Source organism: Mucilaginibacter sp. 320_HR (genome assembly GCF_059691875.1).
In genome coordinates this window covers 1-57,671 of record NZ_JCAWAI010000004.1, presented here as the reverse complement: position 1 = coordinate 57,671, position 57,671 = coordinate 1, and the positions used below count along the sequence as shown (strand labels likewise).

Genomic DNA, 57,671 nt, shown 5'->3' with positions numbered 1-57,671 from the left:
ACATCATGCTAACTAAATTATTGCTTCAGAAAATTAAATCAAAATTGGGCGCACTACTGTAATAAAAGACATTATAGAAAATTGTTAAACCATAATCTCTTGTAAAGGGATAAAATTATAAATTTTAACATTAAAATTTACTTACAGTCAAAATATATACTTTAACAGGCTTACTCAGTTATTGGCTTATCTGTTTAAGTGTGTAATATACGTTGTTAACTTGTATATGGTTGCTCCAAAAAATCCAACCATCTTATCATGGTGTTACTATCATAGTGATCTACTAATTTTCCGTTAGCATCTAAATCCGGGTGCAGCATTAACTCTGTTTTGCGGTTTATATTATTGTTCGGGTACTTACTTAAGAAATATTCAATCGTTTCAAAGCGGTCTGAGTAATTAAGTTCTTTTCTAATTAGCTTTTCATTTATGACATATCTGTACAAGTATTTTGTAAAGCTACCTTGTCGATAAGTTTGAGCTAACCTAAGTTTCAAGCGATATTCTTTAGCAACCTGTAAAAAAATTCCGATAAAAGCAGGTAAAGTATGCAAGTGTAAATGCGAATCTATATGCGTAATTCTAAGCTTCATATCTATTGCACGCTGCACCTGTGCTACAACTTCTTTATATAAAGCATTCCTGTGTGCTGACGAAAGATAGCGGATTAACTTACCTGTTACCAAAATGTTCCAACCGCCGGTTTCATTTAAAAAAAAAGGATCTATGTTCGTTATAGGCCTTAATTCTGCCAGATCAACATGTACCCCTATGTTTGTTATCGCCGAATTTGAGTGAATCTTTTCAACCGCATCGTAAAAACCTTCTGTGTTGGTCATCAATGATGTACTATTTATAATGCCGCGTTCATAACACAATAAAATAGCTTTGTTTACAGAGCTACTATAACCAAAGTCATCGGCGTTGGCTAATACATTTTTGGGAATCTGCATCAAGTGCCTATTATATGAAAAAGAAATTATTTCACAAAAAGTAAAATTTGAATATTTGCAACGTCAAGCCGGATATTGCTGTAATTACCGCAAAAAAAAACTTAAAAAATTCATCATTTCATATTTTTTATTATTTTCGCAATGGAAATAAGTTGGCAACACAGCAATTATTTGCGAACATGAGAGTAGATCAACCGTTTTTCTTGCTTGGTTTTTCCCCCAAATTTCTGAGCTTAACACTACTGTTGATTAATAGCGCACGATTTTTTAATTTCAGCCACCTTTGGCAGACGCCGTAATATTAGTAGATGGCTTAAATACAATTGCGCACTTATTCAATTTTAGTTAACTAAATCAATATGAAATTAAAACATCTCTTACCTATTTTTTTAGCCCTTGCATTTTTTGTTTCTTCATGTACATCCTACAAAAACGTTCCTTATTTTCAGGATCTAAACCGAGACAGCATACATACTGAAGATATTACTAATAAAACTCCTTTAACAATCCAGCCCGGCGATTTACTTGGCATACATGTTACGAGCATGAACCCGGACGCGTCGTATCTGTTCAACTACAATCTTGAGCGCCCTTCCGGAACAAATCTTGATAAAAGCGAGCAAAATGCGGTTGTAGGTTACCTTGTTGACAAAGAGGGCAACATACGTCTCCCTCTTGTTGGCGATGTTAATGTATTGGGGATGAGCACAATCGATATAGCAAAGCTGCTCGAAGAAAAGCTACTGCCTTATTTAACCAAGCCAAGGGTTAATGTCCGAATTCAAAACTTTAAAGTGAGCGTTATGGGAGATGTACGAGCACCGGGAGTTTATACTATTAACAACGAAAGGGTAACCGTAACTGAGGCCCTTAGCCTTGCAGGTGATTTATACGTAACAGGTATCCGCAAGATATTATTGGTGCGCGAAGTTGACGGAAAGCGTACGTATGTTCCCTTAGATCTCACATCTAAAAACCTATTTAACTCGCCTTATTATTATTTAAAAAATAATGATATGATTTACGTACAGCCAAACCAGGCCAGGGCGCAGAACGAAGGCACTACGTTCCAAAAAGCTGGCTTGTTAGTTTCAGCCTTGTCAATTCTCGCAATTCTTTTAACCCGATAATACAGCATCCTACTATATGAGCAAGCAAAAAACTCAATTAACTACCTTTACCTTACCTGCCGGGGATACCAATCCCGACAATTCTGGTGACTTGGTAAAAAAATATTTATTTCATTGGCCACTGTTTGTATTAGGCGTAATCATATTCGTTATACTAGCATTTTTCTACTTAAAGGTATCTAAACCCACATATCCAATTGTTGCTACATTGGAATTTAAAGGCCCGACAAGTTCAGAAGGAACGGTTATTAATAAAAGTGGCCAGGATCAGCAACTGGACCCTATCAGTACTCCGGTTATCGTCGAGAACGAGATTGAAGTAATGCAATCAAAAAAGATCATGTACAAGGTTGTAAATGATCTTCAGCTTTGGGTCAACTATTCTACTAAGATAAACGGTAAAAAAGAGGATCTTTACAAACGTAGTCCGGTGCTATTTTCTTTTGTAAAAACAACTGGTACAATAGACGGGAATGGTGCGAAACTTACCGTAATAATAAAAGACTCACAGACTTTTACCTTGTCGAATCCTGATGAAGGTGATAAGGACTATAAGTTTGGCAGCCCTGTGAAAAGCCCTTTCGGTACATGGACTTTAACTGCTACCAATAATATAAGCGGCTATTTGGGTGCTACTATTAACATCAATGTTAACGACCCCGATCAGGTTACCGACAACCAGCTTTCTAAGGTAAAAGTTGAGTTGGAGAATAAGGATGCTCCTTTTGTCAATCTTTCTACATCAGACGAGGTACCTGAACGAGGTAAAGATGTATTAAATGAGTTAATGGCTCAATATAAGGCAGATGCGATGTCATCAAAAAACAAAGATGCTAAAAAGGCAATTGACTTTATTGACGCTCGATTAGATTCATTAAACCGCAATTTAAGCATAGACGAAAAGGCGATAGAGGAATTTAAGAGCACCCAGGGCATGACCGACGTGACATCACAAGGTCAAGGCTTTAGAGATATAAGACAGGCTAATATAAAGGCTTTAAATGACGCCGAAATCCAGTTGAAAATACTTGATGGCTTGGAGCGTACACTTAGATCATCTGGTGATGACATTACTAAGCTACCTCCAACAAGTGCTTACTTGTCTGATCCAAGTTTGATGTCACTTTACGAAAAGCTTACCAACTTACAAACAAAAAGATCTGAGATGTTAGCTACGATACCGGCTGGCAACCCAATGTTTGATCCTATAAATGATCAAATCAAAACTTTACAAATAGCTTTCAAGGAGAAAGTCAAAGCATTAAAAGCATCCCAACTGGCTATTAGGTCTCAAATGCAGTCTTTCAATAACGGTATTGTATCAGACCTAAAGAAAATACCCGAACAAGACCGCGTTTATACTGCGATGAAGAGGGAACAAGAAAGTAAAGAAAAGATATACTCTTACCTACTTGAAAAACGTGAGTCTGTAGCATTAAGGTATGCCTCCACGGTGTCCGACTCCGAAATTGTTGATGATGCTCACGCCGGTAAAGCCAAGTGGCCTAAGCCGGGTATAGTTTATGCAATTGCAGTATTGCTGGGACTCGCTGCACCGATTGGATTGCTTTACGCCAGGGAAAGCCTTAACGAACGGATTAGCAATCGTAAGCAAATTGAAGATGCTGTTAACGTTCCAATACTTGGTGAGTTATCTTACCAGGAAGACACCACCCCTATCGTGGTTACAGAAGGACGCGGAAAATTTGTTATTGGTGAGCAGTTCAGGGTGCTACGTACTAATTTGTCCCACCTTCACGCAAATAACAACTCGGGGCGTGTAACCTTATTTACCTCCAGCGTTGGTAGTGAAGGCAAGAGCTTTGTAAGCTCCAATCTTGCAGTTACTTTAGCCTATGCTTCGAGGAAAACAATTATTTTGGAGATGGACTTGCGTAAGCCAAAAATATCGGGAGTATTCAATCTTTCATCTGAACACCCGGGCATAAGTGACTATTTGGCTGAAACAGCTAATGATGTTACTAAGCTTATACAGCCATCAGGCATTCCAGGGTTAGATGTTTTAGGTTGCGGTCCGATACAGCCAAACCCTTCAGAATTACTTGAAAAAGAACGTCTTGATGACCTTATAAACAAACTGAAGGAAAGCTACGACGATATACTTATCGACTCACCTCCGATTCACCTGGTTACTGATGCTTATATCATCTCCAGAACGGCAGATGCAGTAGTTTACATGATTCGTCAAGGTCATACATTGAAAGACGAACTCGACTTTATTAATGACGTAGATTCTGCTAAACGTTTCCCTAAATTCACATTGGTATTTAACGGTATCAAACGAGATCAGTTTAACTATGGCTATGGTTATACCAATAGCTACTACAGCTCTTACAATACATACACTGATAAAGAAAAAGAAACTTTAGGCTCTAAACTAAGAACATTCCTAAGGAGATTTTAACCTGCAGTAGTGCAGTAACAAGTTTACTATCGCAATAATTTACTTGTAATATGGTAAACTCCTAACATTCAGCTCAACTATTACGTTCAATTACCTTAGGTTTAATTAACAAAAGAAAAATCCAATCCTAATGAACAAAGCTATAACTAAAATTTGCTGTATCGGCGCAGGTTATGTAGGTGGGCCTACAATGGCCGTAATTGCACAAAAGTGTCCGCACATTAAAGTCACTGTTGTTGATTTAAACCAGGCCCGTATAGATGCCTGGAATGATCCAAATACAGAAAACATACCTGTTTATGAGCCTGGCTTGGCAGAGGTTGTAGCAGAAGCAAGAGGCAGAAATTTATTCTTTTCTACCCAAGTTGATGATGCAATTGCTGACGCCGAGATGATCTTCATTTCGGTAAATACACCTACCAAAACTTACGGTACCGGCAAGGGAATGGCTGCCGATCTTAAATACATTGAGCTTTGCGCCAGGCAGATTGCGAGAGTATCAAAGACAGACAAAATAGTTGTTGAGAAATCTACTTTGCCAGTGAGAACTGCTGAAGCTGTAAAAAGCATTTTGCAGAATACCGGCAACAATGTTCAATTCCAAATACTATCAAATCCTGAGTTCTTAGCGGAAGGAACAGCAGTGGAAGACCTTCATGCTCCGGATCGTATTTTGATAGGTGGTGATACCACAGAGGAAGGGCGGGCGGCTATCCAGGCGCTTGTTGACGTTTATGCTAATTGGGTGCCTAAAGAACGTATATTAACTACCAACCTTTGGTCATCTGAGCTTTCTAAATTAACGGCAAACGCTTTTCTTGCGCAGCGTGTATCATCAATAAACGCATTATCTGAGCTTTGTGAGCATACAGGCGCAGACATTGCTGAAGTATCGCGCTCGATAGGTACCGATAGCCGTATCGGCCCGAAATTCTTAAATGCATCAGTTGGCTTTGGTGGCTCGTGCTTCCAGAAAGATATACTTAACCTTGTATATATAGCCCGGTCTTACGGCTTAACACAAGTTGCTGATTACTGGGAACAGGTTATCATCATGAATGATCATCAAAAAAGACGTTTTGCTACTAAAATTGTTAAAACGCTTTACAACACCATTTCAGGCAAAAAGATTGCTTTCCTCGGTTGGGCGTTCAAAAAAGACACCAATGACACCCGCGAGTCTGCTGCTATTTATGTTGCTGACGATCTTTTAAACGAGCAGGCAACTATCGCTGTTTACGATCCGAAGGTTGCTGAAGACCAAATACTAGGCGATTTAAACTATTTGGAAACTCGTAAAGCTGAAAAGAACGCAGAGTTGGTGGACGTATATGAAGATGCCTACGATTGCTGCAAAGGCGCCCATGCAATAGCTGTAATGACAGAATGGGATGAATTTAAAACTTATGACTGGCAACGTATTTACGACAATATGATTAAGCCAGCCTTTGTGTTTGATGGCAGAAATGTAGTGAACAAAAAAGCACTGACCGAAATTGGTTTTAAGGTTTATAGTATAGGTAAATAACTGTGATTTGCCACTACCGAGTTCAACTGATAAGTAGATTTAAATAGCTTATTATGGAGTATACCTGTAGTTTGATTGTAAGATCGTTTAATGAAGAAAAACATATAGGGCGCTTACTGGAGGGTATAAAAAAGCAAACTTTGTATCCTGAGACGGAAGTCATATTAGTTGACTCGGGCTCTACTGATAATACTGTTAAAATCGCACTTGAACACGGCGCTAAGGTAATCACCATACGTCCTGAAGAGTTTTCATTCGGCAGAGCTATCAATCGAGGATGCGAAATAGCGGCAGGTAAATACCTGCTATTTGCGAGTGCGCATGTCTATCCCGTCTACACAGATTGGATTAAAAAGATGCTGCAACCTTTCGAAAACAAAAATATTGCGCTTGTTTACGGTAAGCAAATTGGCAATGAAATAACAAAGTACTCGGAGAGTCAGATTTTTAAAAAATGGTTCCCTGATGATTCAAATTACAATCAGGATCATCCGTTTTGCAACAACGCTAATGCTGCTATTCGTAAAGAATTGTGGATAGGACAACAGTATGACGAAAGTTTAACCGGACTTGAAGACCTTGACTGGGCAAGAAAAATAGAGCAGAAAGGTTTTGTAGTAGCTTATGAAGCCAATGCTCCTATCGTCCATGTACATGAAGAATCTATTTCGAAAATTAAAAACCGCTATATGCGTGAAGCTATAGCTTTGAAAAAGATTTTTCCAAAGCAGAAAATGAGTTTTCTGGACTTTGCCCGATTATACATTGCTAATACTTTCAGCGATTTTGTACACGCGAAACATGATGGCGTACTATTCAAAAACATGTCAGAGATTGTTCGCTTCCGGTATATGCAATTTTGGGGCACCTACAAAGGATTTAAACAAGGCGAGGTAAATACACGTTTACGGCAGCGTTTCTATTATCCAAACGGGCTTAAAAAGAGCACCGTAGAAGAACGAGAGAATGCTGAAAAAATAGTGTACTTAAAAGGAAACCATGCCAGTTAATCAGTCTGATGCAAAATAACACGGTAACAAAACTTCTACATAAATGACAAACAAATATAAATTGGTCGCTATAGTTCCTATGCGGCATTCAAGTGAGCGAGTTCCTGGAAAAAACTACCGCGATTTTGCAGGAAAGCCTTTATTTCACCATGTTGTTGGCACCTTGCTTGAGTGTGAACTAATTGATAAAGTAGTTATAGATACTGATAGTCCCACCGTTATTGAACAAACTAAAGAAGTTTTCCCGGAAGTGTTGGTACTTGAGCGGCCAGAACATCTACGCGACGGCAGTATTCCTATGAATGATGTACTAATGAATTCTATTAATCAGGTACCATCAGATTTCTACCTTCAAACACATAGCACAAACCCCATTTTATCTGCTAAAACCGTTGCAGCAGGAATAAAAAAGTTCTTCGAAGTGTATCCGATGTACGATTCACTTTTTTCGGTTACACGTAAAAACGTGCGTTATTGGGATAGCCTTGCCCGCCCTATTAACCACAACCCCAACATTTTATTAAGAACGCAGGATCTTCCGCCTATTTTCGAGGAGAATTCATGCATGTACCTCTTTACTAAAGATATATTGGCAAGAAAACATAACCGTATAGGCGACAGGCCGTATCTGTTTGAAATGATGGAAGAAGAAGCTCAGGACATTGATGTGGAGCTTAACTTTATAATGGCGGAACTGCTTTACAAACAACTAAATAACATCCAGTAATGAAGGTTTTGGTAACATGCCCGCCAATGCTAAAAGCAATTGAGCAACTAAGGCACCATTTTGAAGAAAAAGGCTTAGAACTTGTAACCCCTAACGTGGTACAGGTATTAACTGAAGACGAACTTGTAGAACTTGTGCCTACGGTTGACGCCTGGATTATTGGTGACGACCCGGCTACAGAGCGAGTATTTACTGCAGGCAAGAACGGTAAATTAGTTGCTGCTGTAAAATGGGGCGTGGGTGTAGACAACGTTGATTTTAAAGCTTGTGAAAAATTAGGTATCCCGATAGCTAATACACCAAGGATGTTTGGCAATGAAGTAGCAGATATGGCTTTAGCATACTTCACTGGGCTTGCACGGGAAAGTTACAAAGTTGATCGTGAAGTTCGTAAAGGAAATTGGATTAAGCCTCCCGGCATGTCTGTAGGTGGCAAAACAGTAGCTCTTATTGGCTTGGGAGACATCGGCTTAGCCACGGCCAAAAGGTTGAAAGCCTTTGACGTAAAAATAAATGCTTACGATCCGTTTACCAAGCTCAGTGCTGAAGAAGCTGGGGTTGATAACATTATTGCATTCCCGGAGCAATTAAACGAAGCCGATTTTGTAGTTATAACCTGCGCACTTACTCCATCAAGCTACCATTTGATAAATGAACAAAGCATCAAGTTGATGAAAGATGGTGTCATTATAATCAATGTGTCTCGTGGTGGGTTGATAGATGAACCTGCACTTATTGATGCTTTACGCTCTGGCAAGGTAAAATCGGCTGGGTTGGATGTTTTTGAGACTGAACCACTGCCTGCAGATAGCCCGTTGCGCGAATTTGAACAGTGTATTTTTGGCACTCATAACGGCTCTAACACCAAAGAAGCCGTGATCAGAGCCAGCATGAGGGCCATAGAAATATTATTTGGTTACCTAAACATAAAATAACATGGCCGAAAAAAAAGCTGTAGTTATCACCGGCGTATTGGGAGGCATTGGAAGCCAGTTAGCTCAAACCTTCAAAGAAAACAATTATGAGGTGATAGGTTTAGATGTTAAAGATGAACAACCTGCTTATTGCGACAAGTTTTTCAGGTTTGATTTACACCGCTATTGTACCGAACCGCAATATAAACAAGACTTGGAAGCCATATTTGATAAAGAGATTCCTGAGCTGTTTGTATTAGTTAATAACGCAGCGGTACAAATTTTAAGTGACCTGTCCGAAATCCGGTTAGAAGATTGGAATCAAACACTTAATGTCAATTTAACCGGTCCCTTGATGCTAAGCCAGTATTTTTTAAGCCGGTTAGAAAGATCTAAAGGTTCAATAATCAACATTGCCAGCATACATCACCAGCTTACTAAAAAACGCTTTGTAGCTTACGCAAGTTCTAAAAGTGCTCTTGTGGGCCTTACCAAGGCACTCTCTGTAGATTTACAGGGTCGTGTGCGGGTTAACGCCATTAGCCCTGCCGCCATTGATACTCAAATGCTTAGGGATGGCTTTGATAACAACGAAGCAAAAGTACAAATGCTTAATGAGATACACCCAAGCCAGCGCATTGGCAAGCCGCAGGAGGTATCACAGCTAGCTTTGCTGCTTGCAGAGGACAAGCTGGGGTTTATTAATGGTGCGAATCTTAATATTGATGGCGGGATAAGTAACGTACTAAAGGATTTAGATTAGAACATATAACTGTCTCAATATGATTTAATAGTGATCAATTAAGATTATCATGAGTATAAAATCGGCGTTTAAATTTGTAAAAAAATTTATAAAGCATTATGTGTTATATCCCCAGGTTTTAGTTTACGAGAACCGTAAGTTCCATAAATTAATTTTTCGTCTTCTAAGAAAAATGACTAAGGGAAATAGCTTCTCCGTTATAGGTGAAAATTCTCTTATTTCTATTCCAAGCGGTACGATACTTAAAAATTGTAGATTAAGAATTTCAGGTAAAAACAATAAAATTTTGATTGGTAAAAACTGCCGTTTAGAAAACACAACAGTTGATATTTATTCGGAAGATTCGCAGATAGTAGTTGGTGAAAACACATTTATAGGTGGTAACCATTTGGGATTTACGCATTTTTTAGCAAAAGGTTTTAATACAAACATTATCATAGGAAAGGATTGTTTATTTTCATATGGGATCGAAGCTCGTACTACAGATAGCCATTCTATTTTTGATAATGAAAGCGGCATTTTATTAAATGCACCCAAAAGCATTGATATTGGCGATCATTGCTGGATCGGTTCCCGTTCTTTGATACTAAAGGGAACCAATGTCGGATCTGGTTCAATAATAGGTGCAGGGTCTGTTGTGACAGGCTCTTTTGAAGAAGGGATAATTGCGGCTGGTATACCTGCAAAAAAAATTAAAGGTGGAATAAAGTGGCATCATAAAGCTCCCAACCTGAACGCAACGGATTTAACAACGGGAACCAATGTTTGTCAAGAAGTTTAAACTTCAAGTGACGATCAAAAATTAATAATAATTTAAGATGCTGAAAAGAGTTTGGGAATCCCCAACACTTATGACTTGGATGAGCTACTCTACGAGGGCTTTAACGTTGTTCGGGGTGTTACCCCTTGTATTAAAGCAATTTTCGTCCGGCGATGTTGTATTATGGTATCTTTTCTCCACTATCATTTCATTACAAAGCATAGCTGACTTTGGATTTAGACAGACTTTTACACGTATTATATCATACGCGTATAGCGGTGCTAAAGACATTAACGTGTATAAAAACGATAAGTCTGGCAATGTTGGCTCCAGCGAAGGGCCAAATGTAAGCCTGCTTAATAGTGTGGTATCTACTCAAAATCGGATATACATTTGGCTAACAGTTATTGTATTTATTTTGATGGCGGTTTTTGGAAGCTGGTCAATGATAAAGCCGGTGGATGACGGATCAAATATTCAACAAGCCTGGTGGAGCTGGGGAATTGTACTTGTGGTATCTTGCCTAAGCTTTTATGGGAAAACTTACATGAACTTTCTCGAAGGGCTCTTTAAAATTGCCCTGGTGCGCCGTATCGAAACACTTACCTCCATAGGCAGCATTGTAACCAGTATTATTGTGTTATATATAGCCCCATCTTTGCTTAATCTTGTTATTGTAAACCAATTTTGGGTACTCATAGTAACGATACGAGATTGGTATCTATGCCGTACTGTAGATGATAGATTGTATAAAAGGGTTTCCAACAAGTTGCCCTTTAATAAAGATATTTTTGATAAAATTTGGCAACCAGCCTGGAGAAGCGGAATATCAGGCTTCATGTCTGTTGGGCTTACCAATTTAACAGGGTTACTTTATGCACAAGTGGGCACTACTGCGGCTGTTGCTTCTTATTTGTTGGCGTTAAGATTAATTAACCAGATAAGAGACATCTCTATGGCGCCTTTTTACAGCAAGATACCCCTCCTTGCTATGTTAAGGGTTAAAAATGATTCATCTAATCTATTAAAGACAGTAAAAAGGGGGATGTTTTTAAGCCACATGGTTTTCATTTTGGGTTTTGTTTGTGTAGGCCTCCTTTCAAACACACTAATACACCTTATCCATAGTAACGTGCAATTTGTAAATCAACAGATGTGGTTATTACTGGGCTTTGCTTTTTTTATCCATCGCTTTGGCGCAATGCACATACAGGTATATATGTCAACAAACCACATTATATCTCATATTGCAGATGGAGTATCTGGCGTTTTATATATTATCTCAGGGCTTATCTTAACACGCTACATTGGTATTTACGCCGTTCCTGTAAGCATGCTGGTAGGCTACCTGGGGTTCTATGCCTGGTATGCGGCTAAATATTCATATGCATCGTTAAATGTGAAGTTATGGGAATTCGAGAGGTCTACTTCACTTGTTCCTGCTTTAATGTTTTTGTTATATTTATCAGTAGCAATGTTTGTAAAGTTCTAAAGTTGTTTTACCTAAAGCAGGTGCACCCTAATGTTGGTGTAAAGCACTTCTGTACATCCATCTACTTAATTCAATTACAATGGGTAATAAGAAAATTTATAGATATTTATTTGTAGCCGGGTACTTCACCTACCTTTTGTTTTTGATCAAGTTTTCCCTTGATGTTGTAAATCAGACATACTTACTTATAGGATTACTCCCGTTGTCAATTTATGCATTTTTTAAGTTTATGTATAATAAAAAAATGCGGGCACAATGGCTTAGTGCTTCGTTATTAATTACCATTTTCTTTCTTGCATACTACCTAATTTCCTCCTACAATCAACAAGTATTTTATAGAGGAATTACTCTTTTTTTTATAATGTTGTGCCATGTTTTAATCTTATCATATTATATATTTAAAAACAAGTATTTACAAGATATTAAATACACCACTATTGGTTTTTTGATCTTAACAATTTTTGTTGTCTTCATTCCACATTACTTAGTTGCCGGCAGCCTCAGTTTTGGCGCATTTTACAACTTACTTAGCCCCTCTTTTTTAACAAAGACTACAGTTGAGGCTCCATTAATTGTAGCGATTTTATTTTTGCTGTCCTTTTTCGATCTTATTTTCAATAAAAAATACACAACCCTAAATTTTTTCTCTCTGGTATTTTCTGTTTTTGTGTTATTGGTGTTTAACCGTCGAGGGTTTATTTTTAGTAGCGCTTTGTCAGTTTTCTTGTACTATTTAATTAACAGGTTTAATATCCCGCGATTAGCTTATATTATATTTGGTGTACTTTTCCTTCCTATGTATTGGGGTACCATAGCTACTTTGCTGGTAGATGTATCTAATAACCCATTATTCTCATCGGTAATTGTAAGAAATAACTCAGAAGAAATGGTGACTGCTAATGGCCGAAGCATTGGCTGGACCAACATACTAAAACTTTATTATTCTGGCAGCTTTACATACATGTTTGGGTATTTTGGCAATATCCCGGAATGGATGTTCTTATCTACAAAAGAAAATGGGCGTTACCAGCACGCACATAATACTTTGTTACAACTTTTTTTAGATGCTGGATACTTTATAAATATCTACTTTATTGGGTTAGTATCTATGCTGTTTAACAGCTTCGCAAAGCGGAAGTTACGTGACAAAAATAATCACAACTTCTATTTTGTTATTGTGATTTTCATATTTGTATTGGCTTCTACAGAGACTTTAATCAGACAAATTCAGTTTTCAACGTTTATTGTTTGCTACGCTTTGTTAGGTTTTAGTTACACCAACCTAATTCAAAAAAACAGCATCAGAATTACACTAGGCTTTATTGAGAAAGAAGACGATTCATCAGAAGATCGAGATGTTTCAAATAGCTTGGCTTAACATATCAATAACAAACAACCATATAGTATGGCTAACATAACCTCAGATCAACTAAAAGTCTCCCGATTTGAATCTAAGTTTAGACGCCTCGTTGCGTCGTTTACCGGGTATTTAGCCCAAAAGAATATTGTTCTAAGCAAAGACTTAAAGAAACTTAGATCACTAAAAGATATACACAAAGGTAAAACGGCCTTTTTGATTGGTAATGGGCCTAGTGTACGCACCAATGATCTCGAGCAACTTAGAGATGGGGTATATTTTTGCTGTAACAGATTTAGTTTAGCTTATGGAAGTACTTCGTTTAGGCCCACTTATACATTAGCTTCTGACAGGCAAACAATTTCCGACTTCGGACAACAAATTGTAAACGAGGCGGAGACCGACGTTATTATATGCTCGTTAACTAAACCAAACTTTACCGGAGAATTCACCTGGCTATGTCAACAATACGATAAACTTTTCGAAAATATTTATCGTGGCGCTATGCCTGGTGGCGGCACCTTAATTGTAGCTATACAGTTGGCCTGGCACATGGGTATCAGAGATTTTGTTTTATATGGCGTTGACCACAATTACCCTAACATGGTTAAAACCGAATCTACAGATATTTACTACTCTGCATCTGGCGAGGGTAATCATTTTATACCCGATTACCGTTCTGGTAAGCCATGGTGCCCGCCCATTGTTGAAGAAATAGAGCACTCCTTTTCTATATGCAAAGAGTATATCATAAAAAATGGAGGAACGATTGTAAATGCTACTCGCGGAGGCAAATTGGAAATATTTGATAGAAAAGAGATAGAAAATTACTTTGAGTAAGTTGGTCGTTACTAATAAAGCTGCCTTTTGGGTGCATTCTTAAATGCATTTAGCAAAGTACTATAAGCCGATTTTTGCCTCATATTTTCATCAAATAACAGTGGCCTTGTTCGTAACCCATCTTTACGAACATGCTTAAATTTTGCATTTAGCCATGTGTATTTATCAGAAATACCCCAGGTTACCAATGTTTTAACGGCAGTTTCATTCAAAGCTACGTCTAAAAAATCTTTATAAAGGCCTGCAACCTCGCCATCTCTCTCGTTGTTTGCAGCGTTGCGGGTGCTAAAATCAAACACATCAAGTTCTGTAATTAGTATTTTATATCCGCGACTGCTTATATCCTTTAGAAAACTGCTATATAAACTCTGGTTAAACCGGCTGCCGTCCAACCGCAAATGAGATTGAAGACCAACAGCATCAACCGGGATATTCTCGGCCTGAAACTTATCCAGCAATCTCATTAGCGCATCTCTCCTTTTTTGCTGGTAAGAATTATCCATCTCCATTCCATAATCGTTATACACCCTCATAACGTTGGGGGCTGCTGCTTTTGCCGCTTCAAAAGCCACTTTTATATAGCGTGGACCCATTTTCTTTAAAAATGGCGAATTGCGCAAGCCGCCAGGCATACCGTCCTCCACGTTTATACCTTCGTTAACGGGGTTCCATGAGTACATCTTACTTCCGTACTGCCTATACAAGGCCATAGCGTAATCTGAAATAGCTTCTTCGGGCTGGGCTGCATCAGCAAACCATTTAGGACATGCGTCATGCCAAACGATATGGCCACCGGTTAAGCGCATTGAATTTTGCAGTGCAAAGGAGATGTTAGGATCTTGCCACGAAAAAGTCCGGCTAAGTTTCTGAGGAAATGACGAAGACCATGTGAAATTTGGAGCGTAGAATTCACATTGGTTTGCAAATAAAGCCCTAAACAGCGGCGATGTATTTGCAAAATCTTCCTCATTATGCGCGCCGTAATGTACTCCTACTAATTTCGCTGCACTCTTAAGCGTTCCCATCGCCAAATCAGCGGAAAACGCGTCGGCGGTTAACGTACCTGCCACTCCGCTTAAAAGAGCTACACTAAATGTTTTGAGAAACTCACGACGATCTTGCTTGTATTCAAATTTATTTACAGACTCCATACAAAATTTCTTTAAGATTAATTTAAAAGGCATATAACACTCATTTTATAACGGTTTATAGTCAACCGAATTATGTACACCTATGAACTCTTATTAATCGGAGCATTAACACCACTGTATTTATCTATCAATTATACCAGATTTAAACTTTATAATGAGATGTTGAAAATAATAACGAAATAAGGGCTTTATTATTAAAATAGTTCAACCATATTATCAATTTTTTTTTATTTTTGTAAAGCATGCGCATCGTAATGTTTACACATGAGTTTCCTTATCCTGCTAATAACGGCGGCAGAATTGATATTTGGAACCGTTTAAAAGCTTTACACATATTAGGACATGAAGTGTTTTTAATTGCGTGGTCTATTTATGAAGACAATCAAAAGGAAGAAAGTATAGCCGCAGTAAACGAAATAGTTAATAAGTTAATTGTATTTAAAAGAAAAAATAACTTATTAAGTCGTTTTTGGAACCTTACTAAAAAGCTTGCGCTTTTACCTTTTCAGCCTAACATTGTAACGGAGTGTCAGCTTACCACAAACAAGAAAAACGAGTTATTAAATATAATATCAGGTTTTAAACCTGATGTGTTTTTATCTGATGCGGTCTTTGCGGCAGAAACAACACTATATTTCGCTAAAAAACTTGCCGTTCCTTTTTTCATCAGGTCACATAATGTTGAACATGTATATGTGAAAAAACAACTACAGAACGCCACCAATCTAAAATCAGTTTTTAAGATTGGAGGGACTTACTTCAGCTTGAAAAAATACGAAAAGAAAATGTTTGTGCAGGCGGACGGTATTCTTGACATTTCCATGGATGACGTGCTTTTTTGGCAAAGTGAAGGCATAAAAAACATCAGATGGTCCCCACCTGTGTTTTTTGACAACCCAAACAGATTACCGTTATCCCAACAACATAAATTATACGAGCTGTGCTATGTAGGTAATTTATACAATCCAAATAACATCAAAGGCTTGAGTTGGTTCATAAATGACGTTTTGCCGTTAATAAAACAGCAATTACCCAGCGTGAGAATGTGCATTGCAGGCTCGAAACCAACCCCCGAAGTTGTAAGTATGTGTGAAGCAAACAACATTACATTAATGGCAAACCCCGTAAGTGTTAACGAGATTTATTCGCAGAGCAAAGTATTGATTAACCCAACGTTGTTTGGTAGCGGAGTTAATTTAAAAACAGTTGAACAGCTATTTGAAGATGTACCTGTTGTTTGCACATCTGCTGCAATAAAGGGTTTGCCGCCTGAATTTAAACTCGTGTTTAACATAGCCGACTCCAAAAACGACTTTTCAGCAAAGGCCCTTAATCTATTAATTCACAAGCAAGAGGTTTCGGACCATCAAACTAATAACTTAAATTTTAAATTGAGGTCGTTCTTTTCGCCTGAATATTATGATGCTGTGTTGAATGAGTTGTTAAAAGTATATATTGAACCTACATTAGAAAAAATAGCATAATGGTTTTTATTTGTATACCGGTTTTTAATAGGCTTAACTATACAATTGATTGCATAAACAGCATCAGAGAACAATCGTATTCAAATTATAAAATTATTATCTGTGATGATAATTCGACAGACGGTACTGCAGAATATCTGGAAACACATGCAAAGGAAGTTGTTGTAGTAAAGGGCGACGGCAACTTATGGTGGACAGGTGGTACAAATATGTGTATTAAGTATGCACTTGAGATTGCCAGCCCAGGCGATTATGTGTTTACCCTTAATAACGATACTGAATTAACTTCTAACACCCTGCAAACTCTTGTTAACTTTGCAGATGCTCATCCAGGTTCTATTGTTGCGGGTGGCAACTATTTTAAAAAAGACAAGCACCTGCTTGAGCCTACTGCATTTAAACAGCGCAATAGATTTCCCTTTTCGTTGTATCATTCACCTGCTTTTTCATGGGGTGAAGATTCCACAAAGATTAATGTAAAGATTATAGAAGTAGATTCGTTAAGCGGAAAAGGTGTTTTAATACCTGTGAATGTCTTCGAAAAAATAGGACTTTATAACTTTGAAAAGCTTCCTCATTATCACAGTGATCAGGAGTTTATTAGACGGGCCAAGAATAATGGTTTTAAAGTATTTATAAACCTTAACGCTGTTATTTACACTGACGAATCCGCATCAGGTATTGGTCAAATAAACTCGAAAGTGAGTTTTAGAGAGTTTTATCATAGCTTCGGCACCCTTAGATCTGCTAATCATCTGCAAACTCTTTACAACAGGTCTAAAATAATATACAAAGGAAAATGGCCTGCTTATTTAGTTGCCAATTTGATTGTTATTAATATTAGTTTTTTCAAACGCTATTTCAAAACAATTTTTAATTTAAATAGGCAATGAAAGTTGATATTTTTGGAGTAAAATACACTATAACTGATTATGAAAAAGCTTCAGATATCATTATAGCTAATGCTAAATGCAACAATTCATTTGGCGTGTCTGCACTTGCGGTTCATGGCTTAATTGAATGTTATAATAATAATCAATTAAAGAATCAAATTAATAAGCTTGATTTGATAGTACCCGATGGACAACCAGTAAAATGGGCGATGAATAGCTTCCACAAAGCTGCTCTAAAGGATAGAGTATACGGGCCTACTTTAACTTTAGAAGTGCTAAAGAAAGCTGACAAAGAAAAACTTTCGGTTTATCTTTATGGAAGTAAACAAACAACCTTAGATGCATTCGAAAGAAATATTAACGCTTGGTTTCCCAATATTAGAATAGCTGGAATCCATCCGGATAGATTTAGAAACGCTACTGCCGAAGAAGATTTGCTAGATATTGAAAAAATTAATCGATCAGGTGCAAATATTGTATTAGTAGGAAGAGGCTGCCCAAGACAGGAGATTTGGGTATCAGAACATTTAGGTAAAGTGAATGCGGCAATGATGGCAGTTGGTGCAGCCTTTGATTTTCATGCCGGCACGTTAAAACAAGCTCCATCCTGGATGCAAGACAATGGTCTCGAATGGCTGTTTCGTCTTATAAGTGAACCGCAACGACTTTGGAAACGTTATTTATTTACGAATTCTAAATTCGTAATGCTTTTTGTAGGAAAAAAATTAAAAATTGTTAACTAAATAGAGGTAATATGAATATTGCGTTAATTACAGGCTCTGCTGGCCTAATAGGAAGTGAATCAGTAGCGTTTTTCGCAGACAAATTCGATATAGTAGTCGGTATAGACAATAACTTACGTCAATATTTTTTTGGTGCTGAAAGCAGTACAGAATGGAATAGAAGCCGACTTGCGGAAATGCATTCAAACTATAGGCATTATAATGCCGACATTAGAAATATTGAGGAGTTAAGCCCAATATTCGAAGAATATAAATCCGATATTAAGCTAGTGGTTCATACAGCGGCCCAACCAAGTCATGACTGGGCTGCCAGGGAGCCATTTACTGACTTCACGGTCAACGCTAATGGAACCCTTAACATGCTCGAATTAACTCGGCAAAATTGTCCCGACGCAGTATTTATATTTACATCAACTAATAAAGTATATGGTGATAATCCAAATTATTTACCTCTAGTAGAAACAGAAACTCGCTGGGAAATAGCTGAAGATCATAAATATTTTAAAAACGGCATAGATGAGCATCTTAGTATAGATCATACAAAGCATTCCCTTTTCGGTGCATCTAAAGTAGCCGCTGATGTATTAGTACAGGAATACGGTCGTTATTTCGGGATGAAAACTGGTGTTTTCAGAGGAGGCTGCTTAACTGGTCCAAATCACTCCGGAGCGCAATTGCATGGGTTCCTTTCTTATTTAATGAAGTGCGCAATTACGGGTAACCATTATACAATTTTTGGATATAAAGGAAAACAAGTTAGAGATAACATTCACAGTTTTGATTTAGTAAATATGTTTTGGCACTTTTATCTAAATCCAAGAGCGGGCGAGGTTTATAATGCCGGGGGAGGAAGATATGCAAACTGCTCTATGTTGGAAGCCATAACTATTTGCGAGGAAATTACAGGCAACAAAATGGATTACAGCTATTCCGAAACAAATAGAATTGGAGATCATATATGGTACGTAAGTGATTTATCTAAATTTATAAACCATTATCCGGAATGGTACTGGACTTACGATTTAACCGCGACTCTTGGTCAAATTCATGATAGCATGTTATCGCGATTAACCAATTCCTAATACTCTCAAGTTTTCGCAGAAGTATGAATGCCAATTTGTTATTCAAGACTAGAGGCCTATTAGGGGAGGGTAGCATTTGGCACCATAACAGTAAAAAGCTTTACTGGGTAGATATTGAAGGCCGCTCATTTAATGTATACGATCCGTTTACCCAGAAGAATCAGTCCTACGACACGAAGAAAAGGATCGGCACTGTGGTGCCATCATCTAGCGATGATACGGTTTTATTGGCACTAGAAGATGGTATTGCATACTTGGATTTGACCAGTGGAAATATAATTTACAAGCTAAAAACGGATATTCATAAGAATAATAAGCGTTTTAATGACGGAAAGTGTGATCCGCAAGGACGGTTTTGGGTGGGTTCATTAACAATAGAGAACGCCACCAGCGATAACAAGCTATATTGCTTAACAAACAATTTTAAGCTGGAAGAAAAATTGGAGGGTTTGACAATCTCGAATGGAATTGCGTGGTCTACGGATAGTAACCTGATGTATCACATTGACACTCCAACCGGACAAGTTGCACAATTTGATTTTGATAAAACCAACGGGAATATATTTAATAAGCGCATTTCGATTAATATTCCTTCTGAAGATGGTTTCCCTGACGGCATGACTATCGACAGCGAAGGGATGCTTTGGATAGCACTTTGGGATGGATTTGGTGTTGCACGATACAACCCGGTGACTGGCAAGTTGCTAGATAAGGTCAATGTTCCTGTGCCTAAAGTAACCTCTTGTACATTTGGCGGTAAAGATTTAACTGATCTTTATATAACAACAGCAAGTTGCGAAATGACTGAGGAGGAGTTGAACATGTATCCGTTGAGCGGTTCACTGTTTGTTGCACATACTGAAATTAAAGGATGTCGTAGTTATAGTTTTGATTCTGGTCAGTTGTAAAAAGTTTTACCATAATCATCTGTGGGAAATGTAAGGGAATTTTTATCAATACCTTTAACATAATAAATAAACGTGATTGATTGAAACTATAATATTATTTCAAATTTCGCCATCATTAAGGTTAAAATTTACTATATTTGAAACGATTGATTAATAACTCTACCATATTTGTATGAATAAAAAGATCGCTTTAGTAACTGGTATAACTGGTCAAGACGGGGCTTATTTGGCCGATTTACTATTATCCAAAGGATATGAGGTACATGGCATAAAACGTCGTAGCTCCTTATTTAATACTGATCGTATTGATCACATCTACCATGATCCGCATGATGAAGATCAACGGTTTGTTCTACATTACGGTGATCTTTCTGATTCAACAAATCTTATACGTATCATACAGCAGGTACAGCCTGATGAAATCTACAACCTCGGTGCAATGTCACACGTTAAAGTGAGTTTTGATACACCTGAGTATACTGCTAATGCAGATGGAATTGGCACTTTAAGAATACTTGAAGCTGTACGTTTACTTAACCTGACTAAAAAAACGAAAATATATCAGGCCTCAACCTCGGAGCTCTACGGCTTGGTTCAAGCTGTTCCACAATCTGAAACTACGCCGTTTTACCCACGTTCACCTTACGCAGTAGCTAAGCTTTATGCATATTGGATAACTGTTAATTACCGCGAAGCATATAATATGTTCGCCTGCAATGGGATTTTGTTTAATCACGAAAGCCCTTTGCGAGGTGAAACCTTTGTTACCAGGAAAATTACCCGTGCAGTTGCTAAAATAGCTATGAAACTGCAGGATAAATTATACCTGGGTAACTTAGATGCGCAACGAGATTGGGGGCATGCAAAAGACTACGTTGAAGCTATGTATCTGATATTGCAGCAAGATGTCGCAGAAGATTTTGTGATTGCGACTGGTGTTACTACCACAGTACGCGAGTTTGTACGCCTTGCGTTTGCGGAAGTAGGCATCGAAGTTGAATTTAAGGGCACAGGTGAAAACGAAAAAGGGTATGTAGTCAAATGTTCTAAGCCTGAATTTCAACTACAAGCGGGCGCTGAAGTAGTCTCTGTTGACTCAAAATACTTCAGACCAACAGAAGTGGAGTTGTTAATAGGAGATCCGACAAAATCAAATGAAAAATTGGGCTGGAAACCTAAATATGATTTGCAAGCTTTGGTAAAAGAAATGGTTGCTGCAGACGTAGAGTTATTCCAAAGAGAGAAATTATTAAAGGATTCGGGATACCAGATAAAAAATCAATTCGAATAATCCAGTGAATGTTAAAGCTAGACCAAGCTTATGTTTATGGACATGATGAAATAAATGCGTTCCGCACTTATTAATTGAGGTGAAAGCAAATTAATATAAAATGAACCCCAATTTGCGTATTTAATATTAAGATATCGGTCTAAACGTTAGCAAATAGGACATTTTATTACTCAACTACAGCTAGGTACTACACATGGAGTTAAGATATAAATATCGGTTTAATTTCTTCCGTTTTATCAACGAAGTCATTTTGCTGACTATAAGTTTCGTACTCTCATTTTATATTTTAAACCGGGTTTATCATAGAGATTTCTTTATGATAAACATCTGGATGCTTCCGCTACTTATCATAGGCTGGTATTTCTCTTCGCGATCAACAAAATCCGCCGATGACTTAAATTCAAAATCAATTACTGCTACATTATACAAAATAGCAAACAGTATCTTTGTTCAATTCTGCCTTGTTATCTTGTTTTTCTTCACATCACATCAAACCTACAATAGCAAGCGTTTTTTGCTCTTCTATATAATATTGTTAAGTATACTGGTACCGCTCGAAAAACTTTTATATAAAAAGACTCTTTTATACTTACATAAAAAAGGTGTCAATCGAAAACGAATACTCATTGTCGGAGGTGGACGAACGGGTATGCAGTTTTCTGATATAATCACTAGAAACGATCATCTTGGTTATGAAATTATTGGTTTTCTCGATGATGAGAAGAAGAGTCATCTTAATGGACAGTACTTGGGGCCTACCAGTAAAATAGATGAGTACCTTGCTTCGGGAACCCCTGAGTTTGATGAGGTTGTAGTAGCTCTTCCGAATAGCGCGCATAACAAGATAAAACATATAGCTAGTGTAGTTGGAAGGAACACGATTAAATTACGGATTATACCAGCTTATCATGAATTAATAAACTCGCAATATAATGTAAGTATATTTAACGGCTTTCCCATGATAACTCTAAGGCATGAGCCTTTAGACGAACTTCATTTAAGGGTAATTAAACGTCTTTTCGATATTGTATTTAGTTTTTTTGTATTGATCCTGGTATGCTCTTGGTTGTTCCCTTTAATAGCTTTGGCAATTAAGCTTACTTCTAAGGGTCCAATATTTTTTGTTCAGGAGCGTTGGGGAAAGAAAAACAGAAAAATTAAATGCTACAAGTTTCGTTCAATGTATGTGCGTTCCAAAGATGTTGACGAGGTTAGTGGAAAATATCAGCAGGCCAAAAAAAATGATCCTCGAATAACGAAAATCGGAGGATTTTTAAGGAAATCTAATCTGGACGAATTTCCACAATTTTTCAATGTGTTTTTTGGGGATATGTCTGTTGTGGGCCCGCGCCCCCATCCTACCCCCTTGAACCTAGAATCAAAGGAATTAATAGATAATTATCTTGTTCGTCATTTGGTAAAACCGGGTATTACCGGATGGGCACAAGTAAATGGTTTTAGGGGGGAAACAAGCGATCCATCTTTAATGAAGGCACGTGTAAATTATGACATTTGGTACATTGAAAATTGGAGTTTACTGCTGGACTTAAAAATTATTTTTTTAACGTTTTGGAAAACCATTGTCGGTGATAAAAACGCTTTTTGATCCACTGTATTTAGTAGCTCCACTCCAAATTATACTACGGTAAATCACATTATCGGTTATCTTAAATAAGGCTGAATTGCTAAAAACACAAAAAAAGCATAATTTAGCGCACGAAAGCCGATACATGCCTTTTCATTTAAGTGTTTAACAATCTTAAGAATTACGTGTTGTAAGTTCTTAATAACATAGATTCGTTCCGCAACTAACAAAATGGATGTATAATCAGCATCACCAATAGTAGTTCCGCTAATAATTAGGTGCATGTTGCTGTTTATAAAAAGATTTTAGTTAATTACGTCTAAATGGTGCATCGCTACTCAGCATTTATTAAAACTGTAAATCTTATTGTCGATTACGTAGTCCTAAATATCGGCATGGTGTTAGCCTACTATATCGAAGTACATAAATTTGAAATTTGGCCTCCCAGCCAACATGCACTTCCAATTGTTTTAGTATTTAATTTAACCTGGCTGTTGTCTGCAAACCTTACAAGATTATACAGCGAGGTATTGAACAAAGACTCGGTAAATACATTCAGAAATATCGCTAAAACTTACTTAATATTCGTTGCGCTCATCGCTATTATAGCTTTAGTGATAGGGGTTGAGGCATACCGTATTACTTATATGTACTTAGTTGTTTCGGCAGTACTGTTTGGAGTTTTATTATGTTCATGGAAATTGGTGTTCCTCGGCATCCGCAAGAGTAATCGTGCATTATTATTCGATTCCAGAAAAGTTGTTATAATTGGCAGCGGTCGCATCAGCAATGATCTGTATAATTTTTTTATAGGGAATCCAGATAGAGGGTATAAATTAATGGGCTTTTTTGATGATAACTATTATGATACTGAAGCTAACGATCTTTATCTGGGATCAATAAATGAGTGTATTACATACTCCTTAAAACATAACATAGCAGAAATATTTTGTGCGCTGCCGGTATCGGAGTCAAAAAAAATCGAAAAGCTTTTGGGAGAGGCAGAAAAGAATCTAATACGATTTAGAATTGTGCCAGAGTATTATGATTACGGTATAAAGCCGGTATTAGTGCAGAGTTTTGGAAATATTCCTGTCATATCCGTACGGACAGAACCTCTTGAGAACTTGCTCAATAGATTTTGCAAAAGACTTTTCGATATCTGTTTCTCTCTACTTATAATAATATTCGTTTTCAGCTGGATCTATCCCATCCTGGCGATCTTAATTAAGCTCGGCTCCAAAGGTCCGGTACTGTTTAAACAACTACGTTCTGGACGAGACAATAATCCTTTTTGGTGTTATAAGTTTAGGAGTATGCTAATAAATAGCGATAGCGACAGCAAGCAAGCTGTGAGAAATGATAAACGGGTTACCAGAATTGGCGCATTTATGCGACGAACTAGTATTGATGAGTTACCACAGTTTTTTAATGTTTTAATTGGGAACATGTCAACAGTTGGTCCAAGGCCACATATGTTGAGCCATACCATACAATATTCAAAGTTAATAGATAGATTTATGGTAAGACATTTTCTTAAGCCAGGTATTACCGGATGGGCACAGGTAAAAGGTCTTAGGGGCGAAACATTATCCACCGAGATGATGCTTAAGAGAGTTGAAGCAGATGTGTGGTACTTAGAAAACTGGTCGTTCCTTTTAGATCTTAAAATAATTTTCCTAACTGTTTGGAACAGTATTCGCGGTGATGAAAAGGCTTTCTAGCTATAATTTATCCCAACCGGTGGTATTATATCGCCCATGCCAAAACTTCATCATCAGAGAGCCAATCACACTTGAAGGCTTTCTTTCGTTAGACATAATTTTATTTAACGCATCAATTAAATTATGCTCCATGTTAGAGTAACTCATCGTGTCAATTATTTCTAAAGATTTTCTGCTCATACTTACTTTCAAACTTTGTTCGGCTGTTACAAACTTTAATATGCTACGAGCAATATCCTTAATATCAAACGCATTAAAACTGTACCCATTTATCCCTTCCTGCAGTAAATCTTCAGTCGCATTTATAGTCTTACTTAATAAAACTGGTAGGCCGGTAGCCATCGCTTCATTGACAACTAACCCCCACGTTTCAGAAAAACTAGGCAATACAAATGCGTCTGCACTTTGTAGATATTGCGGAAGTTGGGTGTTAGGTATAGCCTTTTTCAATTGTACAGTTTGCAGCTGCAAATCCTTTATTTTTTGTGTAAGATGTTCCTTTTCAGGTCCGTCGCCTACAATCAATAATTGATAACCTGTATTTTCTTGCTCAACAATTTGCCAGGCCGTAAGCAGTCCAGTCAAATTTTTTATTGGCACCATGCGAGCCACACAGATTATCGTATTACTTAATCTCTCACCTACAAGTGCTCTATTAAAAAAAGCATTGTCTATAGTAGCAAATCCATGAAAGAAGGTTAAACCCTTTTTTTTAAATCTTACGAATTCTCTATCGTAACTAGGTGAAGGTAACCATAGTGCATCCGACTCACCTATTATTACGTTTTTCACCCATTGTACCACAAAGTTGCGCTTTACTTGTGACGGTTTGGCATCATCAAACATGATAAACCTCTTACCTTCTTGTTTAGCCCATGCAATACCCAGCGCACCAGCATAAAAAACAATTGAAGGACCAATTATAACATCTGCTTGCAAAATGTCGAGACGATCAAAGATAGCCTTCTTTATATATCTTTTATTTAACTCCGGTGCGCTCTGATGAGGAAACAAACACCACCACCATTCATTATTGTTTTCTGCCTCATCGAACGTATAAGGAGATCCTTTGCCAAAAAGTTCGATAGCATAAAGTTCAATACCCTGATCTGCCAATGAAGTATGCAAGTATGTAAGCCTGCTCTTCCAATATACTCTAAAATCGTTATTTAGGATTACAACCTTCACTTATCAATTTTTTTTAAATTATCCCAAATGAAAGGAAAAAGCGTTTTCATCCACAATTTAAATACTGCACCACTATAATCAGATGGGAAGTGCTTTTTAATATAAAACAAATACTCATTATAAGCCAGGCCTTTAACGCTATATAAATAATTTACCCGTTGCCTTAGGCTGTGCTTACCTGACAGCCAATTGGGACCATGATCATCTTCACAAAAACCATAATAACCAGGAGCTAGTAGAACTTTAACTCCTGCCTTAAAAGCTGTAAGAGTATAATCGTAGTCTGCAAGATAGTGAGTATATGCTCCCTCAAATATCCCAATTTTATGAACCACAGCTGCACTAACCAAAAAAACATTAGCATTACCCAGGTGACACGGTTTCAAAACTTGTTCATCAGGTTCAACAAGGTAATAAGCAGCGTGATTGAGGCGATTTAGCAGATGGCCGCCGTACGTAATCTTTTTAGTGATAGCACTTAATGTTGAGCCTATTAAGATGCTTTCAGGACCAGCTAATTGGTAACTAGCTATTAAACGCTTTAGAGATCCTTCTATCAGAATTACGTCGTCATTACACAATAAGAAAAGATCATACTTTTTTTGGTCCACCGCATGTTTCCATAATACCCGCATTCCGCCAGCCCAAAATAAATTGCCGGTACCGTTGATGATTCTGACTTCAGGATAAATTGCTTTTACAGAATCACTGGTCCCGTCGGTTGATCCGTCATCAAGCAAATAAACATCCCAGTTGTCTGCAGAAAATGTTATCTCTTTATATAAGCTAGCTAAAAAGCCCAGAGTTTTTGTCTTTCTGTTGTGGCAACTTATAAGAACTGCACAACTAAAATCAAATCCTTCCATAAGCATACTCGGATTCATCCTCCTCGTCATTCAGAGGACCATTTAACGGCTTCTGCTTTGGCTGGATAAACAACAGCATCATAACTAACGGCAAAAACAAAATAGGCTCACCGAAACTTAACACCAAAAGAATCAAAATACAGTAACCGATATTCTCCCATCTTAAAACATATGGTTTGCAAAATCGAACATACCTGATCAATAGATATAGCAAACCAATTAAACCAAACTTGGCAAGAAAATCAAACACGCCGTTAGAAATATTAACTGTATAAGACTTATTTAGAACCTCGTTATACCTATTACTTACACCCGTAATTAATTTTGCGCCGAATTGATCATAAATGTAAACCATACTGGAAAACCGATTAAGCGGTATTTCCATCCTGTTATGATGGTAATACTTCTCCAATACTTTTAATCGATTCAGATCGCGCATGTCCTCTTTGTAAGTATCAACAATTTTGTCTCCAAGAAAAGGGATGAACACAAAAGCAAGTATTAGAGCCGGGACAAGGAGCAATACATATATATTCACCTTCGGCGATCTAAAACGATAAGCCATGAAAAATAAAACTATCAGCCCAAGATAGTTTGTAGTTGAAAAAGTGGTGATGTTTGCTATGATTAAAATGATGGCCACCTTATCAAACCTAAATTTATTAAGAAAGAAGTGAAACATTAATGTGATAACCAAAAAGCATCCAAATGCCCCGGGCTCCCAAACAAACCCCGAGTTGCTAAAGTCATGAAAGCCTTGAGTGAACGTAAAGAACAGAATGTTTGAATACCCCGGTATTGTATTACCAGTTGGAAAGTTAAGGGCGGAGAATGCTTTAAACATGGCCTCTCCAGATATAAGTTGCAAAGCATAGAACACAAATGACAATAATGTCAAGTGGGTCATCACTTTTACGATGTTTGCTAACAGCTTTTCTTTTAAAACAACGCAAAAAAGGAAGCTTAGTAAAACATATTTTAAAAGGAATAAAAGGTCGCTTAAAAGAAAATCTGTTTCTAAGTCATTCACAACAAAGAACCTAAAGCAAACAAATACAATGAACACGGCAGCAAAGATCAAAAACGAAATAATTGGTTTCTTAGTAAATTCCTTACGATTAACAGCCACTACAAGTAAAATCCCTATTACGGCAACCCACCCTATCATACTTGATGATAAAATGTTTGCGTTTGCGGAGATTAGCAGGAAAAGTAGAGTAATAAAATAATTGAGATTAAAAGTCTTATTTCGCATTAGGGTTAACTTTATTGCAATTTAGCAGTATCTAGATTATAAATGATTCGCTGGAATCTGTGTTAGAAAAGCTTCCACGTTATCAAACAAGTGACTATGACGCTTTATTTTTTCAGTGTCCCAATCCCACCATTTGAGTGTTAAGAGCTTAGAAATTTGCTGCTCATCAAAACGGTAACGCATAAGTTTGGCTGGTATGCCACCATGAATAGAGTATGGCGGAACATCTCTGGTAACAATAGCTCCTGCTGCGATAATGGCGCCGTCTCCAATTGATACTCCATCCATTATCAATACATTATTTCCAATCCACACGTCATTTCCGATGGCTACAATGTATTTATCATCAGCATAAATGTGTTCATCAAACCTGTTTTCTATTACGAACGAGAAGCCAGCTTGCATCCTGGTTGAAAAAAAAGCGGGGTGGGTAGACACAAACTTTTTAGATGGATGAGTACCAAGACCCGTTTGTACGTAACTACCTATAGAACAGTATCTACCTATTTTGGCTCCCTTAATTGTACTGTTTCCGGATATATAAGTACCAAAACCCACGGTTGAACTCGCAATAAAGGCCTTGTCTCCAACAAAATTATTGCCTTCAAACTTGTTTTTCATATCCAAAGTTACAGCTCGGCCAATCTTTACAGCAATTGGATGATACTTAAGTCTGAAATAATTACGTTTAATCCAGTCTTTCATTTTCAGTAAAAATAAGATTTTTACAATGAGGTAGAGGTAATAATGAAATATTTGAGCGATTTACTGCGAACAGTTGAAAAAGCGGGAGTAAAAACTAACTGATATGCTATCTTCGAGTGAAATTAATACCTGTAGCATTATATGAAATCTAATAAAAATAAAACGAAAGGGTTTCTTCTTATTGACAAGGTTGTACTTGCACTAAATCTGATCGTCTCTATTGCGTTAATTATAAGTTACTTTGCACCATCGACAGATCCCAGAGACTCAACATTTGTGGCTTTACTTGGGTTTGGTATGAATATCTTGATTATTGCTGACGCATTATTTATTGTTTATTGGGCGTTCCGCAAACCATTGTTAATGTTAATTCCCGTTTTATGTATCCTCATAGGGTTCCAATCCATTAGCTCACAAATCGGGTTTAACTCAAAAACAAACATTGGTTCTAAAGCTGCACCTGATGTTATCCGAATCATGCACTTTAACGTGCGTGAATTTAAAGGAATTGACAAATTTGCTGATCTCCCGATCGAGAATGAAGTTTTCGATATCATTAAAAATGTCCAACCTGACGTATTAAACATGGTTGAATTTTCAAAGTGGAAAGCTAACAAGGATTCAATTAGCCAGCAGCTTGTGGGCCCACAAGGCTTAAAAAATTATTATTTTAAGGAATTCAAAAAAATAACACCTTATGACACGACGGGAAATGTCATATTCTCTAAATATCCTATAATCAATTCAGGAGTTGTAGATACAGGAAAATACTTAAACACTAAAGCAATATTTGCAGACCTCAAGTTCGACAAAAAAATATTTCGGGTATACTGCATCCACTTAGCCGCTGTAACAATTAAAACCAAGGAAAAAGGACGCATGCTGCACGGAAAAGTTGATGTCGAAAAGTCGTCTTTCGTTGTGAACAAACTGGAAAGTGCCTTCTTAAACAGAAGTTTTCAAGTTAGCAAGATAAAACGACATATAGAAAAATGCCCTTATCCTTACGTCATTACAGGAGACTTTAATGACACACCTAATTCTTATGCAGTGAACGAGTTGGGCGATGGATTAAAAAATGCTTTTGAAGAAAAAGGGGCTGGATTTGAAACCACCTACTACAGCTCTTATCCCTTACACATTGATTATATTTTTCTAACCCAGCAATTTGAGGTGCTAAACTATTCTGCAGTTGACAAGAAAGTATCGGACCATAAAGCGCTGGTAAGTGATGTAAAGTTGAGGTAATTAACACAAAAAATTGTCAACAAACTTTTCCATAACATTGTCTACGTTTAAATATTCAAGCGCATATCTTCTTGCATTTTCACGTTTTCTCTGCAACTCGCCGTCAAGTTTTATGTCTAATATCTGTTGCACGAGAATATCTTGCATGTCCTTGTCTTGTGATTTAACGACATAGCCGAAATCGTACGTTGTAACCATCTCATGTAAAGACGTGCCTTCAGAGGCAGTAACAATACTTGCCCCCCCTACAGCTAATATCGTTGTAAGTTTTGATGGCATTACTAAATCTCCAGCATCTGATATTTGGAGTACCAGATGAATATCCGCCATATTTAAAAACTCGTTAAATACCTCTTTTTGCTGAACTTGTAGGAAAGATATGTTCCCGAGCCCCATTCTTGAAGCCTGTTCCTGAAGCTGATCTTTATAGGGGCCTGATGAACATATTATAAACTTGACGTGATCATGATTTATAAGTTCTTGCGCGGCAACAAGAATGCGCTCGAGACGTTGTTTTACACCAACAGCGCCTGAATAAAGATATATAATATCATCTGCCTTATACCCCCACTTAACCTTTAACTTATCCCTGTTTTCTAACGGAAAAAAATAGTTAGTATCTACCCAATTGGGGAAAAAAATTATTTCGCGATCAACCTTTGCTCGAATTTTCTTTATCATGCCGGTCGATATACTGCTCACAAAATCTGCCCGCTTAAGGATGTTGTATTCTACTTTAAACAAGCCAGCTAATATTCGTTTTTTAGAAAAAAGCTTCAGATCGCGGGCAGCTTCAATCTGCATATCTTGTATGTGATAAAGAAGCTTACCCCCAGTTACTGACCGCAACATTAGCCCTAAATATGCCAAATGAAAAGGCGGAGCTATAGTAACAATAAGATCAAATCTTGCTTTTGTAAATATGATCTTAAAAACTATAAAAAACTTTGCGACCCAAAATGAAAAATCCTGGAGAGCGCGTTGTTTACCAGTAGGGTCGCTTGGAATATAAGATGGGCACCGGTAGATAGTAAGAGAGCCTCCGCTTTTCTCGTTATAGAAAGTTTCTTTTTTATACCACCTGTTTGTATATGGTTCCTGAACTTTCCAGTACGGATAATAAGGAAAAGTGGTGATTACAGTGCAATCATGTCCCCTCCCAACGAGCCAGTTAATCATTTCACCGTTGTACTTTCCAATACCTATAGGTTCGGGAGCAAAGTTATGGCTAATTAATAATATCCTTTTTTTATCCATCTAAAACTGCGCCTCCGGCTTAGCAAGTATGCTCGTTGGCTATAAAACCCTTAAAGATAAAAATTTTATGAAGTATATCGCACGCGACAATGCGTTACCATGTGATAAATCAATCTTATTAAACAAGGTAGTTTTAGCTATGTGCAAATAATTACAAGAAGCTTTAATCTAAACGTTATCACGCCCCCTTAGGAGTTCACGTGTTTTTAATACAATAAAATACTCATAAATGGACAGCATAGTAGTATATGTAAATCCAACAGCACCATCCATGAAAGCTCTTTTTACCATAATCATATACAACCATCTAACAACAGGTCTGCCAGGCAATTTATAGAAAAGGCCTTTTTGATGATACCTGCGTTCAGTAAAGTCACTACCAAATAAAGCTTTCGATATAGAAAAATTTTGACCAGTGGTCAATTGCTGAATTCGCATTTCTGCTTCCTTATCAGCGTAATTTAGATGCCTGCTAAACCAAAATTTTATTCCCTTGCTAAATGGATAATGATCTAAATACCCCCTTATCCTGCCCACATTACCATCCGGAATCGATAATGGATTTACCAGCCTTTCGTATCTCATTTTTTCCGGCCGGAACAAACGCAAATAAAAAGGCGATACCTGCGCATGTTTAAGCCATTTGCCGTTCCAGGCAAAGTCTCTTCGCTGTATCTCAAACGCCACTACGCTGGTATCTTCTGGCACTTGCAAAATAGCTTCTTTTAAAGTTGTGGATACTCGTTCGTCAGCATCAATATATAGTACCCACTTGTGTTTAAACGTAATGTTCTTCAAGCCCCAATTTTGATGAGCAGCCCAGTTATCGAACGTTCGCTGCGTTACATGCGCACCCGCCGATGCTGCTAGTTGAACAGTGTGATCTTCACTAAATGAATCATAAACATGTATGTCATCGCACCATTTCACCGACTCCAAACAACCCGGTAAATCCTGTTCTTCATTCTTTGTGAGGATAAGTACTGATACCATGGTTTGTTAAATGTTGAAAAAGGTTGCATTCTGTTCTATATGCTTTTCATTAAACATAGAGCAAAGTAAAACACTTTGGGGAAAATCCTCAATTAGCTTTTCAAAAACATCTTGAGGTGTTTCGTCGGTTTTTATTCCGCGTAATATTGAAAATAAAACGTTCGGTTTGTTGTGCCGTTCTGATAAAGTAGATTGATATGCCGTATCGTAAAACGGTTTATTAAATTGAAGCAAGTCAAAATGATGTAAATAGGGCTCGTGCATTTGTTTATCAAGTAAGTTAAAAGCCAGGCCAAAAGCCCGGATTTTACCTGACTGCTTTAAAGCTTCAGCAGCCCGTAATACTTCATCTATGTCATTAATAACACAAACAGGTTCGTGTACAAAAAAATAGTCCAGATAATCTGTTTTCAAGTTTCTTAAGCTTTGCTCCAGACTATCAACCATCTCTTTAGCGGTGATCTCCACCCGATTATGAAAACGGTCAGCTATTGTACTAACAGGAGCGCCTTTATCGGCAACGATTTTTTTATCAGCAGTTTTACTTTTTAACAACCGTACTACAGGCTTAATAGGCTTCAATAGCTTTGCTTTCCAATTTGCTTTGATACCAAACTTGCTGGCAATAACTACATCCTTTCTCCTATCTTTCAGGATATTCCCTACGAAAGATTCAGCTTCTCCGTACCCGTACGATCTTGCAAGATCAAAATAATTAATTTCATGGGCTAGCGCGCTATGCACAGCACGACGAGCTGTTGAAGAATTTATAGCCCCAAGGATAGAAGCACAGCCGAAGCCAAGCTTGGAAGAGATTATTCCATTACATAACTCGACCTTTCTCATGTTTTTTCCGTTAAAAAGTTTGCCAAACGAGCGGCAACCACGCCCAGGAAAAAGGTTGGATTGGCTTGGCTGGAGGTAGGGAATACCGAGCTACTGCATACATAAACATTGCTTGTGCCCCAAAGTCTTAAATCTTCATTTACCACACCTTTTTGTGCCGACGAAGCTATTCTTGTTGTGCCTGATTGATGTATTCCATCTTTTGACATTAATCGTATAGCATCTTTTAATTCATCTTGCTTAAACCAATAAATAAGCTCGCCACATTTATTTTCGCGTAGATAGTCATCAAGAATTTCGTGGACCTTTATGACAGAATTTATATCATCGTCGCTTAAAGAATACCTGATTAACATTGTTTCTCCATCATCTGCTAGCTCCATCAGGTTGCTGAAGACAGGCTGCTGTTCCGCATGAAAATGCAGTGCATATTCATTGTCGGGGCTATATAAGAAAACACCGGGCAACTTGCGTTTTGACAAGTACCTTTTGTAAAAAATAGAAGCAGGAGTTAACAAAGAAGAAGGAAACTGCTTTAATACATTAGCAATGTGCTTAGTAACCCCAAAAACTTTACCCTTGGTGACTGATTGAGCAATCGCTGGCGGTGCAAGTTTTTTCCCCAATACAGGTGTTATCATTGCTAAATACATGAATGACATTGCTCCACTACCGTGTGATGGATCGTAGTATAGAGGGTTGTCCAACCAAATAGCCGTGTTTGATAAATTATGTTTTTTCAAAATTTCATCAGTAAACTGAAACCGTCTTCGCAAGTAAACGCCGTCTTTATCTACAATAAAGCCAAAATCTGTTTTTTGGGGATCGCCATAGAATTTAACCGAAGCAATTTTTCCTGACAAGTGGCCCTGGTAATATCTTCCCAGGGACGGTGGTGTAAAACCTAAATTAGAAAACAACTGAACATTTCTCAGCAAGATTCGAGTAGACTCTTGCGCCCCGGCAGCAATAACATAATCACCAGCTTTAATTGTCACCAGCTCACCTGTAAAGACCTGTCTTATATCGAGGGTTTCTACCCTATTGGCCGTATTTGGATTAAAAAACGACCTCGCTTCAAAGCTGCTTAAAAAGTGAATATTACTGGCTAGCTTAATATCATCTCTGTATCTTTCTCCAAACCTGGTTGGCATGCTCCAGCGCTCAACTTCCGAGTCTATTATAACACCCTCAATAAAATTTTCAGCAATTCTGCTATGCTTCAAATTTATGTTATTGCTTATGTTGAACACTGGTTCACCACATTCAAAATATTTGGCGGAAATTTCTGAGTACTGGAGGGCGTCATTATAAAACGCCATGTCCCAGGTACAGTTTTCTCCCACAATATCGCGTTGTTGAAAATCTATAGGGTTATAATTTACACAACGCCCGCCCCATGTTTGTGTGGTGCCACCGAACATTTTATTAGTTGTCTCATACGGAGTGTGATGATTAGCTATATTTTCAATTACAATTGAATCATCAAGAGCGTTTTTTCCCTCGCTTTTGAAACTGCCGTATTCTACTAATAGAACGGTCTTGTCCGGGTTGAGTTTAGCGTACTCGAGCGTTAAAATTATGCCTCCTGGTCCACTACCTATCACGCATAGATCGTACCTATCCTGTAGGTCTTTGTGACTTAACAAAATCATTTTACAGGAGCTATATTTAATACGTTACTACGCGCTTTAATTGCCTGAGCAGGATTACCTGTATATACTGTCCATGGTTCGAGATCTTTAGATGCAACAGCAGCAGCCCCTAATACAGAACCTTCATAACATGTTACCCCTGGCAGAACAACTGCCTTTGCACATATCCATACATAGGGTTCTATATTAATCTTCTTTTTAAGGTAGGTGAAATTCGCGCTATTGTAATCATGAGTTGCGCCACATATGTAACTGTCCTGAGATAGAATTGAATGGTGCCCCAGGTATAAGCCACCCGGATTGTAGATTTCTACTCCTGAAGCTATAGTAACTACATCCTCAGTTTTAAGCAGCCATGGTGCCCATATTTTGCAATTTGGATATATAAAGTTTGTTTTTCCAATCTCTGCTCCAAATAATCTCAAAACAGCAACACGCCACTTGTGCAAAGCATTGGGGGTCCACCTGCAAAGTAACAGCCACACCGCACTCCAAAGTACCCTCTTCAATTTATTACTCATAGAAAAGGACGGGCGTATATAAGCGTCGTCACTATTTTGGTCATGAGAAATAAACATCTATATGCAATTTTGAATATTACTGTTCAAATTTACGCTTTTTCTTTAGAGTGAACTGCTACGATTCCGAGCTCATCGTTACCTAATATTTTAACCAATTCCTTCACCGATCTTTCTACAGTAAAACACTTTTTGTAAACTTCACGGGCGTTTAGTCTCATGTTTTCTTTATCATTTTCAGTAATTTCAATCCAAACTTTAAGTTGGGAGTTAATGTCTTCCTGATCATCATTCACTACAATTCCACCAGCGCCCTCTTCAATTTCCTTCCAAATATTTATCTCATTTGTGATAAGAACAGGCTTCGCGCACGCCAAAGCTTCCACAACAGCAATACCAAAATTTTCCTGATGGCTGGGTAAAACAAAGGCATCGCAAGTGTAAAGCGCTCCCCATTTTGCATCACCCTTAAGCATGCCAGGAAAGTACACGTGTTCCTTCAATAAGTCACTATCGTTTACCGCCTTTAATATACCTTTTCCGTAAGCTGTATCCAGACCTGGCCCGGCAATCACTAAAGCTGGTAAACTTTTGCCGGCACCTTTAGCACCTTCAAGTAATTTTAAGTAAGCGTTAACTAAAAGATCCACCCCCTTTTTCCTGTGTATTCGGCTCAAAAAAAGTAAAAAAGGTCTTTCCTGCGGCTTATTGCATCTTTCCAGAAAAGCAAACTTCATATTTGGTTTGTATTCCGGCGGCTCTACTATGCCGTAACCTACATTTATCTCTTGTTTTGGGTGGTACGGAGAAAAGGTTTGCCTTGCTAATTCAAGTTCCATCTGACAAGTGAACAACAACCCATTGGCATCATTTACAACCCTGCTTTCTACCAACTTCCAATAAAACCAATTACGTACAGCTTTCAACTTTCTATCTGGTGCGTTTTGAAAATAGGGGTCAAGCATACCATGCGGCATAACGTACAACTTAGGTAAATAATGCTGTCCTTCTGCTTTCTTGTTTTGCTTTTGTAGTGTTCGCCAAACACTCCAGCCGGCGTAGCTTGAATAAAGCCACAAACCATTGATAATTATATTGTCAAACCGGCCCATGTTGTTTAGCAGCCATGGCCTTAATTTATCTGAATATTGCCACGGACCTACTGCAGGACCCAACGCGTGAATAGGAAAATCATCCATTCCCAGGAAAGAGCTTTTGGGATCGTCGAGACTCACTACTTCCCTGCTAATCCCATATTCCATTAAACCAGGATTAGTATTTCTGATACCCTGGCAGGGTCCGCCCTGAGCTGGGTCCATACTCCCGATGATGTGCAGTAGCTTCATTTGCCCAAATTTGGATTAGCTAAAAGCTCTAAAATAGCTGCTTCTACCTCGTTAACTGTTATTGACAAGATGCATTTTTTCTTTTGCACGAGACAAACATCCAGCAGGCAGCCAGCACAATCAGTTTTATGGTAAATTATTCTGTTGTTTCGGCCGCGTGGAAACCACTGACCGGGTAACTGCCTTGCTGAGAATATACCTACGCATGGTGTGCCTACACAAGCTGCCAAATGCATTGGTCCGCTATCATGACCAACAAAAACTTGCGCGCTCTTGAGTACTAACCCGGATAATCGTGGAGAAACTTTGCCGCACAAATTTAATGATCCTTGTCCCCAATCTGTGACGTATCGTTGCGCCTGGTCAAATTCATCCGGCCCACCTATCATTATAAGTTGCCACTTTGTGAGGATGCTTTTCAGGCGGCTAATAAGCGCCTGCCAATTACTTTCTCCCCAGTCATTAACTGGGCTTTTTGTACCAGTACTTATTACAATAACCGGCTTATCGCTATCAATATTTAATACTGCTGCTTTTGCAGCATTTATCTCGGCTACGCTAAATTGCAGATCCCAATTTCTATCATCATTAAGATCAATAGTTCCTAATGTATTTACCCTGCGTGCAAGCCGTTTTGCCTCCCACTCTAACATGCCTGTGTTTACGTCCTGAACTGTCAGGTAATCAGCAATTGTATTTGGCAACCCAACAATACGTTTCACGCCTGCAGCTTTAAAAAACAACCTGTCTCTCAATACAGTTGCCTTAGCTTTGGTGAGGTTGTCTGCACCTCTTACGCCCACCAGGTAAATTACTGTATCTATTTCAAGTGCCCGAATTTGCTTAATTAAACCAAAAAGCGTTCTGACACTTCTGGTACCAACTGGATAAGGCAGTGTACGATTAAAAAAAAATCCAGTTTCCAATACACTTTCCAGAGGTGCGGCTTTACTTTCAACAGGTTTATTGGTAAGGAGGGTTATGTCTGCATCAGGGTAGCAGTGCCTTATTAGGTGAAAAACGGGCAGTGCGATAATCGTGTCGCCCAAGCTTCCCAAGCGGTAAATTAAAATCCTTTTAGAAGGAACAAGCATATTTATGCTGTTGTTTCTGATTCGTTTTCGGTTGATACCCTATCTCTCATAGCAGCTATAGTAAGTCCCCCCATAATCACACCAAACCCCAAAGCTGTTGGCTGCGCCCACTGACCTTGAGCTACAGCCTGAAAGCTCACACTAACAATAATCCAGGGCAGTAGATTATTGAACTTTAATCTTTTATAAGCTTGATAAAGCATCTTTAAACTTACACTCATCCGCACTCCTATAGCAGTAAGCCCCAAAACTGTGCCCATTTCGCCAATTAAACGACCCCATTCTCCTTCTGATATCAAAAATGTGTCCGATCTGCCAATAAGCAGTTTAGCTCCGGCATTAGTGCCCATACCCACGCCAAAACCAAAAAACGGCAGGTCAGGGTTGAGGAACGGCTCGAAAATGCTTGCTCCTATCCTGTTTGAAATAGTGTTATCCAAAGTTCCTTCACTACCCTTAGCGTCATCAAAGCGACTGGTAAGTACATCTATGGCATTCTTGAAGAATTCCAGATTGCTTAGCAATGCAACAATAATTATCAATCCCAGAACGGCAATAAACATGCGACCTAACAATCGTGGAGTTCTGGCAATAGAGGCAAGCATGAAAAACCCGGATAATACCGTTTGAATTAATAATCCTCTACTGATTGACAATGGAATAGCTGCAATAAAGGCAATGGTGGCAGCAATTAACAAGAAGCGGTTAACCTGCTCCATGTTCAGCCAGAAGTACATTACAAAAACGCCCACCAACGACCAAAACTGGGTATTGCCTGTAGTGAACGAAAATGTTCCCGGCGGCCGGTAATAACCCAACGCCCCGCTAAATCCTCCACCTAACGAATCAGCACCAATTCCTTTATTCACATAAGCCGACTGAGGGCTATAAAATTGAAGAACGATAAGTAAAAACATTGGAAGTGCAATCCAGAGCACAATTCGCCCTATTTGTATTACATCTTCTTTATCAAATACTTTCCCAATTAAGAATATAAGCGGAAAATGAAGTAATAAAATCCGGCACCCATAAGCAGCTACAGATAAATTCCTGTGCCCTAACAGCAGCGTTGTGAACAACGCACAAAAGCCAACAAATACCATCAAATAAAAGTAAATGCTTACAGGTAAGTAATTGTTTCTCCAGGCAAATATTAACAACCATATAGCAACGGGGTCTCGGACAACAAGCAGAGGAGTTGCCAAGCCGGGCAAAACCCATTTACGCAATGCGCCTTCTACTATCAAAAGAATAAAATATATCCATATTCCTTTTCTTAAAGTTGCAACAGCCGTTTCCTTATTTAACCCCTCATTTAGTGTAAAAGCAGAACTCTTAGCTAAAAAGCTTGTGTTACTTCCGGGGTATATATCATTTTCAGATTCAGTCATAAAACCTAAAAGTACTTATTTATTATCGATAATAGCATTCACCAACTCACGTCCGTAGTTTTCCCATGTTCTATTTTTAGCGGTTTCCCTTGCAGCCATCCCCACGTTCTTAATCATACCTGGTTTCAACAGAATAGCTTCTATAGCCTCTTTAAGTGCATCAGTTGACGCCGCTTGTATGAGCCATCCATTTTCGTGATTACTAATAATATCAGGACCTGCTGTGCGGTCAGTTGTGATTACAGGCGTTCCCTGGGCCATAGCCTCGGTGATAACCAATCCAAAACCCTCAAATAGAGATGGAAAAATCAATACGTCGTGCTCTCTCATCAATTTCAAAATTTCAGCGTGCGGTAAACTAGGTATCCACTTGTGCTTTTTTAGTGCGTCATTTAAAGGGGTGCAGGTATCTACCACTTTTGATCCGACAACTGTGAGCTCTATTTTAGGCCCAAAGTATTCGGCCGCTGCAAATAAATCGGCAACTCCTTTGCGTTGAGACAACCCGCCTACAAAAAGAAGCCTGAGCGGCCTGGAAGCAGAAACAATCTCATACTGCTTCACCTCTGCCACAGGCGGAAATGCATAAGGAATTACATTTACCTTAGGCAACTTGCCATTATAATAATTTAATGTGCTGGCTGTAAAGTTACTGGCTACAAATATACTTGTTGCTAATTTTAGCTCATCGTCCTTACGTTTTAGTTTTTCGTCTGAATCTTTTAATCCCGTGAGTGTTTCGGCCCAATCTGGCCACCGCTCCCTTTCCTGACCAAGTAACACCCTTGCAGCCCGCCAATATCCAATCGGCAGATCATAAAACCGACGAATATTCAATGCACTTGCCTGATTGAAGGTTTGTATTGCTCCGTCTTCGTACGCATATACCGCATCGGGCATGTCACCACTACTTGTGTTATTAAGCCGCTCCGCTACGTTCCTATCTAAATTCCTGTAAACATTATCAACACTTGCCCATCCTTTTTCATGTTCAATAAATCTTTTTCCCCCAATCCGTGGAAGTATAATGCGACTTAATTCCCTAAATGGGTATGTCAATATCTTCTCCTGAGGTATTGGATAGCTTCTTCTAAGCAAATCGTTTTTAACGATTTTAGGAACTACACTAAATAACATTGACGAACTATCAGTGGCTACAGTAGTTACAAACTTCTCCAACAAGCCTTCCTTAAACAACGCATATGCAAGCGCTCTAACAAATTCGTTTCCGGTAGGATGTGTTAGGATTATTCTCATTCAATAATATTTTAGCGACGTATGTATTGCATCATCTTGCCTATTTACTTGTTGCGCGCCTCCGTGGTACTAGCTGGCTTCAACTCTGAGTAAACGTTTGAAAAGTCGCGACCAAAATGGCCCTTGTTTCTCCAACAGCAATCCTAATAAAATAGAAGCCAACAATACCGACAAAATAACTTCCCACATTTGGAGAGCATCTTCAGCTTTGTAGCCAAAAATGGCGCGCCACAAAACCATTAACGGAAAGTGTAAAATGTAAAGAGGAAATGTTAGATCAGCTGCTTTACGCATCATTTTTACTGATTTAGATTCTGTACTTTGCTGTTGAGTGGTCGGTAGCATCCACAACGCCGCAGCAACCAACATACCTATTATCCAATCTGTAACAAACTGGTTGGCAAAATACAACGGTTTATACCCTATTATATATGGAAATGATGGTATATACCTTAAAGCCAAAAAAGCAACAAAAAACAATATTGATACCATCCACCAGGCAGTGTGCTTGTTTACCGAAGGCCTAGGTAATATGTAAGCGGCATAACCAGCCAGCCAAATAGGCATCATTAACAAAATTTTCGGACCAGCGATTAATAACGCTATTATTGGCAAGATGTAGGAGAAACGACTTTTTGATCGAAAAAACCATAGTCCAAAAATGACATAATACCAAAATTCAAAGCTTAATGACCATAGTGGCTCGTTAATAGGTGGTGCAGCAGAAAAAAGCCATATTTCATTAATAAACAGCCCGGATGCAATGTATCTGATCCAATCTGGCCCTCTCGAGTAATCGCGCATCAAGTTTGGATCGAGTATAGTAACAGCTATCTGGATTAACGCCGTAATTACAAGCGAAGGCACTACCATAGAGAACAATCTGCTTAAACGTGCCTGTGCATACTGGCGACCACCTCTGTTTTTACTTATTGTAGTATGGGCTATTACAAAACCGGACAGAACAAAGAAAACCACTACGGCCGCGTGCGACAACTCACCAGGTTCGTACTCTGGATGGGACAAAACAATAAACCACCTATCAAGAATGTGGATAAACAAAACGACTAAAGCTGCTAATATCCTAAGACTATCGAGCAAAATGCTCGGCCCTCCGCTTATAACTCGTGATGCATTCTTAACTTCCATTATCGTATGCTGTTGGCTCCATTAATTAGCATATCAATTCCATTAATCTGAGTGGAACATGTTGCAATAAAATGAACTGCTTCGGCAACTTCCTCCACTTTTAGCAAAGCTCCATTAGGCTGACTTTCTCTGATCTGTTGTACAACCCTCTCATCAATACCACTAGTAAGCTGTGTTTGCATAAAAGAGGGCGAAACAGTATTAGAGGTAATATTGAATTTAGCATTTTCTGAAGCCCAAAGCTTGGTTAATTGCTGCAAATATGCCTTATTGGCCACGTACATTGCTGCACCCACCGGTGGTACATTATGCAGTGCAGCAGTTAAAATGGTAATTATCTTTCCGCGCTTTCGTTTACGAAAACTGCTAATGGCAGCTTGCGTAATCTCCACCGTTGGAACAATATTCAATACAAACTCCTCCAAAAAGCTTTTGGGATTTATTTTGTGGAAATGAGTGGTTAAAAAGCTTCCTGCATAAGCATTGTTAATGAGAACGTCCGGGGCAATTTCATCTACTTTTTGCTTTAGCGCCGCAACACTTTCCTTACTGCCGAAATCGCAATACAAAGGAACTGTATTTGGAAACTCTTTTTGGAGGTCATCAGCTTTGTCTTTAGAACTATTGTAAGTAAAATATACCGTCCAACCAATTTCCTGCGCCAATCGCCTGGTAATTGCTTGTCCTAAGCCTGATGAACCGCCTGTAATTAATACGATCATTTTAACAGCCCTATTTGTATTTGCCCTGTAGCTACTGCTTTAAGATCCTGATTAATGAACTTGAATTTAAATACAGCTACTTTCACGGAGTTATGTATCTCTGCAACAACTGACTTGAAAGTTAAAGTATCGTCAAGATATACAGGATATTTATACTTTATAGTTTGTGAATGTATAAGTACTTTTTTATTAGGCAGACATTCGCCGACAAAGTAGGATATAAAACCATTTAGTATGTTGCCCTGCATCACCCTACCAGCAAATCCATGGTCAACAGCAAACTGTTCATTGGTATGTAGAAGGTTTTCGTCTTTAAAAAGCCTCACAAAACCATTGTAGATATCCTCTGAGATATGGAAACCTACCTTAAACTCATCACCTACCTTAAAATTATACATTCTTGGCTGATATGCAATCAAGCATTTCACCAACGTTATTCCAGCTTTGTATCTCCTGGGAGGTAAACCTTATCTTAAAATAACGCTCTATTGCTACTACTAACTGTATATGGTTTAAAGAATCCCAATCGTCTACATCCTTTGCTGTAGTTTCGTAGGTTAACACTATATCTTCATTATCCAGGGTATCGATAAAAATATCGTTTACCTTTTTCAACATCTCGCTTTTTTCCATAATCTATTTCCTTGTTATAAAGCAGCTTTTTGTTTGATAGTTTTCTACATCCAAATACCAATAACTACACTTTTCCTCAAAGCCTAAATTATGGTAATGGTCTTTCACAAGTTCATTTTTCACAGTTGGAAGGTATTCCGCTTTGATTTGTAAAAAACCATTCAGCTTAGCAACATCAATTATCGCATTGAGCGTAAAGTTTTCCATACCGCGTTTTAGTACCCTACAGCTCATAAACCAGGACTCAATAAACAGGGTTGACTGGTTTTCGGCTGCTAAGATAACTACTGCAATCAATCCATTATCGCCAAACTTGTCCTTTAAGGTAAATGACAATGTATAGTAATTATTGTTATAGGCTATACGAGCTATATCTTCATCCGTATATCTTACCGTTCTTAAGTTAAACTGGTTAGAACGTTGAGATAGTTGAGCTACTCTTGGGGTGTTAAACTTGTTGAAAGGCTCTACAATAGATATCATGTCCAGGCTTTGCAGAAACTCTCCTTCGCTGGAAAAGCTCGCCTGAAGATTGGTACGCTTGGCTTCTACCTGATAAAGTTTTGTGCGCTCGGTATCTTCGTTGGAAAACGACGCCGTTTCAAATAAATTTAAGGTGTACAAATACTCCAGATATTCGGCAGGATCTATTGGTAATTCAGGTACCGTAAGCTCCGCAATGCTCTCGCGAACCACGTTCCTTTCATAAGGATTATCATCCAAAAACACCATTGAATCGAATCCAATATTTAATACTTTTTGTATAGTGCGGATATTGTCTACTTTGGATTCCCAGTTAGCAACAAACAAAGCTATATCGTCCATGCGAAGAACCATGTCCGGATGTTTTTCGAAAGGTTCTTTAGCTACAGACTCGGTATTCTTGCTGCAAACCGCAATAATTATCCCACGATTTTTCAGCTTTTTAATCCAATGCTGAAACTCTACAAAGGCTTTGCCTATACCGAGGCTACCCAGTTGAATGTTTTCCAGCCCGTCATCTCCAATCACGCCGCCCCACATGGTATTATCCAAATCAAGAATGAGGCATTTTTTAAACTTACCGTAGATAGCTCCAATTACATCCACAATACCTGCGGCCACAATTGGCAATACATCGATGCTTAAAACCATCTCTGAGTTGACGTAAACCGCGGGTTGGAACATTGTACTTTTACCAACCTCATTCTGAATGCTTGCAATATCAAGCAAATAAAAGTTTGTCGCCTGCGCAGCATAGCTCATCAATTCATAGTTAAGTTTACGCAGCTGATAAAGAAAGGATGAAATAGTTTTATTAGCAAAGTTCCCGAATATAGAATCATTTATTTCGGAAAAATTAAAGTAAATAACTTTGGCATTTGAATACGTTTTAACCGTATCAAATAAATTTGAGATCAACTCTATCTGCAATTCTGCCAGTTTATGGTGTTCCCCTTGATGAAGCTTATTGTACTTAGAAAGCAGTTTGTGGGTGGAGTGAAAAATGACAATTAAGTCAGGTGTAAATTTGTACAGTTCTGATGATGAATCAAATATCTGTTGCTCTATTTGATTGAAATCTGCTTCAAATACATTAAAGTTGTAACCGCGGTCATACCCGGTCCCGCGAAGCGCTTGATTAAGAAACTGGGTGGCGCTATCCCCTACTAAAGCAATCTTTATTGTTGGCAGTTGGGAAAAATCGTTCTTTAAATTCTTTTTTAACTGAGAAAAAACCTTCATTATTCTTTGCTGCCCTACTCTTAAATATTTGCTAAAATATAAAATTTTAGTCGCTTGTTGAAGCCTGCGGTGCTGTGCATATTAGCTGCCCCCAAGGGCTTTCCGCATGACAGCTAAGTTTGTCTCCCCAAAATACTTTTGACGAGCGTCTTCCAGGGTGTCCTTTGTAATGTTTAAGCTTGTAATACTGTCAAGTAGCTTTAGTCCCTCTTGTTTGTTGTTAGAACTCCAGATTCCTCCTAATCCAGTATTTGATAAAAAGCCCGCAAGCGTACTATCTGCCGGGCCATGCCCGAATATTGGCCGGCCCGATTGAAGATAGCTGCTCAACTTGGTTGGCAAGCTTGTTTTTGAAAAAAGGTGTAAGCCTTTATTTAACGGGTACATGCTATAAACGAAATCGCATTTAGCCAGCAGTGGCACTATTTCTTGCTCAGGGAGGGTAGCATGTAATTGGATATTACTTCGAAAGCGCTGAGGTACGTCTTTAGATTGTAAATGGCAGCCCCACAACTGAAGAACAAAGTCTTTCCCGTTTTTATGATAGTACTCCTGTAACAATCCAACAAACTCAAATAGATGTTTCCTGGCATAAATGGACCCAATGTGCCCAACATTTATAGTATTGCCTATTGGATGCTTTTTGACGATTTCTATTGAGTTTACAGGTAAATATCTGTGGCAAACAGCTGCTTTGCATCCAGATAACTTAAAGTAGTAGTCCTGCATTCCGGCACTTATCACATCTACAGTTTTTACGCTTTGCAAAACCTTAATAGTGAGTTCTTGCGCAGAGCCAGCCATAAAACGGTAGCGCACAGATCTTGCACAAAGCGCACCGGCCCAGTCATCATGTACAGTTAAATGAACTGTCCTGTTGTGATCTGCAAGATCCCGGGCTATACGCAACCCCTCATTGTGAGATACGACCCAGTACACATCGCAAGCTATTGACAAGAGCTTCTTAACAATAGCGTCTATTCTGGGCACATTGCCCATTCCCAGCATCCTGGCTGTTTGGGTGATATCTGCGAGGAGCGGTCCACCCATAACTGTATTACCAAGGTAGCCCTCTTCGTAACCTGCCGCCGCAGCATTACCAATGTAATACCAATTAATTTCAAACTCGGGGAGGTTAGCTACCAAACTCCTAAGAATAGCACCTCCGCCACCAACAATGGGTGAGTGAGCGGTAAAAAGGCATATCTTTTTTTTATTCATTTATTATCCTCTTTTTAGCTCCAAAATGAATTGTGACGCCACTACTGATACATTGCTACTATAAGGAACGTTATTAATTTTATTAATGCAGCTTTCAAAGTTCCCCTCCAAGTACTTAACTACACCATCAGGAACAATTATCTCAGTAAATCCTTTTGGAGTCCATGGTTTAGATACCGATATTACAGGTAATCCGTGCTCCCGCATTGCGGCGAAAGATCCACTTTTTTCGATTACCGCCAAAGCTGTTGCAGATATACCAAAGTTCGCCTTGCTCAATTCAGCCGATATTACCTCTGCATTCTGTTCGCCAAGGACCTTTACCGCAAGGCCGGCATTTTGCCATTCTTCAGCCCAGCGTTGGTGCTCTTTATTCTTTCGACCGAGTATGGTTAAAGATACGGGTATGTTTCTTTTTTTTTGGTAAAGAGCAGCCTCGCCGGCAAATGCAGCAATTGGCGCCCTCTCATGTATGGCACCGAAAATAACAAACCTAATACCTTGTGCTATGGTAATCTTTTGTTCTTCTAATATGTGCTCGAGAGGAATATTACTGAATAACGGCAGGGTAGCAGCGTTAAAGCCTAATTTATTAAGTAATCGTTGGTACAGTATTGTATTTGTATGAATTAAAGTCGGCTGTAACCTTGTGATTAATGATTTTATTAGAAGACGTTGAGCCTCTCCCCAGTATTGAAGCTTCTTAGACTCCTCTTTGGCTATACCTACCCAAAGCTCATGGAACATAATGTGCCATTTGCGGCCAATACTTAACTTTAACAAAGACTTTGATAAGCCAACTTTCAATCCTTTTGGATGATATCCAAAGGGAACATATTGCAAGCTTAGCCATTGTGGATTTATCTGTGCAATCCATGACTCTGCTTGTTGGATCCGGCCTTGAATTTCCATTGACGAGGATAAGCGTAGTACGGGGACATTTACACCATCAGCAAATTGATGTCCAACAATCGTATCTGCTACGTAACGATCATTTAGGGACAGCACTGCGCAGTCATAACCTAGTTTAAGCAGTTCTGCCGCTAAGCGGCGGCTATAATCGCCAACGCCATCCTTGCCGGGTTCAAGCGAACTGCATATCAATACTATACTTAAATTTTTGTTACCCATTATCCCCCCAATACTCAAGCTAATCCGTTTATTATAACAATATTGTTGCAAACAAATAACTATAGATTAAATATTGATTCGCATTTTTGCCTAGTAATAGCTGTATTTAAGAGTTAATATGTGCTTTAATCTACCTGACTTATTACTGTTAATTTAAATGCAAAAACCATTTTTATATTGCTCTAAATGCAATCAGCCGTTCCACTACAAACTTCCCCTGCCTTTATTGCTTACGCCTATCAGTTTCTTTATACCTCTTAAAAGGTTTTTTTGCGCCAAATGTATTTCATCAAGCTATAGAATTATGAAGAATAAGGAAGTAAGAAAATACCATATTTAGTAAATTATTGTAATAGCCGACGGTAAGAAAGCTGGTAACTTAAATCAGGATTTCGCATCCTAATCAATTTAGCAGGCACCCCTCCTACAATTTCATAGGGAGATACATTTTTAGTAACTACTGCACCAGCTGACACCACCGAGCCTTTACCTAAAGTTACACCGGGCATAATAATGGCCCTGGAACCTATCCACACGTAATCTTCAATAATCACAGGTTTTTCCCGTCCTTCAAAGTCTGGAGAGTAGGGATCGTGGTCGGCGGAAAGAATCATTACCTCCTGCGAAATAGAGACGTTGGAACCGATTGTGATACTACTTTTATTATCTAATCTGCACTTGCCATTTACAACTGAATTATCACCAATAGAAAATGACTCGGTGCGGTCAAAACTGCAATCCATTAAGATAGCAGCATTGTGCCCAATATTGTACTTCATAATTCTACGATAGTAGAACTGACGAATAGTATGGCTGGGTATTCGCGCGATCCAGCGATTGCATATAAATATCCTTAACTCTGAGATGAAACGTCTCATGGTTTTATAGATTACCTTCTTGCCAAAATCTCCTTTGGATTTCTTCCATATCAAACCTTTGTTTAGCAAGCACTTTGGCGTTCGCCGAGATTTGTGCCTTTTCGGCAATTAATTTAACAATATCCTTCGATAATACAGTTGCATTAAGTTCTCCACAGCTTACAGCAGCATTTGCACGCGTGAGCAAATTACATGCGGCACTATCTAGTGGCCCATGATATAATATTGCCCCGGAGCTGCCCAAATAGCCAACCATTTTAGTAGAAAGACTGTATTTGTAAAAGTCTGGTCGGGTAAATTTAATGGGCAAATATAAAATTGAACTACTGTCAAGTTCCTCTTTCAACTCCTTATCGTTTAACGACACAGCCCGATAATGAGTAGTAAAAGCTCGCCTATCTAAGAAAGGAATGTGCTGTGTGCCACGTAAAACAAGTTCAAAACTGTGGCCCTGTTCAACAAGAATATCCAATGCATCGGCCAATACTTTAAAAAGTGGTATATAGTCAATGTGTAACAGGCCGGCAAAATAAACGGTTATTGGTTTTACACTATCATTTTGCGGACTGCTTAACTCACCTCTAGTTACTCCATCAGTTATAAGTTCATAAGTAGCATTCCCAAATAATCTGGCATATTCGAGCCCTAATTCATCAGAAATAACCAATCGCCTTGCAGCTTTCTCCCACAAGATTTTACTATTTGTGTAGCTGCCAAATGTTGTTGAGTAATGATCGTGAAAAGAAACCCACAATGGTTTGTCGCCACAGAATTTATCATTGCAAAGTGCGTCACTAAATGGCCCATGATCAACTACGTGTAATACATCATAATCTATTGACGCCGCGGCAACTTGTATCTTTTGGATTGTGGATTTTTTAAACCACCTGTGTCTTAAGATAGTGAGCCATTTTCTGACTTTCCATCTAGCCCACTTCCGGACAACCGGATTGGCATACACCAAAATTTCTGTTATATCGCCTCTTTTGGGGTTTATAGCGGTCTCTTCTACTACCAATGACACTATTTCACTTTCGTGACCTTTAAATAGTCTGCGAAGGATGCGATTGCCACCTCCGTTAGAGTATAAAGAAAAAGGTTGATAGGTAAGTAGTTTCACAAACTGAGATTAATGTCGGCCAGATTGTGCTTCTACTATCTGCCTGATTGTTTCTTCTAAGGAAATTGTAATATTCCATGTTGGATAATGTAATCTCATTTTATCAAGATTAGATATGTAACACATATGATCACCAATTCTGTTCTCATCCACATAAGAATAAACCTGTTCTTTACCGGTAAATTTTTCAGCTATCTTGAACGCCTCCCATATTGAGCAAGAATTAGCGCGGCCTCCCCCGATATTGTAAACCTCGGCCGTGCGTGGGGAGTTTATAAAAGCGTCGATAAATGTAGCCACATCAAAAGAGTGGATATTGTCTCTTACCTGTTTGCCTTTGTAGCCAAATATCTTGTACTCCCGACTTTCTATATTGCATTTTACAAGGTAACTCAAAAAACCGTGCAGTTCTACACCAGAGTGGTTAGGGCCTGTTAAGCACCCGCCCCGCAAACAACATGTAGGGATACCAAAATATCTGCCATATTCCTGCACCATAACATCTGCTGCTACTTTTGATGCACCAAAAATTGAATGTTTACTTTGGTCAATTGGAAAGTCTTCAGTTATACCATTCGCATAAGCCGGATCTGCGTAATCCCATCGTGTTTCTTTTTCGATCAGTTCAATGCTATTAGGGCGGTCTCCATAAACCTTGTTAGTAGACATATGTGCAAACGGTGATTCCGGGCACGCCTGATGAACAGCTTCCAACAGATTTAATGTGCCTACAGCATTGGTATCAAAATCATCAAACGGTATAGCCGCAGCCCGGTCATGAGAAGGCTGTGCGGCTGTATGAACAATAGCATCGGGCCGAATTGCTTTTAGTAGATTTAATACACCACTGCGGTCGCGCACATCTAATTCATGATGAATAAACTTAACGCCTAAATCGGTTTGGATACGATTTTGATTCCAGCGGGTATCACCCTGAGGACCAAAAAAAACGGCTCGCTGGTTATTATCCAACCCGTGTATTTCCCATCCAAGACCAGCAAAGTAATAACAAACCTCTGATCCTATTAAACCAGAAGAGCCTGTAACTAATAATCTTTTAGCTTTGTTAGCCATATTTATACAAGTATAGAATTACTTATCATTTAAAATTATGTCCGTTATTAACAACGGACTGCCAAACCAATCGCATAGTTGCCTCTCCTACTTGAGTAGCAACCAACCTTCCGGCGTTTTGAAGTATCTGTTGAACGCCTTCAGGATTGCGAAGCGCTTGTAATCCCTCCCTTATATCATTCGGGCTTTGCAAGGTTACTGTAAAAGCTGCATTATTATCTTCAAGGTAGCCTATCATTGCAGCGTACGGTGGGCCGACTGCTAATATAGGAACACCACTAGCCAAATATTCGCTCATCTTGGTTGCAATATTCAATTGCGACATATTGCGCATCTTTTCTTTGAAGCTAATCGGTAAAAGCACACCATCATAGTTTGCCATCACCGACGACACATCTTCTGCAGCTATGCTACCCTTTAGGTTAACACCTTCAATCCGCAGACGGTCTGGTAGCTGCTCTATACCGGAATATATATCAAGAATGACATTCGAGCTATCTATAGCTGATGCAACTAATTCCAAAGCATCTAATTGCCATGCACCTACTGCCCCAAAGTAACCAATCTTTAATTTATTATTCAAATTGGCAGAATAACTAAAGCGCACCTCTTTATTTTGTGCAGGGCCAAACAACACGGTTGAATCTACCCCGAAACGGCTTTTATAAAACTCCTGCATGGCAGAACTTATCACAAAAACATGTGCAGCATCATTAAGATGCCTGGAAAATTGCTCTTCAATATTTGGCGGATAATGCCATCTGCCATCCTTATAGCTCACAAGATGATCATCCATCATCCAGCTAATGTATTTTACTTCCGTTATCTTTTTTAACTCTTCGAGCGTAACAATGCTATTAGCCCCCTGTGGGCATACAAGGGCGGTAAATTCGTTTTGGTTTTTAAACAGCCGGCTAATTTTACCAGCAGCCCAACGAGCATGTGCCTTAATCACCGGCATTGAATTGGAAGCTTTTTGAGCGTAAGACCGGCCTATCAACTGCCTTACCCTATTACTTTCAGTAATTGATAAAAAATTAACACTACGGCCGGCAAGTTCATCCTTCACGGGAAGATCAATAGCAAATTTTTTAAGATGTATAAATTGTTTAATGTCCTTTAACTCGTTACCCAAAATTCTCTGGAGAGTAAGCCCTCCACCATGCTTGTCTGAAACGGACATTTCAGAAAGATAGAAGTCAAACTTCATCTCTGCCCTCCTTTACCGACCTCTTGAGATGCCGGAATATACTTTTCCCAAAAATCTATATGCTTGGCCCAGGCATGACATCCAAGGGGCAGCTTTCCGTTATTTAACTTCAACGAATCTTCCAGGTTATACTCAAAACTAAAGGCCAACGCCTCTACAGAGTCTGCGACGTTGAATTCAGGAACAAGCTGAGGAACTATCTCAGACCAAATCAAATCTTCATTCAAGTGAAAATCAGCAAAGTTAAAAGCAAATTTACCAGTAACAAATACGTCGTATCTCTCGCGTGTTAAACCATTGAGCATTTTTTTGATACGGGAAGAAGGCATTAAAAACGTTTTATACAGAAGCCAATGTGGTTTGTACGTTTCTGATATATACTTCAAAGCATTAATACATGCACTTATGTTCCTGACAGAAAACCCCGAGTTACAACCTGTTATAAACTTTGCCCCTGGTTGCGCTTCCCAATAGCCTTCAAAAAAAGGCGCACCTATGTAGTCGTATTTAAAAGCATTGTATTTTTCAACGTCATTACTAAAAATATAAGCATCTAACTCGTAAGTAAGCATATAACTATAACTACTAAATAGTTGATAAAAGGCTGTGCTCACCTTCATTTTGTTGTACTTTTCAATTGAAGATAACCAATCTTTAATAACCGGCATCAACTGAAGTCCGGGATGCAATACGATGTATTTGCTGATGTTCATCCCTTCAGGATAAAGCAAGTAACAGTCATAATCGTTCAAATGTGCCTTGCAAGCCAAGAGCGAGATAATTTCGTTTTCAGTTGGCACCGGATTGTGCACCGGGATAACCACACACATTTGCTTTTCATTTAACATGCCTTAAAAGATGCCGTTGATTATCTTGTTGAGCCTATTTTTTATCTTCTCTTTTAACGGCCGCCCGGCTAAGACTTTCAACTTATGTTTTTGATATTGCTCGTTAAAATAAACAGGCAAATTCATTACCGTGTCTGCCCCGGCAGCTTTTAAACTTTTATAATAATCGTCAATAACCGCAGCAATATCAGGTCTGTTAACCCTACTAAATCGCGTATTGTAAGCACATAACACATTTGGGTTATTATACCTGTAACTGCTAAAATGAAAGAATACTAATGGATAATCTTTATTAACCCGCCAGCCATTCTCGCTTTTCTCCAGTAAACGCTCGTGCCAGTTCCAGTTAGCAACGTTGTAGCCCGGATGTTTCAAAATCAGGTAATTATTAAACATTACAGGTATGTAATTGGCCCATATTTGGTCGTAAAACATACCATTGTCCCAATCCGAGTAACCATACACTAAAAGGCGCTCGCCCCACCACGTTAAAAATTTCGGCAACTCTTCGCCTTTGGAGAGGCCAATGAAACCAAGATTGAAGATCCCGGTGCGTAAGGTATAAAAGTCGCTTGGCACACAGCCATCATCCACCGGACTCATTAAGTGTGGGGTAAGCACAAATGTGTACTTGTTTAAAGCCTCCCAACAATCAATAAGCGGACTGTACACTTTAATGTCAGGATCAATGTATACAACCTGATCATTTAATCTAAAAAAATACTGAAATATAAAGGGCTTTAGTGTAGTGCATAACTCGGCTATGCTAAACTTCCGGCTGAGCTCATCTAAATCTAATTCCAATATATCACGTGCGAATATTATATTTTCTTTAGCAAAGGCGTCATATGTTATGAGTGCCGTTCTCTCATCTGCCAATATTATGAAGAAAGGGATATCAGGATGGTGCCTGTTAAAGCTATCCCGTAAAACCTTCGCTGCAGCAAGGTAATTATTAGCACATATAGTGAACGCAGTTCTCATGATTGTTTAACAATACTATGCTTAAACCTCTAACACCTTTATTACCCGGGCTGGAACACCCGCAACAACTGCATTTGGAGGTACATCCTTAGTTACCACAGCGTTAGCACCTATTATCGCATTTTTGCCAATACGCACGTTGGGCATAACGCAAACGCCTTCGCCTATCCATACATTGTCTTCTATAATAACCGGCCCTTTAGATATTAACGGGCGATTTATTGGCGGATGGTGCAATTCATCGCCGCTTACTGCGCCGTGTGAATGGTCGCTTATGTAAATCCGGCTACCAAATAACACATAATTGCCTATGCTAACCTCATTTATACAGCCAATATGTACATCGGTGCCCATGCTAACCCACTCACCAATTGTTAACTGAGGAGTAAAATTTTGATCCCCATATTTATCCCAGGCTTCTAATCTGAGGTTGTAAAGTGCTGAAAACTTTTTCCCTATAGATATATACTGCGGATTTTTAATGATTGCCTGCAAGGGCAGTGTACATTCCTCTCCTCTGAATTTTAAGGCTGCATAAAGCTCCTCCTCTCGTGCATCCGCTACACTTCCGATGTAAGAACCAGAACTGGTTATTTTATAAAAAAATCTACCGATAATTTTATTGAACGCTGACATTTCTAAAGTATCTGTTTCTAAATAGTACCGGAAAGATTTTCACCCAAAATGACCTATAGCTCCAGAACACAGGTATCATAACTTTAAAAGTATTTTCACTTTCAAATTTATCAGTTGGCTTATTTAAAAACATCGGAAAAAAGTTACTGAGTAAATTTTGGTTGATAATTCTTTTTGCACGCTTATCAATCAACCCGGCCGCAATAAGTTGCCCCATTACGTTATTAAAGTTTTTACCAAATACTTTTAATAATTTATAGCCACCCGTATTATCCGCCCTGCATGCCAATACCTGGTCAGTTATAATGCCATTAGGTTTACCTTTAAACACCGCAGGCAGCGTCCAACTGAGTTGTACCAGGTTACTTTGGTAAAACTCTTCTATGTACTCTAAATCAATAAAAAGTGATCTGTTAATTATATTACCTGTAATAAAAGTAGCCCAATAACTCACTTCGGTGATATAATCCAACGGGTTATTAATCTTTCTTAAATTTACGCAAGTGGGCAGTAATGTCTGCGCCGGATAATTGTCTGTATACCAAAAATTATTAAGGTAAATGGTTCCCCATTCCTCTTGGCAAAGCGCTTGTACAATAAGCTTCAAGTATCCTTGTAATAAAAAATCATCGTCAGAAAACACCCAAACATATTTACCTGCAGCCTTGGTAAAGCAATTAGCAATATTCCTGTCGGCACCTACATTTTCCGGATTCCTGTGATAAGCGATTGAAATATCACGGGCTAAAAAGCCATTTACCACTCCGGCAGTATTGTCTGAGGAGCAATTATCTGAAATTAAAAATTCAACATTATCCCTTATATCATCATCACATTGCGACAATAGCGCGTTAAGGCACTGCGTTAGCAGTTGTGCCCTATTGTACGTTGGTATAGCAATGGTAAGTAATGGTGACAATTTAAACGTATTTATTTATCAACTGAGTTTAACAAGGTTATGTTTTGACCGGCTGCGTACTCCACGATAGTTTAGGGCGCACTACGCCCCACCAATCGCCGGTATATTCTTTGCGCATTTCACCTGTTTCAACAACTGTAAACGCCAGTACGTTCTCTGCAACAGCCATATCCGAAATGTCTTCGGGTACCAGAAAGGCATTTATTTTGTAACTCTTATCATTTAGATAATTACCCGGGATGATACAGGTTGATTTGTATCTTCCTTTTTCCAAAGGCTTTTTATAGTAGGTGTCTATCGTTGCTGACGCAGACGGAGCGCTAAAGGTGGCAAATATACAGGTATCCAATGTATCCAGTAAGTGGATGCTTGGCTGTATAGTAACACCGTCCTGATATACGTCATATTCTATCTCTACAATAATATCTTCGTTTATAGCGAAGTCTGCGGTGATACCTTTAAATCTCGATATAAGCCTTAAGCTATTAAAACCAGCCTTGGTTGACGCCTGTTTAACAATTATGTCTTCTGAATTGACCTGTCCATCATTATTCTCGCCTGTCCGTATATACTTGTCAATAACTTTGGAGGTATAATCAATAGCTTGAAGCTGGCCATGTTTCAGCAAAATTGATTTATTGCATAAGTTGCTTATCGCTGCCATGTTATGGCTTACAAATAAAACGGTACGTCCTTCGCCTTTGCTCACCTCTCCCATCTTTCCAAGGCACTTCTTCTGGAACTCCGCGTCCCCAACGGCAAGCACTTCATCTACAATTAGTATCTCGCTTTCCAAATGCGCTGCTACAGCAAAGGCGAGCCTTACATACATCCCGCTCGAATACCTCTTTACAGGTGTATCAATGTATCGTTCTACTCCCGCGAAATCTACAATAGCATCAAAGTGCTTTTTGATTTCATGTTTGCGCATACCCAATATGGCGCCGTTCAGAAATATATTTTCCTTACCGGTTAGTTCCGGATGGAAGCCCGTGCCAACCTCAAGCAAGCTGGCAACTCGGCCTTTTATTTTGACCGAACCCCGTGTGGGTACGGTAACACGGCTCAAAACTTTAAGTAGGGTACTCTTTCCGGCACCATTTCGGCCGATAACGCCTACAGCTTCACCCTGTTCAATTTCAAAGTTCAGATCTTTTAAGCTCCAAACAACGTCGCTTGTTCCGGCTTTAGAACGATCGTTAGTTTCTCCGATCTTCAGGAAAGGATCTTCTTTACCCCTAATTAATGCCCATTTGCGCTCGATGTCGCGGCTTAGCGTACCGGTGCCAAAATCGCCTAACTGGTAAGCTTTCGATAATTGTTCAACTTTAATGGCAATGTTACCCATGTATCTCTTTAAATCCAGTTAAACGGTATCAACAAAATCCTTTTCAACTTTATTGAAAACTATTAAACCAAGAAAGAATATTATTAAGGTTGATATTAAGCTATATACAAAAACACCAGGGTAAAATGCACCGGCTCCAGTAAAGCCATACCTGAAAGTTTCTATGAGGCCGCTCATGGGGTTCAAAGCAATGATGCCATGGTATTTACCCAAAAAAGTTTGAAGTGGATAAATAACCGGTGTTGCATACATCATAAGCTGCATACCAAATGTAACTACAAAGGCCAGATCGCGGTACTTGGTTGTCATGGCGGTAATAATTAACCCCGCTCCTAAACCCAGCAATGCCATGGCTGCAATTAACACAGGGAAAAGTATTAAGCAGACGTTGGGTGATACTGTTTCGTTTGTACCGAAAAATTGAAATCTGATATAGTACCAGAAAAATAGTCCTATAAAAAGTAGGAATTGCACACCAAATTTCACCAGATTAGATACCACAATGCTTAACGGCATGATTAATCTTGGAAAGTACACTTTACCGAAAATAGCAGAGTTATCTTTAAAAACCGTCGATGTTTTTGTAAGGCAATCTGCAAAGTAATTCCATCCTATACTACCTGCCATAAAAAACAGTGGCTGTGGTACATGTACGCCTTCTGTAAAGCGGGTTTGGCCAAAAATAAACGTAAATACTATTGTTGTAAATATGGGCTGGATAAAGAACCAAAGTGGCCCAAGAACGGTTTGCTTATAAAACGACACAAAATCGCGCCTTACTAACAGCCACAATAAATCGCGATAGTTCCAAACATCCTTTAAGTGAAGGTTAAAAACCGTATCATGGGGTTTAATTTCTAAATCCCATTCCTGATCTGATCGTTCTGCCTTCATAAACTCTAAATTAACAAACTACTTCCGATGAAGATGTCGTTTTTAACGCTTTGATATAGTACTTTAATTAACTCTTTTTAAAGAGGCCTTTTGTCCCTTTAGCTTCTTTTTTTACGTCTTTTCCCTCGTCAGTATAGCCGTAGCCATACCCATAGCCAAAACCGTAACCATATCCATAACCAACAGTATAGCTGCCCAGCATACCACGCAACTTGAGACCGTTAAAAATAATATTCACGCTCTTTAACTCATTGTTGCTGTATATGTGGTCAATTAAGTTGAGGTAATACTTAGGAGTGTATTTATGCCTTACCATATAAAGACAAACATCCACATACTTGTTAAGAATCTTTGCATCCGTTACCAAGCCAATAGGAGGAGAGTCAATTAAGATAAAATCAAATTCCTCTTTCAGCTTTGCAATCAATTCATCGAGCTTACCATTCAGCATCAATTCTGTTGGGTTTGGTGGTATGGTGCCCGCCGGTAAAATGTATAAACCCGGTATACCATAACTCTCCAGAGATAAGTTTATGTCCTGATAGGTTGCAAGCCCAGCCATGTAGTTACTAATACCCGGCTCCTGCTTGATGTCCATCATTTTGCTGATTTTCGGCTTACGCAGGTCAAACTCCATAATGGCAACCTTTTTACCGGTAAGTGCCAAACTTACCGCAAGGTTTACCGCTGTAAAGCTTTTACCTTCCCCGGATATAGATGAGCTAACCAGGATAGTTTTTTTGTCGCCTTGTATACCAATAAAGCTGAGTGCTGTACGCAGAGCTCTAAACTGCTCGGCG

Annotated in this window: 53 protein-coding genes; 20 read left to right on the top strand and 33 right to left on the bottom strand. The window is 38.7% G+C overall.

Annotated features, from left to right (window positions below; all coding sequences use genetic code 11):
* Positions 1-215: 215 nt before the first annotated feature.
* The gene (locus AC59GT_RS14795; protein ID WP_497238348.1) at positions 216-953 is read right to left on the bottom strand and encodes a carbohydrate deacetylase; all 738 of its coding nucleotides are present in this window, start codon (positions 951-953) and stop codon (positions 216-218) included.
* A gap of 359 nt (positions 954-1,312) precedes the next feature.
* Between AC59GT_RS14795 and AC59GT_RS14790 the strand changes: the two genes are divergently transcribed.
* The 11 genes from AC59GT_RS14790 (at position 1,313) to AC59GT_RS14740 (ending at position 13,899) form a co-directional block, all read left to right on the top strand.
* Entirely contained in the window at positions 1,313-2,083 is a 771-nt protein-coding gene (locus AC59GT_RS14790; RefSeq protein ID WP_497238347.1) for a polysaccharide biosynthesis/export family protein, read from the top strand.
* A 16-nt stretch (positions 2,084-2,099) separates the two neighbouring features.
* A complete protein-coding gene (locus AC59GT_RS14785) occupies positions 2,100-4,508 on the top strand; it encodes a GumC family protein (RefSeq protein ID WP_497238346.1) in 2,409 nt (802 codons plus the stop codon).
* A 130-nt stretch (positions 4,509-4,638) separates the two neighbouring features.
* Positions 4,639-6,036 carry a UDP-glucose 6-dehydrogenase gene (locus AC59GT_RS14780; RefSeq protein WP_497238345.1) on the top strand — a complete coding sequence of 466 codons (1,398 nt, stop codon included), beginning with the start codon at positions 4,639-4,641 and terminating at the stop codon, positions 6,034-6,036.
* A 53-nt stretch (positions 6,037-6,089) separates the two neighbouring features.
* Complete coding sequence (locus AC59GT_RS14775) at positions 6,090-7,046, top strand: glycosyltransferase family 2 protein (RefSeq protein ID WP_497238344.1); 957 nt, start codon at positions 6,090-6,092, stop codon at positions 7,044-7,046.
* A 43-nt stretch (positions 7,047-7,089) separates the two neighbouring features.
* A complete protein-coding gene (locus AC59GT_RS14770; RefSeq protein WP_497238343.1) occupies positions 7,090-7,773 on the top strand; it encodes an acylneuraminate cytidylyltransferase family protein in 684 nt (227 codons plus the stop codon).
* Positions 7,773-8,708, top strand: a complete 936-nt coding sequence (locus tag AC59GT_RS14765) for a phosphoglycerate dehydrogenase (protein WP_497238342.1) — start codon at positions 7,773-7,775, stop codon at positions 8,706-8,708. The genes AC59GT_RS14770 and AC59GT_RS14765 overlap by 1 nt, the downstream gene beginning before the upstream one ends.
* A gap of 1 nt (position 8,709) precedes the next feature.
* The gene (locus tag AC59GT_RS14760; protein ID WP_497238341.1) at positions 8,710-9,450 is read left to right on the top strand and encodes an SDR family NAD(P)-dependent oxidoreductase; all 741 of its coding nucleotides are present in this window, start codon (positions 8,710-8,712) and stop codon (positions 9,448-9,450) included.
* Positions 9,451-9,499: 49 nt separating this feature from the next.
* A complete protein-coding gene (locus AC59GT_RS14755) occupies positions 9,500-10,231 on the top strand; it encodes an acyltransferase (protein ID WP_497238340.1) in 732 nt (243 codons plus the stop codon).
* 79 nt (positions 10,232-10,310) lie between these two features.
* The gene (locus tag AC59GT_RS14750) at positions 10,311-11,702 is read left to right on the top strand and encodes a hypothetical protein (RefSeq protein WP_497238339.1); all 1,392 of its coding nucleotides are present in this window, start codon (positions 10,311-10,313) and stop codon (positions 11,700-11,702) included.
* A 229-nt stretch (positions 11,703-11,931) separates the two neighbouring features.
* Positions 11,932-13,080, top strand: coding sequence for a hypothetical protein (locus tag AC59GT_RS14745; protein WP_497238338.1), 1,149 nt, complete (start codon positions 11,932-11,934; stop codon positions 13,078-13,080).
* Between the two features lie 27 nt (positions 13,081-13,107).
* The gene (locus AC59GT_RS14740) at positions 13,108-13,899 is read left to right on the top strand and encodes a motility associated factor glycosyltransferase family protein (protein WP_497238337.1); all 792 of its coding nucleotides are present in this window, start codon (positions 13,108-13,110) and stop codon (positions 13,897-13,899) included.
* A gap of 11 nt (positions 13,900-13,910) precedes the next feature.
* Here AC59GT_RS14740 and AC59GT_RS14735 read toward each other — a convergent pair whose 3' ends face one another.
* Positions 13,911-15,050 carry an endo-1,4-beta-xylanase gene (locus AC59GT_RS14735; protein ID WP_497238336.1) on the bottom strand — a complete coding sequence of 380 codons (1,140 nt, stop codon included), beginning with the start codon at positions 15,048-15,050 and terminating at the stop codon, positions 13,911-13,913.
* A 254-nt stretch (positions 15,051-15,304) separates the two neighbouring features.
* On the opposite strand from AC59GT_RS14735, the gene AC59GT_RS14730 reads away from it, so the two are divergent.
* From AC59GT_RS14730 to AC59GT_RS14695, 8 genes are all read left to right on the top strand, one after another.
* Positions 15,305-16,534, top strand: a complete 1,230-nt coding sequence (locus AC59GT_RS14730; protein WP_497238335.1) for a glycosyltransferase — start codon at positions 15,305-15,307, stop codon at positions 16,532-16,534.
* Positions 16,534-17,427, top strand: coding sequence for a glycosyltransferase family 2 protein (locus tag AC59GT_RS14725; RefSeq protein WP_497238334.1), 894 nt, complete (start codon positions 16,534-16,536; stop codon positions 17,425-17,427). The genes AC59GT_RS14730 and AC59GT_RS14725 overlap by 1 nt, the downstream gene beginning before the upstream one ends.
* Positions 17,424-18,170 carry a WecB/TagA/CpsF family glycosyltransferase gene (locus AC59GT_RS14720; RefSeq protein ID WP_497238333.1) on the top strand — a complete coding sequence of 249 codons (747 nt, stop codon included), beginning with the start codon at positions 17,424-17,426 and terminating at the stop codon, positions 18,168-18,170. Before AC59GT_RS14725 ends, AC59GT_RS14720 begins: the two co-directional genes overlap by 4 nt.
* 11 nt (positions 18,171-18,181) lie before the next feature.
* On the top strand, positions 18,182-19,252 hold the full coding sequence (locus AC59GT_RS14715; protein ID WP_497238332.1) for an NAD-dependent epimerase/dehydratase family protein: 1,071 nt from the start codon (positions 18,182-18,184) through the stop codon (positions 19,250-19,252).
* A gap of 23 nt (positions 19,253-19,275) precedes the next feature.
* Positions 19,276-20,160, top strand: coding sequence for an SMP-30/gluconolactonase/LRE family protein (locus AC59GT_RS14710; protein ID WP_497238331.1), 885 nt, complete (start codon positions 19,276-19,278; stop codon positions 20,158-20,160).
* A gap of 172 nt (positions 20,161-20,332) precedes the next feature.
* Complete coding sequence (gmd, locus tag AC59GT_RS14705; protein ID WP_497238330.1) at positions 20,333-21,451, top strand: GDP-mannose 4,6-dehydratase; 1,119 nt, start codon at positions 20,333-20,335, stop codon at positions 21,449-21,451.
* A gap of 193 nt (positions 21,452-21,644) precedes the next feature.
* Entirely contained in the window at positions 21,645-23,057 is a 1,413-nt protein-coding gene (locus AC59GT_RS14700; protein ID WP_497238329.1) for an undecaprenyl-phosphate glucose phosphotransferase, read from the top strand.
* A gap of 302 nt (positions 23,058-23,359) precedes the next feature.
* Entirely contained in the window at positions 23,360-24,760 is a 1,401-nt protein-coding gene (locus AC59GT_RS14695) for an undecaprenyl-phosphate glucose phosphotransferase (RefSeq protein ID WP_497238328.1), read from the top strand.
* Here the strand turns inward: AC59GT_RS14695 and AC59GT_RS14690 are convergent, their stop codons facing one another.
* From AC59GT_RS14690 to AC59GT_RS14675, 4 genes are all read right to left on the bottom strand, one after another.
* Positions 24,761-25,948 carry a glycosyltransferase family 4 protein gene (locus tag AC59GT_RS14690; RefSeq protein WP_497238327.1) on the bottom strand — a complete coding sequence of 396 codons (1,188 nt, stop codon included), beginning with the start codon at positions 25,946-25,948 and terminating at the stop codon, positions 24,761-24,763.
* Positions 25,945-26,814 carry a glycosyltransferase family 2 protein gene (locus AC59GT_RS14685; protein WP_497238326.1) on the bottom strand — a complete coding sequence of 290 codons (870 nt, stop codon included), beginning with the start codon at positions 26,812-26,814 and terminating at the stop codon, positions 25,945-25,947. The genes AC59GT_RS14690 and AC59GT_RS14685 overlap by 4 nt, the downstream gene beginning before the upstream one ends.
* Positions 26,801-27,658 (bottom strand): O-antigen ligase family protein, encoded by an 858-nt coding sequence (locus AC59GT_RS14680; RefSeq protein ID WP_497238325.1) that lies wholly within the window; start codon positions 27,656-27,658, stop codon positions 26,801-26,803. Before AC59GT_RS14680 ends, AC59GT_RS14685 begins: the two co-directional genes overlap by 14 nt.
* Positions 27,659-28,105: 447 nt before the next feature.
* Entirely contained in the window at positions 28,106-28,774 is a 669-nt protein-coding gene (locus AC59GT_RS14675; RefSeq protein WP_497238324.1) for a CatB-related O-acetyltransferase, read from the bottom strand.
* A 141-nt stretch (positions 28,775-28,915) separates the two neighbouring features.
* Here AC59GT_RS14675 and AC59GT_RS14670 point away from each other — a divergent pair, with 141 nt between their 5' ends.
* Positions 28,916-30,022, top strand: a complete 1,107-nt coding sequence (locus AC59GT_RS14670; protein ID WP_497238323.1) for an endonuclease/exonuclease/phosphatase family protein — start codon at positions 28,916-28,918, stop codon at positions 30,020-30,022.
* On the opposite strand, the gene AC59GT_RS14665 is transcribed toward AC59GT_RS14670, so the two are convergent.
* From AC59GT_RS14665 to AC59GT_RS14535, 27 genes are all read right to left on the bottom strand, one after another.
* Positions 30,023-31,279, bottom strand: coding sequence for a WcaI family glycosyltransferase (locus AC59GT_RS14665; RefSeq protein ID WP_497238322.1), 1,257 nt, complete (start codon positions 31,277-31,279; stop codon positions 30,023-30,025).
* Positions 31,280-31,447: 168 nt separating this feature from the next.
* Entirely contained in the window at positions 31,448-32,272 is an 825-nt protein-coding gene (locus AC59GT_RS14660; protein ID WP_497238321.1) for a glycosyltransferase family 2 protein, read from the bottom strand.
* Positions 32,273-32,278: 6 nt separating this feature from the next.
* Complete coding sequence (locus AC59GT_RS14655; protein WP_497238320.1) at positions 32,279-33,118, bottom strand: aldo/keto reductase; 840 nt, start codon at positions 33,116-33,118, stop codon at positions 32,279-32,281.
* Positions 33,115-34,773 carry a GMC oxidoreductase gene (locus AC59GT_RS14650; protein ID WP_497238319.1) on the bottom strand — a complete coding sequence of 553 codons (1,659 nt, stop codon included), beginning with the start codon at positions 34,771-34,773 and terminating at the stop codon, positions 33,115-33,117. Before AC59GT_RS14650 ends, AC59GT_RS14655 begins: the two co-directional genes overlap by 4 nt.
* The gene (locus AC59GT_RS14645; RefSeq protein ID WP_497238318.1) at positions 34,770-35,351 is read right to left on the bottom strand and encodes an LbetaH domain-containing protein; all 582 of its coding nucleotides are present in this window, start codon (positions 35,349-35,351) and stop codon (positions 34,770-34,772) included. The genes AC59GT_RS14650 and AC59GT_RS14645 overlap by 4 nt, the downstream gene beginning before the upstream one ends.
* Positions 35,352-35,383: 32 nt before the next feature.
* Positions 35,384-36,637 carry a glycosyltransferase gene (locus AC59GT_RS14640; protein WP_497238317.1) on the bottom strand — a complete coding sequence of 418 codons (1,254 nt, stop codon included), beginning with the start codon at positions 36,635-36,637 and terminating at the stop codon, positions 35,384-35,386.
* Positions 36,634-37,731, bottom strand: a complete 1,098-nt coding sequence (locus AC59GT_RS14635) for a glycosyltransferase family 9 protein (RefSeq protein WP_497238316.1) — start codon at positions 37,729-37,731, stop codon at positions 36,634-36,636. Before AC59GT_RS14635 ends, AC59GT_RS14640 begins: the two co-directional genes overlap by 4 nt.
* Positions 37,732-37,733: 2 nt before the next feature.
* Positions 37,734-39,122: a hypothetical protein gene (locus AC59GT_RS14630; RefSeq protein WP_497238315.1), complete on the bottom strand. Its 1,389-nt coding sequence runs from the start codon at positions 39,120-39,122 to the stop codon at positions 37,734-37,736.
* A 15-nt stretch (positions 39,123-39,137) separates the two neighbouring features.
* Positions 39,138-40,379: a glycosyltransferase family 4 protein gene (locus AC59GT_RS14625; protein WP_497238314.1), complete on the bottom strand. Its 1,242-nt coding sequence runs from the start codon at positions 40,377-40,379 to the stop codon at positions 39,138-39,140.
* A 69-nt stretch (positions 40,380-40,448) separates the two neighbouring features.
* Positions 40,449-41,528 carry an acyltransferase family protein gene (locus AC59GT_RS14620; protein WP_497238313.1) on the bottom strand — a complete coding sequence of 360 codons (1,080 nt, stop codon included), beginning with the start codon at positions 41,526-41,528 and terminating at the stop codon, positions 40,449-40,451.
* A complete protein-coding gene (locus AC59GT_RS14615; protein WP_497238312.1) occupies positions 41,528-42,250 on the bottom strand; it encodes an SDR family NAD(P)-dependent oxidoreductase in 723 nt (240 codons plus the stop codon). Before AC59GT_RS14615 ends, AC59GT_RS14620 begins: the two co-directional genes overlap by 1 nt.
* Complete coding sequence (locus tag AC59GT_RS14610) at positions 42,247-42,648, bottom strand: MaoC/PaaZ C-terminal domain-containing protein (RefSeq protein WP_497238311.1); 402 nt, start codon at positions 42,646-42,648, stop codon at positions 42,247-42,249. The genes AC59GT_RS14615 and AC59GT_RS14610 overlap by 4 nt, the downstream gene beginning before the upstream one ends.
* Positions 42,641-42,883 carry an acyl carrier protein gene (locus AC59GT_RS14605; RefSeq protein ID WP_497238310.1) on the bottom strand — a complete coding sequence of 81 codons (243 nt, stop codon included), beginning with the start codon at positions 42,881-42,883 and terminating at the stop codon, positions 42,641-42,643. Before AC59GT_RS14605 ends, AC59GT_RS14610 begins: the two co-directional genes overlap by 8 nt.
* Before the next feature lie 3 nt (positions 42,884-42,886).
* Positions 42,887-44,608 (bottom strand): HAD-IIIC family phosphatase, encoded by a 1,722-nt coding sequence (locus AC59GT_RS14600; protein ID WP_497238309.1) that lies wholly within the window; start codon positions 44,606-44,608, stop codon positions 42,887-42,889.
* A gap of 81 nt (positions 44,609-44,689) precedes the next feature.
* Positions 44,690-45,829 carry a glycosyltransferase family protein gene (locus AC59GT_RS14595; protein WP_497238308.1) on the bottom strand — a complete coding sequence of 380 codons (1,140 nt, stop codon included), beginning with the start codon at positions 45,827-45,829 and terminating at the stop codon, positions 44,690-44,692.
* 3 nt (positions 45,830-45,832) lie between these two features.
* Complete coding sequence (locus AC59GT_RS14590) at positions 45,833-46,960, bottom strand: glycosyltransferase family protein (RefSeq protein WP_497238307.1); 1,128 nt, start codon at positions 46,958-46,960, stop codon at positions 45,833-45,835.
* Positions 46,961-47,304: 344 nt separating this feature from the next.
* Entirely contained in the window at positions 47,305-47,739 is a 435-nt protein-coding gene (locus AC59GT_RS14585; RefSeq protein ID WP_497238306.1) for an acyltransferase, read from the bottom strand.
* A 103-nt stretch (positions 47,740-47,842) separates the two neighbouring features.
* Positions 47,843-48,958 (bottom strand): glycosyltransferase family protein, encoded by a 1,116-nt coding sequence (locus tag AC59GT_RS14580; protein ID WP_497238305.1) that lies wholly within the window; start codon positions 48,956-48,958, stop codon positions 47,843-47,845.
* A gap of 9 nt (positions 48,959-48,967) precedes the next feature.
* A complete protein-coding gene (locus AC59GT_RS14575; protein WP_497238304.1) occupies positions 48,968-50,032 on the bottom strand; it encodes an NAD-dependent epimerase/dehydratase family protein in 1,065 nt (354 codons plus the stop codon).
* A 25-nt stretch (positions 50,033-50,057) separates the two neighbouring features.
* Positions 50,058-51,242 carry a glycosyltransferase family protein gene (locus tag AC59GT_RS14570; RefSeq protein WP_497238303.1) on the bottom strand — a complete coding sequence of 395 codons (1,185 nt, stop codon included), beginning with the start codon at positions 51,240-51,242 and terminating at the stop codon, positions 50,058-50,060.
* Complete coding sequence (locus tag AC59GT_RS14565; RefSeq protein ID WP_497238302.1) at positions 51,239-52,090, bottom strand: DUF5672 family protein; 852 nt, start codon at positions 52,088-52,090, stop codon at positions 51,239-51,241. The genes AC59GT_RS14570 and AC59GT_RS14565 overlap by 4 nt, the downstream gene beginning before the upstream one ends.
* A gap of 3 nt (positions 52,091-52,093) precedes the next feature.
* A complete protein-coding gene (locus tag AC59GT_RS14560) occupies positions 52,094-53,074 on the bottom strand; it encodes a hypothetical protein (RefSeq protein ID WP_497238301.1) in 981 nt (326 codons plus the stop codon).
* Between the two features lie 21 nt (positions 53,075-53,095).
* Positions 53,096-53,710 carry an acyltransferase gene (locus AC59GT_RS14555; RefSeq protein WP_497238300.1) on the bottom strand — a complete coding sequence of 205 codons (615 nt, stop codon included), beginning with the start codon at positions 53,708-53,710 and terminating at the stop codon, positions 53,096-53,098.
* Positions 53,694-54,629, bottom strand: a complete 936-nt coding sequence (locus AC59GT_RS14550; RefSeq protein WP_497238299.1) for a glycosyltransferase family 2 protein — start codon at positions 54,627-54,629, stop codon at positions 53,694-53,696. Before AC59GT_RS14550 ends, AC59GT_RS14555 begins: the two co-directional genes overlap by 17 nt.
* Positions 54,630-54,666: 37 nt before the next feature.
* Positions 54,667-55,977 carry an ABC transporter ATP-binding protein gene (locus tag AC59GT_RS14545; RefSeq protein ID WP_497238298.1) on the bottom strand — a complete coding sequence of 437 codons (1,311 nt, stop codon included), beginning with the start codon at positions 55,975-55,977 and terminating at the stop codon, positions 54,667-54,669.
* An 18-nt stretch (positions 55,978-55,995) separates the two neighbouring features.
* Complete coding sequence (locus AC59GT_RS14540) at positions 55,996-56,871, bottom strand: ABC transporter permease (RefSeq protein WP_497238297.1); 876 nt, start codon at positions 56,869-56,871, stop codon at positions 55,996-55,998.
* Positions 56,872-56,938: 67 nt separating this feature from the next.
* Positions 56,939-57,671 (bottom strand): CpsD/CapB family tyrosine-protein kinase (locus AC59GT_RS14535; protein ID WP_497238296.1); only part of this gene is annotated, 733 nt, incomplete at its 5' end.

Coding starts and splice junctions, on each gene's coding strand:
- AC59GT_RS14585 (WP_497238306.1), bottom strand. CDS start 47,739: ATGAAGTACAATATTGGGCACAATGCTGCTATCTTAATGGATTGCAGT.
- AC59GT_RS14795 (WP_497238348.1), bottom strand. CDS start 953: ATGCAGATTCCCAAAAATGTATTAGCCAACGCCGATGACTTTGGTTAT.
- AC59GT_RS14575 (WP_497238304.1), bottom strand. CDS start 50,032: ATGGCTAACAAAGCTAAAAGATTATTAGTTACAGGCTCTTCTGGTTTA.
- AC59GT_RS14570 (WP_497238303.1), bottom strand. CDS start 51,242: ATGAAGTTTGACTTCTATCTTTCTGAAATGTCCGTTTCAGACAAGCAT.
- AC59GT_RS14565 (WP_497238302.1), bottom strand. CDS start 52,090: ATGTTAAATGAAAAGCAAATGTGTGTGGTTATCCCGGTGCACAATCCG.
- AC59GT_RS14540 (WP_497238297.1), bottom strand. CDS start 56,871: ATGAAGGCAGAACGATCAGATCAGGAATGGGATTTAGAAATTAAACCC.
- AC59GT_RS14600 (WP_497238309.1), bottom strand. CDS start 44,608: ATGAAGGTTTTTTCTCAGTTAAAAAAGAATTTAAAGAACGATTTTTCC.
- AC59GT_RS14780 (WP_497238345.1), top strand. CDS start 4,639: ATGAACAAAGCTATAACTAAAATTTGCTGTATCGGCGCAGGTTATGTA.
- AC59GT_RS14725 (WP_497238334.1), top strand. CDS start 16,534: ATGGTTTTTATTTGTATACCGGTTTTTAATAGGCTTAACTATACAATT.
- AC59GT_RS14625 (WP_497238314.1), bottom strand. CDS start 40,379: ATGAGAATAATCCTAACACATCCTACCGGAAACGAATTTGTTAGAGCG.
- AC59GT_RS14640 (WP_497238317.1), bottom strand. CDS start 36,637: ATGAAGCTACTGCACATCATCGGGAGTATGGACCCAGCTCAGGGCGGA.
- AC59GT_RS14695 (WP_497238328.1), top strand. CDS start 23,360: ATGGTGCATCGCTACTCAGCATTTATTAAAACTGTAAATCTTATTGTC.
- AC59GT_RS14660 (WP_497238321.1), bottom strand. CDS start 32,272: ATGGTATCAGTACTTATCCTCACAAAGAATGAAGAACAGGATTTACCG.
- AC59GT_RS14765 (WP_497238342.1), top strand. CDS start 7,773: ATGAAGGTTTTGGTAACATGCCCGCCAATGCTAAAAGCAATTGAGCAA.
- AC59GT_RS14605 (WP_497238310.1), bottom strand. CDS start 42,883: ATGGAAAAAAGCGAGATGTTGAAAAAGGTAAACGATATTTTTATCGAT.
- AC59GT_RS14760 (WP_497238341.1), top strand. CDS start 8,710: ATGGCCGAAAAAAAAGCTGTAGTTATCACCGGCGTATTGGGAGGCATT.
- AC59GT_RS14645 (WP_497238318.1), bottom strand. CDS start 35,351: ATGTTTATTTCTCATGACCAAAATAGTGACGACGCTTATATACGCCCG.
- AC59GT_RS14775 (WP_497238344.1), top strand. CDS start 6,090: ATGGAGTATACCTGTAGTTTGATTGTAAGATCGTTTAATGAAGAAAAA.
- AC59GT_RS14670 (WP_497238323.1), top strand. CDS start 28,916: ATGAAATCTAATAAAAATAAAACGAAAGGGTTTCTTCTTATTGACAAG.
- AC59GT_RS14750 (WP_497238339.1), top strand. CDS start 10,311: ATGAGCTACTCTACGAGGGCTTTAACGTTGTTCGGGGTGTTACCCCTT.
- AC59GT_RS14720 (WP_497238333.1), top strand. CDS start 17,424: ATGAAAGTTGATATTTTTGGAGTAAAATACACTATAACTGATTATGAA.
- AC59GT_RS14700 (WP_497238329.1), top strand. CDS start 21,645: ATGGAGTTAAGATATAAATATCGGTTTAATTTCTTCCGTTTTATCAAC.
- AC59GT_RS14655 (WP_497238320.1), bottom strand. CDS start 33,118: ATGAGAAAGGTCGAGTTATGTAATGGAATAATCTCTTCCAAGCTTGGC.
- AC59GT_RS14590 (WP_497238307.1), bottom strand. CDS start 46,960: ATGGGTAACAAAAATTTAAGTATAGTATTGATATGCAGTTCGCTTGAA.
- AC59GT_RS14630 (WP_497238315.1), bottom strand. CDS start 39,122: ATGACTGAATCTGAAAATGATATATACCCCGGAAGTAACACAAGCTTT.
- AC59GT_RS14675 (WP_497238324.1), bottom strand. CDS start 28,774: ATGAAAGACTGGATTAAACGTAATTATTTCAGACTTAAGTATCATCCA.
- AC59GT_RS14620 (WP_497238313.1), bottom strand. CDS start 41,528: ATGGAAGTTAAGAATGCATCACGAGTTATAAGCGGAGGGCCGAGCATT.
- AC59GT_RS14595 (WP_497238308.1), bottom strand. CDS start 45,829: ATGAATAAAAAAAAGATATGCCTTTTTACCGCTCACTCACCCATTGTT.
- AC59GT_RS14635 (WP_497238316.1), bottom strand. CDS start 37,731: ATGCTTGTTCCTTCTAAAAGGATTTTAATTTACCGCTTGGGAAGCTTG.
- AC59GT_RS14665 (WP_497238322.1), bottom strand. CDS start 31,279: ATGGATAAAAAAAGGATATTATTAATTAGCCATAACTTTGCTCCCGAA.
- AC59GT_RS14650 (WP_497238319.1), bottom strand. CDS start 34,773: ATGATTTTGTTAAGTCACAAAGACCTACAGGATAGGTACGATCTATGC.
- AC59GT_RS14685 (WP_497238326.1), bottom strand. CDS start 26,814: ATGGAAGGATTTGATTTTAGTTGTGCAGTTCTTATAAGTTGCCACAAC.
- AC59GT_RS14610 (WP_497238311.1), bottom strand. CDS start 42,648: ATGTATAATTTTAAGGTAGGTGATGAGTTTAAGGTAGGTTTCCATATC.
- AC59GT_RS14785 (WP_497238346.1), top strand. CDS start 2,100: ATGAGCAAGCAAAAAACTCAATTAACTACCTTTACCTTACCTGCCGGG.
- AC59GT_RS14545 (WP_497238298.1), bottom strand. CDS start 55,977: ATGGGTAACATTGCCATTAAAGTTGAACAATTATCGAAAGCTTACCAG.
- AC59GT_RS14680 (WP_497238325.1), bottom strand. CDS start 27,658: ATGTTTAAAGCATTCTCCGCCCTTAACTTTCCAACTGGTAATACAATA.
- AC59GT_RS14715 (WP_497238332.1), top strand. CDS start 18,182: ATGAATATTGCGTTAATTACAGGCTCTGCTGGCCTAATAGGAAGTGAA.
- AC59GT_RS14755 (WP_497238340.1), top strand. CDS start 9,500: ATGAGTATAAAATCGGCGTTTAAATTTGTAAAAAAATTTATAAAGCAT.
- AC59GT_RS14740 (WP_497238337.1), top strand. CDS start 13,108: ATGGCTAACATAACCTCAGATCAACTAAAAGTCTCCCGATTTGAATCT.
- AC59GT_RS14555 (WP_497238300.1), bottom strand. CDS start 53,710: ATGTCAGCGTTCAATAAAATTATCGGTAGATTTTTTTATAAAATAACC.
- AC59GT_RS14730 (WP_497238335.1), top strand. CDS start 15,305: ATGTTTACACATGAGTTTCCTTATCCTGCTAATAACGGCGGCAGAATT.
- AC59GT_RS14615 (WP_497238312.1), bottom strand. CDS start 42,250: ATGATCGTATTAATTACAGGCGGTTCATCAGGCTTAGGACAAGCAATT.
- AC59GT_RS14745 (WP_497238338.1), top strand. CDS start 11,932: ATGTATAATAAAAAAATGCGGGCACAATGGCTTAGTGCTTCGTTATTA.
- gmd (WP_497238330.1), top strand. CDS start 20,333: ATGAATAAAAAGATCGCTTTAGTAACTGGTATAACTGGTCAAGACGGG.
- AC59GT_RS14770 (WP_497238343.1), top strand. CDS start 7,090: ATGACAAACAAATATAAATTGGTCGCTATAGTTCCTATGCGGCATTCA.
- AC59GT_RS14560 (WP_497238301.1), bottom strand. CDS start 53,074: ATGAGAACTGCGTTCACTATATGTGCTAATAATTACCTTGCTGCAGCG.
- AC59GT_RS14790 (WP_497238347.1), top strand. CDS start 1,313: ATGAAATTAAAACATCTCTTACCTATTTTTTTAGCCCTTGCATTTTTT.
- AC59GT_RS14735 (WP_497238336.1), bottom strand. CDS start 15,050: ATGGAGTCTGTAAATAAATTTGAATACAAGCAAGATCGTCGTGAGTTT.
- AC59GT_RS14710 (WP_497238331.1), top strand. CDS start 19,276: ATGAATGCCAATTTGTTATTCAAGACTAGAGGCCTATTAGGGGAGGGT.